The 52,727-nt window shown below is 46.2% G+C and carries 50 protein-coding genes, 1 tRNA gene and 1 pseudogene; 21 read left to right on the forward strand and 31 right to left on the reverse strand.

The window, feature by feature from the left end; genetic code table 11:
• Positions 1-368 precede the first annotated feature (368 nt).
• Positions 369-965, forward strand: a complete 597-nt coding sequence (locus E5S67_RS12395; protein WP_172187547.1) for a Uma2 family endonuclease — start codon at positions 369-371, stop codon at positions 963-965.
• A gap of 213 nt (positions 966-1,178) precedes the next feature.
• On the opposite strand, the gene E5S67_RS12400 is transcribed toward E5S67_RS12395, so the two are convergent.
• Complete coding sequence (locus tag E5S67_RS12400; RefSeq protein WP_172187549.1) at positions 1,179-1,598, reverse strand: hypothetical protein; 420 nt, start codon at positions 1,596-1,598, stop codon at positions 1,179-1,181.
• A 290-nt stretch (positions 1,599-1,888) separates the two neighbouring features.
• On the opposite strand from E5S67_RS12400, the gene gnd reads away from it, so the two are divergent.
• Positions 1,889-3,343 carry a decarboxylating NADP(+)-dependent phosphogluconate dehydrogenase gene (gnd, locus tag E5S67_RS12405; RefSeq protein ID WP_172187551.1) on the forward strand — a complete coding sequence of 485 codons (1,455 nt, stop codon included), beginning with the start codon at positions 1,889-1,891 and terminating at the stop codon, positions 3,341-3,343.
• A 66-nt stretch (positions 3,344-3,409) separates the two neighbouring features.
• Here gnd and E5S67_RS12410 read toward each other — a convergent pair whose 3' ends face one another.
• Positions 3,410-4,888 carry an alpha-amylase gene (locus E5S67_RS12410; protein ID WP_172187553.1) on the reverse strand — a complete coding sequence of 493 codons (1,479 nt, stop codon included), beginning with the start codon at positions 4,886-4,888 and terminating at the stop codon, positions 3,410-3,412.
• A 345-nt stretch (positions 4,889-5,233) separates the two neighbouring features.
• Between E5S67_RS12410 and E5S67_RS12415 the strand changes: the two genes are divergently transcribed.
• Both E5S67_RS12415 and arfB read left to right on the forward strand, forming a co-directional pair.
• The gene (locus E5S67_RS12415) at positions 5,234-5,704 is read left to right on the forward strand and encodes a restriction endonuclease (RefSeq protein ID WP_172187555.1); all 471 of its coding nucleotides are present in this window, start codon (positions 5,234-5,236) and stop codon (positions 5,702-5,704) included.
• 72 nt (positions 5,705-5,776) lie between these two features.
• On the forward strand, positions 5,777-6,190 hold the full coding sequence (gene arfB / locus E5S67_RS12420; RefSeq protein ID WP_172187556.1) for an alternative ribosome rescue aminoacyl-tRNA hydrolase ArfB: 414 nt from the start codon (positions 5,777-5,779) through the stop codon (positions 6,188-6,190).
• 39 nt (positions 6,191-6,229) lie between these two features.
• On the opposite strand, the gene E5S67_RS12425 is transcribed toward arfB, so the two are convergent.
• The 4 genes from E5S67_RS12425 to E5S67_RS12440 all read right to left on the reverse strand — a co-directional run bounded on the left by E5S67_RS12425 (position 6,230) and on the right by E5S67_RS12440 (position 8,188).
• Positions 6,230-6,499, reverse strand: coding sequence for a helix-turn-helix transcriptional regulator (locus E5S67_RS12425; RefSeq protein ID WP_172187558.1), 270 nt, complete (start codon positions 6,497-6,499; stop codon positions 6,230-6,232).
• A gap of 235 nt (positions 6,500-6,734) precedes the next feature.
• Positions 6,735-7,016 (reverse strand): helix-turn-helix domain-containing protein, encoded by a 282-nt coding sequence (locus tag E5S67_RS12430; RefSeq protein ID WP_172187560.1) that lies wholly within the window; start codon positions 7,014-7,016, stop codon positions 6,735-6,737.
• A gap of 307 nt (positions 7,017-7,323) precedes the next feature.
• Positions 7,324-7,623: a helix-turn-helix domain-containing protein gene (locus tag E5S67_RS12435; RefSeq protein ID WP_172187562.1), complete on the reverse strand. Its 300-nt coding sequence runs from the start codon at positions 7,621-7,623 to the stop codon at positions 7,324-7,326.
• Between the two features lie 292 nt (positions 7,624-7,915).
• Positions 7,916-8,188: a helix-turn-helix domain-containing protein gene (locus E5S67_RS12440; RefSeq protein ID WP_172187564.1), complete on the reverse strand. Its 273-nt coding sequence runs from the start codon at positions 8,186-8,188 to the stop codon at positions 7,916-7,918.
• A gap of 357 nt (positions 8,189-8,545) precedes the next feature.
• Between E5S67_RS12440 and E5S67_RS12445 the strand changes: the two genes are divergently transcribed.
• On the forward strand, positions 8,546-9,544 hold the full coding sequence (locus E5S67_RS12445; RefSeq protein ID WP_172187566.1) for a hypothetical protein: 999 nt from the start codon (positions 8,546-8,548) through the stop codon (positions 9,542-9,544).
• Between the two features lie 7 nt (positions 9,545-9,551).
• Complete coding sequence (locus E5S67_RS12450) at positions 9,552-9,713, forward strand: hypothetical protein (protein ID WP_246276752.1); 162 nt, start codon at positions 9,552-9,554, stop codon at positions 9,711-9,713.
• Positions 9,714-10,217: 504 nt separating this feature from the next.
• On the opposite strand, the gene E5S67_RS12455 is transcribed toward E5S67_RS12450, so the two are convergent.
• From E5S67_RS12455 to E5S67_RS12490, 8 genes are all read right to left on the reverse strand, one after another.
• Positions 10,218-13,793, reverse strand: coding sequence for a hybrid sensor histidine kinase/response regulator (locus E5S67_RS12455; protein WP_172187570.1), 3,576 nt, complete (start codon positions 13,791-13,793; stop codon positions 10,218-10,220).
• Positions 13,794-14,369: 576 nt separating this feature from the next.
• Positions 14,370-14,443, reverse strand: a tRNA-Val gene (locus E5S67_RS12460).
• An 86-nt stretch (positions 14,444-14,529) separates the two neighbouring features.
• On the reverse strand, positions 14,530-16,527 hold the full coding sequence (locus E5S67_RS12465; RefSeq protein ID WP_172187572.1) for a serine/threonine-protein kinase: 1,998 nt from the start codon (positions 16,525-16,527) through the stop codon (positions 14,530-14,532).
• 259 nt (positions 16,528-16,786) lie between these two features.
• Positions 16,787-17,233 carry an SRPBCC family protein gene (locus E5S67_RS12470; RefSeq protein WP_172187574.1) on the reverse strand — a complete coding sequence of 149 codons (447 nt, stop codon included), beginning with the start codon at positions 17,231-17,233 and terminating at the stop codon, positions 16,787-16,789.
• A gap of 102 nt (positions 17,234-17,335) precedes the next feature.
• Positions 17,336-18,772: a 9,9'-di-cis-zeta-carotene desaturase gene (gene zds / locus E5S67_RS12475; protein WP_172187576.1), complete on the reverse strand. Its 1,437-nt coding sequence runs from the start codon at positions 18,770-18,772 to the stop codon at positions 17,336-17,338.
• 60 nt (positions 18,773-18,832) lie between these two features.
• Positions 18,833-19,189 carry a type II toxin-antitoxin system PemK/MazF family toxin gene (locus E5S67_RS12480; RefSeq protein WP_172187578.1) on the reverse strand — a complete coding sequence of 119 codons (357 nt, stop codon included), beginning with the start codon at positions 19,187-19,189 and terminating at the stop codon, positions 18,833-18,835.
• A 4-nt stretch (positions 19,190-19,193) separates the two neighbouring features.
• Positions 19,194-19,448 carry a hypothetical protein gene (locus E5S67_RS12485; RefSeq protein ID WP_172187580.1) on the reverse strand — a complete coding sequence of 85 codons (255 nt, stop codon included), beginning with the start codon at positions 19,446-19,448 and terminating at the stop codon, positions 19,194-19,196.
• Between the two features lie 115 nt (positions 19,449-19,563).
• Entirely contained in the window at positions 19,564-21,207 is a 1,644-nt protein-coding gene (locus E5S67_RS12490) for a DUF6930 domain-containing protein (RefSeq protein ID WP_172187582.1), read from the reverse strand.
• A 245-nt stretch (positions 21,208-21,452) separates the two neighbouring features.
• Here E5S67_RS12490 and E5S67_RS12495 point away from each other — a divergent pair, with 245 nt between their 5' ends.
• From E5S67_RS12495 to E5S67_RS12505, 3 genes are all read left to right on the forward strand, one after another.
• The gene (locus tag E5S67_RS12495) at positions 21,453-21,806 is read left to right on the forward strand and encodes a HesB/IscA family protein (RefSeq protein WP_172187584.1); all 354 of its coding nucleotides are present in this window, start codon (positions 21,453-21,455) and stop codon (positions 21,804-21,806) included.
• 125 nt (positions 21,807-21,931) lie between these two features.
• A complete protein-coding gene (locus E5S67_RS12500; RefSeq protein WP_172187586.1) occupies positions 21,932-22,348 on the forward strand; it encodes a tetratricopeptide repeat protein in 417 nt (138 codons plus the stop codon).
• 196 nt (positions 22,349-22,544) lie between these two features.
• Entirely contained in the window at positions 22,545-22,742 is a 198-nt protein-coding gene (locus E5S67_RS12505; protein ID WP_172187588.1) for a hypothetical protein, read from the forward strand.
• Between the two features lie 163 nt (positions 22,743-22,905).
• On the opposite strand, the gene E5S67_RS12510 is transcribed toward E5S67_RS12505, so the two are convergent.
• A complete protein-coding gene (locus E5S67_RS12510) occupies positions 22,906-24,537 on the reverse strand; it encodes a DUF3352 domain-containing protein (protein ID WP_172187590.1) in 1,632 nt (543 codons plus the stop codon).
• 148 nt (positions 24,538-24,685) lie between these two features.
• Between E5S67_RS12510 and thyD the strand changes: the two genes are divergently transcribed.
• Complete coding sequence (thyD, locus tag E5S67_RS12515) at positions 24,686-25,612, forward strand: thylakoid membrane protein ThyD (protein ID WP_172187592.1); 927 nt, start codon at positions 24,686-24,688, stop codon at positions 25,610-25,612.
• Between the two features lie 145 nt (positions 25,613-25,757).
• Positions 25,758-26,798 (forward strand): nucleotidyl transferase AbiEii/AbiGii toxin family protein, encoded by a 1,041-nt coding sequence (locus E5S67_RS12520; protein ID WP_172187594.1) that lies wholly within the window; start codon positions 25,758-25,760, stop codon positions 26,796-26,798.
• Positions 26,799-27,165: 367 nt separating this feature from the next.
• On the opposite strand, the gene E5S67_RS12525 is transcribed toward E5S67_RS12520, so the two are convergent.
• The 5 genes from E5S67_RS12525 to E5S67_RS12545 form a co-directional block, all read right to left on the reverse strand.
• Positions 27,166-27,804 (reverse strand): PadR family transcriptional regulator, encoded by a 639-nt coding sequence (locus E5S67_RS12525; RefSeq protein ID WP_172187596.1) that lies wholly within the window; start codon positions 27,802-27,804, stop codon positions 27,166-27,168.
• A gap of 117 nt (positions 27,805-27,921) precedes the next feature.
• Positions 27,922-29,172 (reverse strand): MFS transporter, encoded by a 1,251-nt coding sequence (locus E5S67_RS12530; protein ID WP_172187598.1) that lies wholly within the window; start codon positions 29,170-29,172, stop codon positions 27,922-27,924.
• A 361-nt stretch (positions 29,173-29,533) separates the two neighbouring features.
• Positions 29,534-30,073, reverse strand: a complete 540-nt coding sequence (locus tag E5S67_RS12535; RefSeq protein WP_172187600.1) for an REP-associated tyrosine transposase — start codon at positions 30,071-30,073, stop codon at positions 29,534-29,536.
• 137 nt (positions 30,074-30,210) lie between these two features.
• The gene (locus tag E5S67_RS12540; protein ID WP_172187602.1) at positions 30,211-32,952 is read right to left on the reverse strand and encodes a COR domain-containing protein; all 2,742 of its coding nucleotides are present in this window, start codon (positions 32,950-32,952) and stop codon (positions 30,211-30,213) included.
• Positions 32,953-33,275: 323 nt separating this feature from the next.
• Positions 33,276-34,217, reverse strand: a complete 942-nt coding sequence (locus E5S67_RS12545) for a glutathione S-transferase family protein (RefSeq protein WP_216670397.1) — start codon at positions 34,215-34,217, stop codon at positions 33,276-33,278.
• 234 nt (positions 34,218-34,451) lie between these two features.
• Between E5S67_RS12545 and E5S67_RS12550 the strand changes: the two genes are divergently transcribed.
• A complete protein-coding gene (locus E5S67_RS12550; RefSeq protein ID WP_172187604.1) occupies positions 34,452-34,676 on the forward strand; it encodes an addiction module protein in 225 nt (74 codons plus the stop codon).
• A 3-nt stretch (positions 34,677-34,679) separates the two neighbouring features.
• Positions 34,680-34,976, forward strand: a complete 297-nt coding sequence (locus E5S67_RS12555) for a type II toxin-antitoxin system RelE/ParE family toxin (RefSeq protein ID WP_172187606.1) — start codon at positions 34,680-34,682, stop codon at positions 34,974-34,976.
• Between the two features lie 59 nt (positions 34,977-35,035).
• Here E5S67_RS12555 and E5S67_RS12560 read toward each other — a convergent pair whose 3' ends face one another.
• Positions 35,036-35,938, reverse strand: coding sequence for a hypothetical protein (locus tag E5S67_RS12560; RefSeq protein WP_172187608.1), 903 nt, complete (start codon positions 35,936-35,938; stop codon positions 35,036-35,038).
• Positions 35,939-36,275: 337 nt separating this feature from the next.
• Here E5S67_RS12560 and E5S67_RS12565 point away from each other — a divergent pair, with 337 nt between their 5' ends.
• Positions 36,276-37,211: a class I SAM-dependent methyltransferase gene (locus tag E5S67_RS12565; RefSeq protein ID WP_172187610.1), complete on the forward strand. Its 936-nt coding sequence runs from the start codon at positions 36,276-36,278 to the stop codon at positions 37,209-37,211.
• Between the two features lie 299 nt (positions 37,212-37,510).
• A complete protein-coding gene (locus E5S67_RS12570; protein WP_172187612.1) occupies positions 37,511-37,834 on the forward strand; it encodes a hypothetical protein in 324 nt (107 codons plus the stop codon).
• A 32-nt stretch (positions 37,835-37,866) separates the two neighbouring features.
• Here E5S67_RS12570 and E5S67_RS12575 read toward each other — a convergent pair whose 3' ends face one another.
• Positions 37,867-39,219: a cytochrome P450 gene (locus E5S67_RS12575; protein WP_172187614.1), complete on the reverse strand. Its 1,353-nt coding sequence runs from the start codon at positions 39,217-39,219 to the stop codon at positions 37,867-37,869.
• A gap of 20 nt (positions 39,220-39,239) precedes the next feature.
• On the opposite strand from E5S67_RS12575, the gene E5S67_RS12580 reads away from it, so the two are divergent.
• From E5S67_RS12580 to E5S67_RS34005, 6 genes are all read left to right on the forward strand, one after another.
• Positions 39,240-39,428, forward strand: a complete 189-nt coding sequence (locus E5S67_RS12580; protein WP_172187616.1) for a hypothetical protein — start codon at positions 39,240-39,242, stop codon at positions 39,426-39,428.
• A gap of 450 nt (positions 39,429-39,878) precedes the next feature.
• The gene (locus E5S67_RS12585; protein WP_172187618.1) at positions 39,879-40,220 is read left to right on the forward strand and encodes a XisI protein; all 342 of its coding nucleotides are present in this window, start codon (positions 39,879-39,881) and stop codon (positions 40,218-40,220) included.
• Between the two features lie 119 nt (positions 40,221-40,339).
• On the forward strand, positions 40,340-40,717 hold the full coding sequence (locus tag E5S67_RS12590) for a hypothetical protein (RefSeq protein WP_172187620.1): 378 nt from the start codon (positions 40,340-40,342) through the stop codon (positions 40,715-40,717).
• 10 nt (positions 40,718-40,727) lie between these two features.
• Positions 40,728-42,728: a caspase, EACC1-associated type gene (locus tag E5S67_RS12595; protein ID WP_172187622.1), complete on the forward strand. Its 2,001-nt coding sequence runs from the start codon at positions 40,728-40,730 to the stop codon at positions 42,726-42,728.
• A gap of 118 nt (positions 42,729-42,846) precedes the next feature.
• Positions 42,847-43,032, forward strand: a complete 186-nt coding sequence (locus E5S67_RS32400; protein WP_216670395.1) for an SUMF1/EgtB/PvdO family nonheme iron enzyme — start codon at positions 42,847-42,849, stop codon at positions 43,030-43,032.
• Positions 43,033-43,263: 231 nt separating this feature from the next.
• Positions 43,264-43,488 (forward strand): DUF433 domain-containing protein, encoded by a 225-nt coding sequence (locus E5S67_RS34005; RefSeq protein WP_172187624.1) that lies wholly within the window; start codon positions 43,264-43,266, stop codon positions 43,486-43,488.
• Between the two features lie 92 nt (positions 43,489-43,580).
• Here E5S67_RS34005 and E5S67_RS12605 read toward each other — a convergent pair.
• The 9 genes and pseudogenes from E5S67_RS12605 to E5S67_RS12650 all read right to left on the reverse strand — a co-directional run.
• Positions 43,581-44,644, reverse strand: a protein-coding gene (locus tag E5S67_RS12605) for an ISKra4 family transposase (protein ID WP_172187626.1) whose coding sequence is annotated in 2 segments (ribosomal slippage) — positions 43,581-44,491 and positions 44,491-44,644 — 1,065 coding nt in all. Because the reading frame shifts where the segments join, the coding sequence is not laid out codon by codon here.
• Between the two features lie 356 nt (positions 44,645-45,000).
• Positions 45,001-45,933, reverse strand: coding sequence for a methylated-DNA--[protein]-cysteine S-methyltransferase (locus E5S67_RS12610; RefSeq protein ID WP_246276754.1), 933 nt, complete (start codon positions 45,931-45,933; stop codon positions 45,001-45,003).
• Positions 45,934-46,200: 267 nt separating this feature from the next.
• Entirely contained in the window at positions 46,201-46,707 is a 507-nt protein-coding gene (locus E5S67_RS12615; protein ID WP_006632696.1) for a MogA/MoaB family molybdenum cofactor biosynthesis protein, read from the reverse strand.
• Between the two features lie 83 nt (positions 46,708-46,790).
• Entirely contained in the window at positions 46,791-47,126 is a 336-nt protein-coding gene (gene psb28, locus E5S67_RS12620) for a photosystem II reaction center protein Psb28 (RefSeq protein WP_172187630.1), read from the reverse strand.
• Between the two features lie 290 nt (positions 47,127-47,416).
• Positions 47,417-48,877, reverse strand: coding sequence for a DUF1565 domain-containing protein (locus E5S67_RS12625; RefSeq protein WP_172187632.1), 1,461 nt, complete (start codon positions 48,875-48,877; stop codon positions 47,417-47,419).
• Between the two features lie 307 nt (positions 48,878-49,184).
• Positions 49,185-49,781, reverse strand: coding sequence for a Uma2 family endonuclease (locus tag E5S67_RS12630; protein ID WP_172187634.1), 597 nt, complete (start codon positions 49,779-49,781; stop codon positions 49,185-49,187).
• Positions 49,782-49,988: 207 nt separating this feature from the next.
• Positions 49,989-50,837, reverse strand: a pseudogene (locus tag E5S67_RS12635) (PD-(D/E)XK motif protein).
• A gap of 87 nt (positions 50,838-50,924) precedes the next feature.
• Positions 50,925-51,749 (reverse strand): HNH endonuclease, encoded by an 825-nt coding sequence (locus E5S67_RS12645; protein WP_172187638.1) that lies wholly within the window; start codon positions 51,747-51,749, stop codon positions 50,925-50,927.
• 11 nt (positions 51,750-51,760) lie between these two features.
• Positions 51,761-52,727: DNA (cytosine-5-)-methyltransferase (locus E5S67_RS12650; RefSeq protein WP_172187640.1), on the reverse strand; the 967-nt coding region annotated here is incomplete at its 5' end.

A 52,727-nucleotide genomic window follows, 5' to 3' on the forward strand; every position in this document is an offset into this window, starting at 1 on the left:
GCTCAAGCATTCTATTAAGTTATTAATACATTACTTGAAATTTCACGATATTCCCATTCCTGGGGCATTCATACCTTGATTCAGCAACGCCAATTTTCAGTAGAGTACGAGAAATATCGGAAGAAACCCGGTTCCTGGGATTAGCTGCGTGGCGAGAAACCGAAGAAACCCGGTTTCTGAGCGTGCGATCTTTTTGAGAAAATTGTCAGAAAGTGCGAGCTATAGCGGTTCTAAAAAAAGTGAGGTATGCCCTATGCCCACGGAGGCCTATGCCCACGGAGGCCTATGCCCTATGCCCAGTCGTACCTCATGTTTCTGAGAAAGTGCGAGCTATAATAAAACCAACCTAGTTGGCGATAATATCAACGATGGAAACTATAACTCTCAACCTACCTGCCGCCGTCGCTTTAACCGACGAACAATTTTATCAATTGTCCATCGCTAATGAAGAGTGGCGATTAGAACAAACCCCCGAAGGAGAACTAATTATTATGCCTCCAACAGGCGGCGAAAGCGGCATCAGAAATTCCGATCTCAACCTGGGACTCGGTTTGTGGAATCGTCAGACTCAATTAGGAAAAGTCTTTGACTCTTCCACTGTCTTTCAATTACCCAACGGTGCGAAGCGTTCCCCTGATGCTGCTTGGGTACTCCTAGAACGTTGGGAAGCATTATCCGCAGAAGATAAGCGCAAATTTCCTCCCCTGTGCCCGGACTTTGTAATTGAATTGCGTTCCCAAACTGATTCCCTAGAAACCTTGCGGGCTAAAATGCGGTATTATCGAACTAACGGCTGTCGCTTAGGTTGGCTAATTGACCCGCAAACGCCCTTAGTAGAAATCTATCGGTTGTCTGAAGATGTAGCAGAAGTGATTAATTTCTCTTTTGACCAACCGCCTACACTTTCGGGTGAAGATGTACTCCCCGGATTTCTTCTAGATATTACACCTATTCTCAATCCTTGAATTTCGATCCATTTTCTTTAGTTGGCTGGCGAGAAACCGGGTTTCTGCGAATAATTTGGGTTGAGTACGAGAGATATAGGAAGAAACCCGGTTTCTGGGATTAGCTGCGTGGCGATAAACCGGATTTCTGCGACAATTTTTGGTTGAGTATGAGAGATATAGGAAGAAACCCGGTTTTTAAGATTCTTGCGCCTCCGAAAAGTCGATCGCAAATTATCTCCCCGTCAGCGTATCCGCGTAAGGATCGGGCAAAGCTTGCTGCACTTCAAGCGACAAAGAATCTCCAGTCAACGGTTGGCTAATCAAATTTTTTTTTACCCCATCCCCCCGGCGATCGCGCTCTTGCAACTTCAGCAATTCCTCTTGATAAAGAGCAACAATTCGCCCTAAACTCACCACCAGATCATCCCAATTATCATCTCCTACCAACTTCTCAGAAATTCCCTCAAATAACTCTCCCGCTTGCCTTTTTTGAACATAAGCTTTCAACAGCTTTCCCGACTTTTGCAAAACTGCCTGATAAATTTCCCCATCTGACCACCACAACCCCTGTTGACTCAGCAGCCAAGTCAAAATATACTCGCGAGCGTGTTGTTCCTTCACCCAGGCCGCGAGATACTGCAAATCTTCCATAGTTACAGTCTCCTAAATCTTGCTCAAAATGTCCGCTTGTTTGTATCTACCGTTACTGCGATCGACTGAATATCTGCTTTATTATCACCCGCCGAGCTCTTTAATATCCCTTAAATCTTAAAAAAACCCTACTGATTTACCAAACAGCAATTCTGGGAATATAAAAATAAACTTAAACCTCCTAGGTCTATTGTCCAATACTTTTAGTCCACCGGAAAGCGGTAAACCCCGCCTCGCTTTCCTCTCTCGCAAACCTATCCTCAAGCGGGAACAACCAGCGGGTTATTAGCATGACAAAGCAAAATTTTGGTTTAATCGGTCTAGCCGTGATGGGCGAGAACCTAGCACTCAACGTCGAAAGCAGAGGCTTCTCCGTGGCTGTGTACAACCGCACAGCAGCCAAAACCGACGACTTCATGGCCCTGCGCGCGCCCGGCAAGAACATTGTAGGCACCAAGACTCTGACAGAATTCGTCGATGCCCTAGAAACCCCGCGCCGAATCTTAGTCATGGTGCAAGCTGGGAAACCCGTAGATGCGGTCATCGACCAGCTCAAACCCATGCTGTCACCGGGCGACATGATTATTGACGGCGGCAACTCGCTATACGACGACACCGAACGCCGCACCAAAGATTTAGAATCGATCGGACTGGGATTTGTCGGCATGGGCATCAGCGGCGGCGAAGAAGGCGCGCTCAACGGTGCTAGTTTGATGCCCGGTGGCACCCGCACTGCTTACGGTCTACTAGAGCCAATTCTCACCAAAATTGCGGCTCAAGTAGATGATGGCCCCTGCGTCACATTCATCGGCCCGGGCGGCGCCGGTCACTACGTGAAGATGGTTCACAACGGCATTGAGTACGGGGATATGCAGCTCATTGCTGAAGCCTACGATTTGCTCAAAAACGTTGGTGGATTGGACGGCAAGCAGTTGCAGGAAGTTTTTGCCGAATGGAATACCACAGACGAACTCAACTCGTTTTTGATTGAAATTACGGCTAATATTTTCAAGTACATTGACCCGGAAACTAAGCATCCCTTAGTTGAGGTAATTATGGACGCAGCGGGTCAGAAAGGCACCGGCCGCTGGACTGTAATGAGTGCTTTGGAATTGGGCGTGAGCATTCCGACAATTATTGCTGCTGTGAATGCCAGAATCATGTCTTCTTATAAAACAGAGCGCGTCAAAGCTTCCCAAGAACTAACTGGGCCTAGCGCTAAGTATGAAGGCGATACTAAAGAGTTTGTCAACAAAGTTCGGGATGCGCTTTACTGCTCGAAGATTTGCTCCTACGCGCAAGGCATGGCGCTGTTGAGCGCGGCCTCGAAGTCGTACAACTATGACTTGAGTTTGAGCGAAATTTCCAGAATTTGGAAAGGTGGCTGTATCATTCGGGCTGGGTTTTTGGACAAGATTAAAAAAGCTTTCAAGGACGATCCCGCGCTGCCGAATTTGCTGTTAGCGCCGGAGTTCAAACAGAGCATTCTCGATCGCCAATCAGCTTGGCGGGAGGTGTTGGCTACTGCTAGCACGCTGGGGATTGCAGTGCCAGCCTTTAGCGCGTCGCTGGACTATTTCGACAGCTACCGGCGCGAAAGATTGCCGCAAAACCTCACGCAAGCTCAGCGTGATTATTTCGGGGCTCACACCTACGAACGCACCGACAAACCGCGCGGCGAATTCTTCCACTCTGAGTGGACGCAGACTGCTAAAGAGTCGCTGCAAACCGGTACTACGGACTAATTAATTTTGGTAGGGTGCGTTTCGGCGCACCTTACAGATAGACAATGAGATTACTGCCAACAGATATTATTCCTGAACCCACACGGATACTGAACCGCCTTGACAGCGAAACTCGCCCCAACCCCTCTCGTTAGTAGAAACAGGTTCCTTTATATGCCCTGTTAAGTCCACAAACTTAGCATGAGGTTTACCAACTTCCATCCACTTGAAACCCTCCGGGCCGTCACTCATAATTACTGCCATTGCCTGTGGATGTTTCCCATTGCCCAATCTCGTCCAGCCAATGGTATTCCAATGATCGAAATAGTCATACTGAGGGCCGTAAGCGAAGTGTTTGCGAGCATACAGCAACTTGTCAATTAGCCATCGATGAGAGGGCAAAACAATCTTATACCGATTGCCATCACGCCCCCAATCTTCATATTCTGCACCATAATAATCGCCGTAGAAAACGCAGGGATAACCTTCTCTTCGCAATAGAATAATCGCATAAGCAAGAGGTTTAAACCAGGGTTCTACAACAGATTCAAGTGCTTGCAGCGGTTGGGAGTCGTGGTTTTCCACAAACGTGACTGCATGAGTCGGTTGCTGCTGCATCATTGTACCGTCTAAGATGCGCCGCATATCGTAGTTACCGCCCTGTTGGCTGGCGTAATGAAAGTTGTAATGCAGTGGCACATCAAAAACTGACATTTTGCCCTTAACTGAACCGACATACCAGTGCAGGATATCGATATTTGGTGCCCAATACTCACCGACAACAAACAAATCTTTGCCGACATATCGCTCCATTTCATCCAACCATTCCGCAAAAAACCAAGACGATATGTGCTTGATTGCATCTATACGGAAACCGTCGGCACCTGTTGTGTCGAGATACCACTTACCCCAGCGTGTAATTTCATCTCTTACCCATCGATCCTGGAAATCTAGATCGCACCCCATTAAATATGCAAAATTGCCATTTTCTAGGGCAACATAGTCATCAAAAATTCTCCCTTCTATCAAATAGACTGTGCCGCGATCGTCTGGATTGTATTCGTTGTAGTCTACTGCGTCAAAATGCCACGAGTGCCATTCAAATTGGGAATATTTACCTTTGCGTTCGGGAAAGTTAAAATTGGTGTAGCTTTTGATTTCTTGCAGCGCACCTTTGGGATTTAGCCGATTGTGGTAAGGATAAGGAGTTGCCTTAAATATCTCTGCTGCATCTGCACCCATTTTGTGGTTGATAACTACATCGGCATAGATTTGGATCTGAGATTTGTGCAGGGCTGCGATCGCATCCAAATATTGCTGCTTAGTACCATATTTGGTGCGAATTGAACCTTTTTGGTTGAATTCTCCCAAATCAAATAAGTCGTAAACCCCATATCCAACGTCGCTTTTCCCGCCCATTCCTTTGTAAGCTGGGGGCAGCCACAGTGCGGTAAAACCCGCATCTGCCAATTCTTTCGCTTGATTTTTTACCTCATCCCACAGGGTTCCTCGATCGGGAAGGTACCAGTGGAAATATTGCATCATCGTGCCGTTGATATCTGCCATTTTTCACCCTTGCCTTGAGATGATATTGACAATGTAAGGCGATCTTAGGCTACAGCATTGCCCATTGTCACGGTATCCGCATTAATTTTTTCTAAAACTCCGGTTTGGGTGTGATTAAAGTTTTGTTACATTTCTCAACTATAAAATCTTTTGATTTTCGCCTGACTCTTTGAACCATACTGGAACTTGAGTGCAGACAAAAAGCCCAAGTCCAATATCTGGAATCTAAAAGAATCAGTAAGTAAGATCACAATGTGCTTGTGATATTACTTGCGGTCTTAGTAGATAACTATACTGAGCAAATCTGCTACCATCATAACTACTCCTTTTAAAAAATGTAATTTTATGAAATCTTTTATAGTAAGAGCCGCTGCCGTTTTGGGTGTGATTGCGACATCGGTATTGGATACATTGAAAGAAGAAGAGGAAAAAAAGCGTTTATTAGACAGTGGTATTCTGGAAGTGGATGAAATGACGGGAAAAGAGTTTGAGAAATTTCTAGAGGTTCATTTTATAAACTTTGGTTATACTGTTACTTTAACTCAAGATAGTCAAGATTATGGGGCTGATTTAATTTTATACAAAAATGGATTAAAAACCGTGGTTCAAGCGAAAAGAAGCAAAAATCCGGTTGGAATTAAAGCAGTTCAAGAAGTAGCAGGAGCAGTCAGACATTACAAAGGCAATAAAGGCCTAGTAATCACCAACAACAGATTTACCGAAAATGCTTGCAAACTTGCTAAATCTAACGAGGTAGAGTTATGGGATAGAAAAAAAATCATCGAATTCATCCTGACAGCTAAAAATTGTAAATAACTTATCTATCAAAGTAAGTTATATATAAAAGATACACTGCTTTCCCGGTATATTTAATCTCACTGATCAATCATGCTACAAATTTCTAACACTGTGTTCATAGACGATCGCGAAATCGAGATTAGTGCGATTCGCTCTCAAGGCGCGGGGGGACAAAATGTAAATAAGGTAGCGAGTGCTATTCACTTGCGCTTTGATATCCCAGCTTCCTCATTGCCCGATCGCTACAAGCAGCGTTTGTTGCAAATCAACGACCAGCGCATCACCTCCGAAGGTGTGATTGTCATCAAAGCTCAGGAACACCGCAGCCAGGAACAAAACCGGGAGGAGGCTTTGAGACGGCTGCAAGAACTGATTAAAAGTGCGATCGTCATACCGAAAAGGCGCAAACCCAGCAAAGCGACTCGTAGTTCCCAGCGCAAGCGTCTCGACAGCAAAACCAAGCGAGGGCAGATTAAAGCTCTGAGAGGGAAAGTCACGGATTGATCGATGAAAGGTCGATCGGGCTTTTTGAGTTTTTACTTGTCAGCCGGGATTTGGTGGGCCTAAATCGTTAGGTAAATCGTTAAGCGTTTTTCCCAAAGCTTTGCAAAGAGCTTTCATTTGAGCAATGGTCAGTTCTGGTTCGTCTAGTCCTCGTTCCCAGTTACTGATTGCTTGTTGACTTAGGGTTTTTGCGCCCGTTTTGTCGGGAATTTGTTTTGCTAAAGCTGCTTGCGATAAACCAACAGCCTCTCGCAAGATTTGCAGTGCTGGTATATCTTTGGACTCTTGAGTTTGTTTCTTTCGGGGCATATCATGGGAAATTTACAAGCAAACTTGTTGACAACCGCGAGGTTTACAAGTATCCTTGTTAAAGATAGAGACAACAGAAAGGCCGCTGCTTTAGCCGGACGGTGGAAACGCTTTGGTTTAGCAAGCTGCCCTATTTGTAGTTTCTACCCATTATGCCTGCATAGCCCAACCTATTTTCCGGGCTTGGGTGCATGACTCAAACCCGTTTCCCTAGACATTTCCGAACCCCTGCGGGTTAGTTGTCGTTCGGCGAGGGCGATCGACTTGGTAAGTCATCGGGAATTTTTGTTACGTCTAATCCTAAAACCTCAAACATAGTTTTTAGAGAAACCTGGTACAGGTTAGCCATAGCAAGTATGTTTTCAGCATTAGGTAGAGCCTTGCCTAATTCCCAGTCAGCTTGTCTTCGCTCGGAAATTCCAATTTTTTCTTTGACTTGAGGGCGTGTTAGTCCAGCTTGTTCTCTGAGTAGTCTCAAAGGAGACTTCTCCTTTTCTTGTAAATCTTCTTCTATCATAGGACGAAATATTCATGATGCAAACGTCTTGACCAAAACTTTGAGAAGACGTAAACTTCATGTTGGTAGGCACAACAAAGGCAGCTCAACGAGCCTCCTTTCGTCAAAATGCAGGTTTGAAGAACCGCCTTATTTGTAGTGTCTACCCATTATGCCTGCATAGCCTTAGTATTTTCGGGGCTTGGGCGCATACCTCAAGCCTCTTTTCCTCAACGCCGAGGAGGTGATTCCATGTAAAAAGTCGATCGACCTCACAGCCCAACTCAAAATTGTATCAAATGTCAACACCATGATTTAGCTGTACTTGTTAGTTGTCGTTCGGCGAGGGCGATCGACTTGGTAAGTCATCGGGAATTTTAGTTACATCTAATCCTAAAAGCTCAAACATAGTTTTTAGAGAAACCTGGTACAGGTTAGCCAGTGCAGCTACGTTTTCAACAGTTGGCATGGACTTTCCTGATTCCCAGTCAGCTTGCATCCGCTCAGAAACGCCGATATGTTGTTTGACTTGAGGGCGGGTTAGCCCAGCTTGTTCTCTGAGAAGCCTTAATGGAGACTTCTCCTTTTCTTGCAAATTTTCTTCCACAGTGCATGAAGTTTGTTTCATGAAGCTAACCTCTTGACTTGGTTGTTTTGATGAAGTACACTTCATGTAGAGCCACCCAAAAAAAGGCGGCCGGGCGAGCCTACTTTCGTCAAAATGCAGGTTTGAAGAACCGCCTTACTTGTAGTCTCTATCAATTGTGCTTGCATACCCAAGCGTATTTTCGGGGGTTGGGCGCATACCTCAAGCCTATTTCCTCAAGCCCGAGGAGGTGATGCCATTTAAAAGGTCGAGCGACCTCACAGGACAGTTTAAAATTGTATCAAATATCAAGACCATGATTTAGCTCTGTTTGTTAGCTGCCCCTCGGGGGTACGTAATCATCAACAAGCCCTGAAACATCTAGCCCGATCGAGTGACAGAACTGTTTCAAGCTAATATTTAGTGCTGTACAGATGGCTATTGCAGTATCAACTCTGGGTTTTTGTTTTCTTTTTTCTATTGAGTACAAAGTATCTTCAGAGACTTTCCCCGTCAGTTGCTGGCTAAGCTCTCGGCGACTAAAGCCCCTGTATTCTCTAATTTCTGCAAGGCTCATTTCGTATAAATCCCGTACTTCTTGATTCATGGTGCAGAATATTTCGTAGTTTACCCTTGACAAAAGCCGTAAGTCTGACTAAACTACGAATAAGGACATAGCAAAGCGGTTGGGCGAGCCTCCTTTCGTCAAAATACAGGTTTGAATAACCGCCTTATTTTTAGTGTCTATCAATTGTGCCTGCATACCCAAGCGTATTTTCGGGGGTTGGGCGCATACCTCAAGCCCCTTTTTTCTCAACGCCGAGGAGGTGATGCCATGTAAAAGGTCGATCGACCTCACAGGAGTGCCCAGCTCAAAATTGTATCAAAGATCCAGACCAAAACTTCTACTTTGCGATCGCACAACTTCCGTGCTATCGTGCCCTTTCTCGAACCATTCCAGATCATGTCCACATCAATTGACAACTTCTACCTAGGCGATGTCGCCTCCAACTTTCACTTTGCAGGCCCGCTGCTAGACTTTGAAGAAGAAATCCAGAATCAATCTCCCTTTCACGATTTAGACTACCTGACAGGCGAAATTAAAAGGGGATTCCTAGACTACGTGCGTCAAGGAATCATGCTGGACGCGATCCGAAAACTGCGATTGTACAAACACAAGTTCAAAACTTTTAAAAGTTACTGCGAACAAGCATTAGGCAGACAGTATTTTTACTGCACGCAAATTATCAAATCTGCTGGCATTTGCCTGCGCTTAATTAAAGCCGGATTTGAGATTTTGCCGAGCTGCGTTGCTCAAGTTGTCCCTTTGTTCAAACACGCAATCACCGACCAATACGGCGACAGTCCTTTACAGGAAAAGTGGCAAGAAGTTGTTGATGTCATACCAAAAGAAAGGATTACGGCAGTAACTATTGCCGAAACTGTTGACAACAATCCCAACCTCCGGCTCAAACAAATTCGGATTAAAACCGACACTTACGCCCTTTTAACCAAAAAAGCAGCCGCAGCCGGACTGTCAATTTCGGAATTTTTGGCAAGGTTGGTTGACGAATACAATCCCAGAAATGTAGAGCAGCCAGCGGAACATACTCCCGAACAAGAGGAGATTTTAGACCAATTAGACGCGGAGTTTAAGAAGCCGGCAACGGAACAGACTTCAACTTCGGCCCAAGGAAAAGTTAAGTCTAAAGGTTTTGGAGTCAAAATTGAGCCTAAAGGTGGTAAAAGGGAAGTAAAGGCGAAAAGTTCGGAAGGGGAAGTAAAGGCGAAAAGTTCGGAAGGTGAAGTTAAGTTGAAAAATCGGCAAACTGAAATCAAAGCCGAGAAACAGTCGAATTCATTTAAAGAGAAAAATCATGAAGTCATCTGCCCAAAATCCAATCATGCGTCAACTGAAATTAATGGAGGTTCAACTGAACGAAATTCAGTGCCACCTTATTAAAGCCACTGTGTTGAATTGGTGGCAAATAGTTTTGCCTGACGGTCAGAAGATTGCGATCGAGCACGCGGGCGGCGGACACTGGATTTTTCGGGCTAACGGGCTTGAGAAATCTCATCCAGAAGTGCGGCTAGCGGTGTTAAGGGCGATCGCCGAAGGCTGTCGCCGATAAGTTACGGCTAAGGACACGGCGCGGTGCCGTGTCCTGAGATGGACTGGCGATCGGATTTGATATGATTTGGAGATGCTGGGGGCGATCGATATTAGTTGCGTTTACTGTCGCAATTTCCCAACTGTGGGGCAAAGTTTAAAGTTCCCGCGTTGTGGGCCCTGGGCTGGTGTCAATGATGTTTTATGGGGTTTGGGGAGAGGACGGAGTATCATAAATATTGCTAAAACTGAGGTAGATTATCCCCACAGTGCTTACCCTTCACGCTGCGCTCAATGCCATTGCTCCTATTGCTCCGGGCTGGTTACGCTTGTGGGTTCCCCCTGAGTGGTTTGAGCGATATAGGGGTTCCGTCTGTCGCTAATAGCAATGCCTTAGCAGAGCCTGTTCCTCAATCTATGCCAAGCACCATTAGGCTAATCCTCAATTCGTGACATTTTCCCAGACTATACTCAAAAGACATCTCCAATAATCAACTTGAAATCCTTGTACCGAGGTCGCTGAAGCTTAATTTTGGGAGATGTTTAATGCTCTGCTTATCCCAATTGGATCGAGCAATTGCTCAATTGTCTGCACTAACATTTCCGGCTCAACCGGCTTGGAAAGATGCCTTTGAAAGCCAGCATCTAGCGCTTGCTGCTGATTGATGTCTCCGGCACAGGCAGTAAGTGCGATCGCGGGAATCAGTCCTCCCTGCTCTGTGGATAGTTGTCTGATTTGACCAATCAACTTATAGCCATCAATTTGTGGCATTCCAATATCAGCAATCAAAACATCTGGCTTAGATTCATTAAGTAGTTGTAGCGCATCTGTTGCTGAAGATACAGAGATCACGGTGGCTCCCGCTTGCTCCAAGATACATTGAACTAACTCTAAATTGTCTAGTTCGTCATCGACTGCCAGGATACATAATCTAGCCAAGGGTGAAGTGTGAGCATTGAGTGATAGATTTTCCTTCCGATCGCTGTTTGCATCATTGTTTCTGGCTAATAAGGGAAATGTGACAGTAAATGTTGCTCCCTGTCCTTCTACAAAACTTTCGGCTTTGACAGTTCCACCATGTAGCTCAACGACGTGACGCACGATCGCTAATCCCAGCCCTAACCCACCAAATGTTCTCGTAATACTGCTATCGGCTTGTCGAAATGTGTCAAAGACATAGGGAATAAATTCTGGCTGAATCCCTTTCCCTGTATCCCTGACTTGAATTTGAGCAGATGAATCAATCGTTTTTAGCTCAACTTCAACTCTACCTCCAGTTGGGGTGAACTTAATTGCATTGGTGAGCAAATTCCAGACAACCTGTTGCAATCGGGTAGCATCTCCTAACACATCGCCCACATTGAGTTCTAGCTGAGTTTTAATTTGAATGTTCTTCGCTTCGGCGGCTAAACTAACTGTTTCGATCGCGGCTTTAAGAGTTGTTTTCAAATTAATTGGAGTAGAATTAAAACTCAGCTTGCCTTGCAGAATGCGAGAAATATCAAGCAAATCCTCAATCAGTTGAACTTGCAACTGGGCGTTGCGTTCAATCGTTTCGAGAGCTACCGCCGTTTTGCCAGAATCCAGGTTTCCCCTTCGCAGGAGTCGAGTCCAACCCACAATCGGATTCAACGGAGTTCGCAATTCGTGTGACAAGACAGCTAAGAACTCATCTTTAATTCGGTTAGCTGCTTCTGCTTGTGCCCGTGCTTGCGATTCTGACTCGTAGAGCCGTGCTCGGTCGATCGACTGCGCCGACTGCTGTGCCAGTGCCAAAACGAAACTGCGATCGCTCTCACAAAGCTGGGGAACGGTCGAAAAACCGAGCGATAGCCCACCAACGGCTTGTCCTTCAATTAACAATGGCACTGAAATCCAGGCTTCTGAACCAACCTTGGCATAAGCTTCGGCTAAATCAGGATAACGGGCAATTCGGTTTTCCATAGTTTCTAGCCAAACAGGTTGCCCAGTTCGCACGGCTTCTGCGAGAGGATAGGGCGCATGAATCGAAAAACTGCGCAGAAATTCTCCTACGTGCTCATACCCGATCGCTTGAATAATCTCCAGTTCGCTTGCCTTCTGGTTTAATACCGCAACCAAACCACAACTCGCTCCCAGTGCAGACATTCCCTGTTCAATAATCACCTGAGCCACTTGAGCCGAGGTTAGCGATTCAGACAAAGCTGTCATCACCGCCAGCAGTCGAGCCGTCCGGTTAGCAGCGAGTTCGGCGGCTAATTTCGCTTGTTGTGTTTCATTATAGAGACGAGCGTTATCAATGGCGATCGCTGCTCGCTGAGCCAAATCTTCAGCCAGAGCAATGTCTTCCAGGCAATAGCGGCGATCGGATTCAGTAAACACCAACGTAATGCTGCCCAACACGCGCCCGCGTGCCTGTAGCGGTGCAATGATGCAGGACTTTAACCCAACTCCACGTAAGATTTCCAGGTATTCAGCATTCGGCACTGCGGCAACTAACTGTTCATCGGTAATCTCAATTGCAATTTCAGCCTGTCCTGTTTGCATGACTTTAGCAATGCCATACCCATCATCGAGATGTCTGGGAAAGCGTCGATCCAACTCCCAGGCAAACTTCACTTTTTCGGGATCTGAATGAGCCACCGCAACCCGATCGATCGTGCGATCGTCATTCAGCAGATCGACACTACACCAATCTGCAAAATAAGGAACTGCCAGCTTTGCAACGCTTTGGAGAGTTTGTTCATACTCTAGTGAAGAGGAAAGGACAGCACTCACTTGGGCTAAAAATGCTGATTGTTGTTGAGAATTCTCTGCTACAGCACGGGCTGCCTGTTCTTGAACAAGCTGTACTCGTTCGTCTTCGGTTTGCTTGCGTTCAGTAATGTCGCTGAAAGCAGCAATGATATTGATAATTTGTCCCTCTGCGTCAAACAAAGGGGAAGCATTGATCGAGAGAATCCTGCGAGTTCCATCGGCATGGCTAATGCCATGTTCAATACCATAAACAGGCTCACCTGTTTGCATCACCCTCGCAAACGGCAGTTCATCTTCTGGGAAAGGATGACCCTCCACGGTTGTAATGAACCAGGATGGATCGTTATAGCCTCGCTCCACAATGTCGCTGAGAGTCAATCTTAAAATCCTCTCTGCTGCCCTATTTGCCGCAATAATCTGTCCGGTAGAATCTAGAATGGTGATCCCATCAGGAATAGTTTGGAAGATGCTCGATAATTGCGCTTCACCCTCACGCAGAGCAGTTTCTGCCTGCTTGCGCTGTGTAATGTCGTGCATCACGACAACTGCACCCTGTTTTTCGCCGTTTGCGGCAATAATTGCCTGTCCAGTTGCTAACAGCATTCGTGCAGTTCCCTGCTGCGGAACAATCATCATTTCCACATTACGAACGTTCTGTCCTTGCAATGCCTGAAACAGGGGAATATCCTCTGTATTCATGCGTGTTTTGCCGTCTGACAAATACAAGTCATAATATTCAGCCCATTGATCCGCTGGAACTGGCTGCTGAGGTAATCCATGAAAATCTTTAGCTGCTTGGTTAAATACCGTCAATATGCCATCGGCATCGCAAGCCACAATGCCAGCTTGAACGTTGTTTAGGATTGCTTTCAAAAAGTCCTGTTTTTTCTGAAGAGTGGCTTCCACCTGCTGGCACTTAGCGATTTCGGCTTTCAATTGTCGATCGACTTCAGATGTTTCAGTAGTATCTTGGAAGTAAAGAAGTAAGCCATCTTCACTCTTGATGAGGCGAATTCTCAACCACTTGTTGAGTGAGGGGTAGTGTTCTTCAAACTCGATTGCAGTTGGCGTTGCGATCGCTCGATGGGAATACTTATATAGCTCAGAGGTAAGATCGACCGAAAATACAGTCCATATATTTTTGCCTATCAGGTGTTGCCGCTTCCTGTTTAAAAGCTGCTCTGCTTTATGGTTGACATAGGTGCAGTGCCACTCTGAATTAATAGAAATGAAGGCCTCAGCCATGCGATCGACTATCACCGCAAATCGTGCTTCGAGTGCTTGGCAGTCCGTACATAGCTCTTGAGGAAAATTTACAGTAAGCTCTTCTCGATGATTCAAGGAGTTTGTACGTTCTACATTCATTGCGGTTCGTCCTGCCTATTTACCTATTCTGCCAGTTATTGTTAGGGAATCAAGATGTACAGGACTTACGCAGAGATCCCCCTAGTTCCCCTTTTTAAGGACTTTGACTGTTCCCCGCTAAAAAAGGGGGGATCGAGGTTTTAGGCTTTTGGTGCGTAAGTCCTAATATATAGTATGCGCCAAACCTCAGCCATTCAATGTTTAAGCAAACGGGCATCGCAACTGATGGGACAGCACCGCTACAAATTCGTCTTTAATCCGGTTAGCGGCTTCTGCTTCGGACAGTGTAAGGTGCTCGCATTCTAACATTTGTTTTCGTTCTTGTTCTGCTTGCTTGCGCTTTGTTCGCGGATGCGGATGGTGCCTACGAGAATCGGGCTAGCGTTTCTTTAACACCGAACTCATGCAAACTGCGCAACTGCTCAGCAACAGCCTCGACGAAACGTGGCGACTGTACTAAATCTCTGACCTAGACATATTCTGTCATTCCTAATTGAGAATGCCAAATCTAGCAGTTTGGTTGTAGAAACAAGTTTTAGAAACAACAAAACCCGCTTTGTGGGCGGGTTTTAAGTATGGACACAACTGGACTCGAACCAGTGACCCCTACGATGTCAACGTAGTGCTCTAACCAACTGAGCTATGCGTCCTCACGAATTCCTAATGTAGCACAACCTTCGATCGCCTGTCAAGCATAAATATGAGATTTGTTAGGCGGGCACTTTTGACATCGCCCCTAATGCCCAATCCCCCGCCAAATCTTCACAGTTCGATCGCCCGCACCGCTAGCCAAACTCCCCCCATCAGCACTAAACGCCACCGACAAAACTTCCCCGCCGTGGCCCGTCAGAATTTCCAGCAAACCTCCCGTACCCGCATCCCACAAATAAATCGTGCCATCCCGACTCCCCGTCGCCAAAACCCCACCATCGGGACTGAACGCCACACACAAAACATCCCCAGAATTGTCCCTCATACTCCGCAACAGCGTCCCTCGCCCCTGTGCATCCACCCGCCACAGCTTCGCCGTACCATCCCGACTCCCCGTCGCCAAAATCGATGATCCTTCTGCATCTCCCCCCCTTACCAAGGGGGGGCTGGGGGCGGTCGGAGCAAAAACGATCGCCCGCACCCAATCCCCGTGCTCCGCCAGAGTACAAATCGATCGACCATTTTGCCAATCCCACAACTGCACAGTCTTGTCCCGACTGCCGCTAGCCAAAAACTCCCCGCCAGCACTAAAAGCCACCGCCTCCACCCCGCCAGCGTGACCAATCAAAGCCGACATCCGCCTTCCCTTATTCAAATTCCACAACTGCACAGTTTTGTCCCGACTGCCGCTAGCCAAAACCTGACCGTCCCGACTGAAGGCCACAGCATAAACCCTATCCTCGTGACCCCGCAAAGCGTACCACCACTTACCCTTATTCAAATCCCAAATTTGAATTGTTTTATCACGGCTGCCACTAGCCAAAGTCGCCCCATCAGGACTAAACGCCACACAAGTCACCCAGTCAGAATGACCCGTAAGAGTGTACCACCGCTTACCCGCATCCAACTTCCACATCTCGATCGTCTTGTCCTCGCTGCCGCTAGCTAAAGTCCCGCCGTCTGGACTGAAAGCTACCGAGGTGACAGCATTAGAATGCCCTACCAGAGTATGAACACACCTCCAAGTAGGCGCGCGTGCGGGCACAACCCGCTGCATCGGCGGCACAGGTAAAATTGTGCCTGCAAGCGTTGGCGGCACTGCATTCTGCACCACAGGCATCCTCTGCGGCATAGAAATAGCAGGGGCCGCCGGAGTCGGAACCTGCACCGCCGACTGCTGCGGCTGCAAATCTTTCAATACCTCAGCTACTGATTTGTAGCGGCGACTGAGACTTGGTTCGATCATTTTGTCGAGGATGCGACTTAATTTCGGATCAATTGGAACTTTCAAAAAGTCTCGCCAAACCCAAACATCTTGATTGATATCGAACAAATCAAAAGGAGATATTTGAGTCAGCAAATAAAGGCAAGTTACTCCCAAACTGTACAAATCGCTGGCATAAACCGCTTGACCTCTAATTTGTTCCGGCGCGACGAATTCGGGAGAACCGATGACTGTACCGGTTTCTCTCAAACCCTCCACAACTTTTGCAGCGCCAAAATCAACTAAAACTAATTCCCCGGTTAATGTGGGGTAAGTATAAATTATGGGAGTTTGAGAAATGCGGCGGCGGATAATATTGGGAGGTTTAATATCTCGGTGAATTACACTGCGATCGTGCACGAACTGCAATACTGGCAATAAATCCTTCAGCAGACTGAGAATCTGGCTTTCGCTGAAAGGCCCCGCCCGCGCCAACTCTTGCTGTAAATTCTGACCTTCTATAAATTCCTGTACCAAATACTGATAGCGTTCCTGCTGAAAGTGCGCCAGCAGTTCGGGAATTTGCGGGTGTTTCCCCAACTCGTCCAGCCGCACCGCTTCTCGGTTGAATAATTCTGCTGCTTTTTCGCTGCTGCTGGTACCTTGGGATAGGGGGAAAAACTGTTTAATTGCACAGCGCGGTTTTGAGGGTTTGTCTTCGTCTACTGCTAAAAAAGTGCGGCCGAAACCGCCGCGCCCGAGGGGTTTGATGGCGCGGTAACGCTCTCTCAGCAACAGTTTGGAGCCGCAATTCAGGCAGAATTGGGTACGATCGGCATTTTGCGGGTTTTGACAGGTGGGGTTTAGGCAGTAACTCATAACTGAAGCGAGAAGGAATCAGCAGCATCTTTCTATGATACTGAGGCAAAAGGGCGATCGACTCTCGCGTTACAATTATAGTCCTGGACGCACGGGCAACAATAAACCGGGTTTTTCACCAAAATATTTGCTTAAAACTTTCAATCTCGGTTCAAAAACCCGGTTTCTTTGTTCGGGTGCATAAGTCCTAAGTTAGAAATAAAAAAACTAAAGTCATGACTACTAACCAGTTTGTAGTCATGACTTCCTTCCTCATAATTTAAGATGTCGCCTTAACTTTCAGAGCATACTCTTTAAACCTTTCCAAGTCAGCCATAAGAGTCGATTCAACTACTCGCGCTAGAAATGAATTGTCCATCAATTTTGCCAGCCAGCCGGGAACTCCATAAGCTACTGTCAGTTTGACAATGCTGCTGTTTTTGCGATCGTAAAATCTTACCGCACCCCGATTTGGCAAACCGTCTACCGATTCCCACTGAATTATCTGATTCGGCACTAATTTTAGAATCCGAGAAAGCCAGCTAAATTCTAACCCGCCAGTTGCGAGTTTCCAGCGCGATAATTCCGGGTTGTCTTCGAGAACGCGAACTGATTCGATCCACTTCATCCAGCGCGGCATTTGCTCTAAATCTGACCAGAGTTGCCACGCTAATTCGATGGGAATTGCCACTTCTACTTGGACGCTGTGTTCTAACCAATCAGTCATGCGATTTTAGATTTTAGATTTTAGATTTTAGATTGAAGAATTGTTGCTTTTTTGTTCCCAGGCATTGCCTGGGAACCAGAGAAAACGAGAGACGACTAATGACTAATGACTGTAAGCTTCGAGAATTGCCTTAGCCGCTTGATGGCCTGAAAGTGTTGCTCCTTCCATGCTATCAATGTAGTCTTGCTGAGTGTAACTTCCTGCTAGAAAGAAATTGGCGATCGGAGTTTTTTGAGCAGGGCGGAAAACATCCATTCCCGGTGCTTCGCGATACAAAGATTGAGCGAGCTTAACTACACTGTACCAAGTCATGTTTAATTCCCGCGCTGACGGGAATAAATCCTGAACTTGCTTGAGTACGTGTTGGGCGATCGCCTCATTGCTTTGTTTAATAAACGGATCTCCCGGTGTCAGCACCAACTGCAGCAGCGAACCTTGTCCTTCTTGATAATAATCCTTGGGACTTGTCAGCGCCAAATCTGCAAAACAAGAAAAATCTGCATCTGCTGAATATAGCAAATTATCGATTCCTACAGCGTGGCTCAACTGTTTGCGCTTGGCTTCGTCTTCCAGTTCCGTTACCCAACCGTCGAATCGCAATTGTACTGTAGCAACCGGCACCGCATCTAACTTATAAATGTTGTCAAATTCCGACCATTTGCGCCAAGCTGGGGGCAATATTTTCTGAATTCCTGGCACGTCGCAGGCGAAAACGTAAGCGTCTGCGGTAATATTTTCTTCTGTTTCGCCGTTAGCTACTAGCAAGCCTGTCACGCTGGTTTTTTCGCCTTCTTCAAACTGAATTTCTCGGACTCGGCGCCGCGTATAAATTTTTGCTCCTTTCTTTTCCAAATATTCCACAATTGGTTTGTGCAAATATTCGTTGGGAGAACCGGCCAGCATCCGCATGACAGAGGCTTCGGTTTTCGATGCAAAGAATTGAAAGATTGTCAACATACAGCGGGCTGAAATATTTTCAGTGTCGATAAAACCCAGTGCGTAGGCGATGGGATTCCACATTCTTTTGAGCGAGTTTTGGTTGCCACCTTGGCTGCGGAACCAGTCAGCGAAGCTAACTTTATCCAAATCGCGGATAGTTTTCATTGCCCCGTCAAAGTCTATCAAACCTCGGACGATCGGGCTAGTTCCCAGGGCGATCGCATTTTGAATTTTGTCTTGTACAGATAGCTGGGATGTAGTAAAAAACGCCTTCAATCCGTGCAAAGGAGCACCCACGGGAAAGCGAAAATCCAAAGAACCAGTTTCGCCGCCTCGATTGATAAAAGTGTGGACGTGTTCTTTGAGGAGCAAATCGTCAAAAGCCCCCACTTTTTTCATCAGGGCAAATAAGTTATAATAGCAGCCGAAGAAGACGTGCAAACCCATTTCAACGTGATTGCCGTCGGGATCTACCCAACTGCCGACTTTGCCGCCGACAAAGGGGCGGGATTCAAAAATTTCTACTTCGTGGCCGGCATCCACTAAATCGACTGCTGTGGTCATTCCAGCCAGTCCCGCACCTGCGATCGCAACCCGCATTTTACCTATCCTTTACAGTATTTTTACAAATTGTAACAAAATTTAGAATTTCCGAAACATTCAAAGTTCATAAATGCCGATCGACACTTGTATAGCCATCTGAATTCTTGCTAGGACATCGGCACTAAGTTGACCGTATGGGCCTTGTTCCAGATAAGTCTTTTGGACGGTTATAATTTGCTCGCAGACAGCCAGCGAGTCAGATTCTAACCCTCCTTCACCAGCAGGAATCAAAACCCGAGTCGGAGTTTCGCCCCCTCTCAAATCGCTAGTAAAAGGGACAATCAGTACAGTACGGCTCAATTCATTCCGGCTATCTATGGAAACGACAGCAACAGGACGCTTTTTGGTATCTCCGATCGTTCGCAAAGCTCTAACAAGATAAACTTCGCCTTGTCGCGGATAAGCTTCTGTCATTGTCTCAAAGACCTTCCTCTATTAAAATTTCTTCCATTTGTTCCTGAGCCAATGTTGCCCATTCTTCCTCAAACTCAATATCTTCTTGGCTGCGGTTTTGATAAAACTTCCGCAACTTATCTTCTATTTGCTTAGCGTACCAGAGACGGAGAGCTTGTTCGATCGCCTCCGTCCAATTATCAGTAAGCTGGTCTATTTTATCAGCTAATTCACCATCAATTGAGACTAACACTTCTCGCTTTTGAGTAGAATTTGACATAATCATTCTCCTGAATAATTTAAAAACTACTGTGCGCTGCGGCGCACCTTACAAATTACTTTTACCTCTTCCTTCTCACAACAGTAAACAGTCAACAGTCAACACTCAACTAACTTCAAAACATCGGCATCAACTGAAGCGGCCCAATTCCCAACTCTTTAGCAGAAACCCAGCGCACCTCAAGCAAAGCAACCATATCCTTAAACTGAGGCTGACCGCGAGAAGCACCCATCAACCCTTTAGCAATAATCAAACCGCACCAACCGTTCGTTAATTTACAGCGGCGATCCCACTTTTGGCGAGCTTCCTGATGCACCGGATCGTTTTCATTAAACTCCCCAAACAAATACAGATCCCCATTTTTGGTTTGCAAAATACCCAAGTCGTATTGCTCATCCTGAAAAGGATTTTCGCCCGGATTAAAACCAATTGCCTTCACCCCTCCAGCTTCTTTCAAATCCTGGATCATCGTTTTCGCCTTCGGATGAGAAGTTTGGATCATCACCACCGGCAAACCATCTCCGGCGGTATTAATATCACTTTCTGCACCTTGGTGAAACTGGACACTTGCGCGCAGGAACTCTACGGTTTCCCAAGGTACGGCGCCGAGACTCAAAAATGAATTTTGCGGCACCAAATCATCCCGCAGCAGTGGCATTTCAAATTCTTCATCATCCTCATCATCATCGTCATCACCGAGCATCTGTAATAATTCATCGGACACGTCGGGCATTGTCGAAACTTTAACGGATACCTGTTGAATTTCTCCGTCAGACTGCGGAACCGGGATGCGGTAGCGACTGTTGAGATTGGGAAACGTCTCTGCTCCCAATTTCCGGCGGCCGTTGCGGAAAAAGCGGTGAAATGCTTCGAGAGCAACTAACATCGTGAGGGCTTCTTCTTCGTAAAGAATCGATCGCAATCCTTCTAAAGGATGCAGGTTGCCGAAATTTGGTTCAATTTCCGATGGAGGCAAATCGGCTAAATCAATTTCTTCTTCGTCGTCCTCATCAATATCTGTGGAACTTTCAAAGGTGAGAAACAAACAGTCTTGCCCTAAAAAAGCCTGTTCTAAATCTTCAAAGGATTCATCGTTGACGACTCGTTCTCGAAACCGCTTCAAGGATTCTAGAGAGCGGTACAGTAAAACTCCGTAATCCATTCTGCCTTGCCCCAATACGGACACGTAGAGGCTGGCGACATCCCACTGATTGATTTCAATAGATATAATTTGGTGTTCGCTCAAAGTCCGCCACGGAGCATCTTGCCAAATTTGAGCAGCTTTTTCCATTAAAACTTCAGCATACTGAGGGGGCAACTCAGGAGGTCTGTTGATCGCGACCTCTTCCATGCCGCGAAATATTTCGTCAATTAAGGGCAATTCCGGCACGTAGTCAATGGAAATGCTTAAATCTTGAAGTACGCCCCGCAGATAAAATTGAATTTCTCGGTTTTTGACTACTATTTTTTGGGGCCGACCTGCGGGGGCCGGACTTTGGGGATGTTCCATTGCCCGTAGCAGGGCCCGGACGATCGCCTCTGGGCCGGCATCTGGGCCTACCATGTCCATAGCCCTCACGACGCCTTCGGAGCCATCGACCCAGAGAATGCACTCGCCACCAGCTTCTAGAACGTCATCGTCATCTATCATCAGGTGTGAGTCAGCATTAGATAAGGGTCGGCGATCGCCCTCCCACACGCTGGGAATTTGAGGTAAGTTTTGTAGCCGACGAAGAGTAGTGCGATTCAGCGCTGCCATAGAGTAAGCCCGTTGGGTGAAGCATTGTTGCGGTGCCGGTAGCCGGTCAACCGCTGCTTATCAATCATAAACCCTATAGGGGGAGAGGACATCGAGCTTGGGAACGAGGCCCCACGGGAATTAAAAATTAGAAGCTAAAAATTCGGCCTTCAGCATCTAACCCAAGGCCTTCTGGCGAATGCCTGTACAATGGAGGCATAAGATTAAACTCTTAGCATTAGACAATCTCAGGAGTTCGGCAAATTATGACTCAAGCCACTTCACAAAAGCGTGGAATTCAAATGACGGACTCTGCTGTCCGTCAAGTTTTAGCTCTGAGAGAGAAGCAAGGTAAAGACCTCTGCTTGCGGGTAGGAGTGCGCCAGGGCGGCTGCTCTGGTATGTCTTACGTGATGGATTTCGCAGATCCCAGCACTGTGAAATCCGACGATGAAGTGTTCGACTACGACGGTTTTCAGGTAGTTTGCGATCGCAAGAGCATTCTTTATCTCTACGGTTTGGTTCTCGACTTCAGCGATGCTATGATCGGGGGCGGCTTTCAGTTTACTAACCCCAACGCAACTCAAACTTGCGGCTGTGGCAGTTCTTTTTCTACATAAATCGCAAAATAGAGCATTGGGGATTGGTAATTGCTAATTGCTGAGAATGCCTCGGACTGCCTTGTTGCGTCCCGCACCCCATGCTCTTTTCCATCTAAAATCTCAAATCCCAAATCTAAAATCGAATGACCCCTGAAGAATTGTTTAAAGACGGTTTCGATCGCTACCAAGCTGGCGAAGCCCCGGCTCATCTGATCCCCGTGTTTAAAGAAGTGTGCGAGAAAGCTCCCAAAAATGGCAATGCCTGGGCTAGCCTCGCGTGGCTCTACCTGTTAGAAAATAAACCCGCACCGGCTCAAAAGGCAGCGAAAACAGCCGTTAAATTGAACCCTCACGACCCCCAAGCTCGCATCAACCTAGCAGTAGCAATCCTCGATCTCAAAGAAAAAGGAGTGCGCCCCCATGTAGAAGTGGCTCAGCAACTCCTGATGGCTTCCGAAGAGTTGCTCGACGAAGTTAAAAAAAATTTTGAAGAAGGATTAAAGAGAAAACCCGACTGGAAGAGTCTCGCCCGCGTTAAACAGTGGCTTCTGGAGCCGTAACCGCGCAAACAAGTCGATTTTGAGGCGGGGATCGACGAAAGTGGCTTTGCGGTTTATTACGATGTCGTAATAAATCAATAAATAACTTTATGGAAAACTCAGAAAGTCAGTGCTAGTATTTGAAAACTTAGACGATTCACAAATCCGCTCAGCGGTTTTCAGATTTTACTACGATAATACTAGGAGTTGTAAAAACATGAGCAATGACAGCCACGTTAACATCAAACCAGCAACCCGCAACCACAAAGGTTTCTTTATTCAGCCCGCTTCTTACAAATTGATGAGCATCGATAAATCCGGCTGGGCGTTGATTTGTATGGACAAAGCAGTTTGTCACTATGTAGATCCTGATGATTTGCAATTGCCGAATAAATCGGGAATGTCTGAAGGTTAATTCTAAAGTTTTGAGAGACTTTAAGATGCTTTATTTTGAGTAGCTGCCCTCCCTGGAGGGCAGCATCTTTTTTTGGTCAGAAAAAAGTCCGGCCACGAAGCCGTGTACGGGATTTATTTAAGGGATAGAAGGATAGAAGGAAAAATTACCGATTACAACTTCCCTAATTGTTAGATTTGAACGCAAAAAGCATCTCCAACTGCGCTGTTGAGGGTGCTGTCGAAGCTGTGGCTACGCTAACTCCTCGGAGAGAATTCAACAATTCAGCAGCGGGCGGCGAAACTAAATTTGGCTGTACTGCGAGCAAATATTGGTTAGCCCAAGACATGGTTTTTTCCATATCTATGTAAAAGTAACCTTGGTTGGCTTGCGGTAAAGAAGTGGCGATCGCCTGAAAACTCGGACTGCTGCTTAGCGGTTGCGGTGGCATCGAAGTAATCACATCGACTAAAGGCCCGCCGAAAGCTACAAACACAGAATTTTCATTCAGCCAACCGTGTCCGAATAAAGTGCCTTGCTGGGGTATTTGCCACTCCGTAACTTCTTTGCCTTGAACTTGTCTGGGGGCGACACTGACTGTAGGATTGCTTTTGGCGATCGCATCGAGTTTTTTCAGGGTTGCTTCTGCAGCAGGGCGATCGCTCGTTTCAAAAATCATCGCCGCCCCCATCCCCAACTGAGACAAAATGCCTTGATTGGAACCGATCGCCCCGATCGCAAATTCCCCATTCATCCAACCAAAAACATCCCGATCCGCATCCAAATCCAACCGCTTAAAACTATCCCTCACCTGCTGAACTCCCCTGTCAACTTCCGGGCTATCTTTTGCCTCAGCGGTTGCTTGCGACCAAATTTTATCGATTCCTTTGCCACCGACTAAAGCAATAGTTTCATCCGGAAATCTGGGCAACAATTTCGATGCAAATTGTGGATTTTGCTGCACGAATTTAGGGTCTAACTGAGCAATAGTTTTTACCCTCAATCCCTCACTATCCGCCCCAATTCCCGCAACCAAAGACTTGACTTGTTTGAACTGCGAAAACACAGTCCAAGGCAACTGGATATCTGCGGGCAAATTAGCTTTCAATTGCTCAATTGCCGCAGGATAGTCAGAAATATAAACAGTTGCGATCGGATTCTTGACACCAGCACTCTCTGCAAAAAACTTAGTTGTGCTCTGCTGGGTGGCGAGGGAGGGTTCTCCTTTAAAAGTATCGATCGCCAATTCCACAGGCTTCTTCAAAGGAGCCATCACTAATTGGTCGTTCAGCAAAGCCACACTGTAGCGCTTGCCAGTTGGCTCTGCAATCTCATAAATTTTAACTCCCTTATACTCGGTTTCTTGAGTAGTTGCACCGGGCTGAGATTTTAATTTATTAGCAAAATTCCAAGCGCTAATTTTATTTTTCACACTGACTATTACCAGCAGTTTTGGAGGCTCTGTATTCGCCGCAGCATCAGGGGGCAGCAAAGCGACCATCACCCCCCCCAGCCAAGGCTTTAAGTCCCTGTCAAAGTCGATTTGAGTACCTGCCAAGCTTTGTTCTTGAAAGGCCTTCAAACCCTGACCGACCAACTTTTGAGCCCCAGGGGTGCCAAATCGCTGCAACTTTGACAGCGCTTGGGGATTGGGGGAGATAAACGCGGCCATCATTGCTTCGTCGGGCACAACTTTGGCGCTGTCTTGAGGGTTGGATACTTGTTGGCCCAAACCCTGGAAGTAAAAGTAGACCGCGGCGCTACCTGCTGCGGCGATGGAGGCAGCAATTAGAAGCTTTGATTTTTTTGCAGGCATGGTTTGTGTTCCTCGTGTCCCATATCAGTTTAATCAAAATACAGAAAGCTTGTCGGGAGGCGATCGAGGCTGCTCTTTATTTTTGTATAATTCAAAACAAGTTTGGACGATCGTCTAAACTACTGTTGATGTGCATTGCGGGTAAAAAATGAAAGTAGCGATCGCGGGAGCAACGGGATTTGTAGGTAGCCGACTGGTGGAAAAGCTGCAAGCTGCGGGACATCAAGTGGTGGTTTTGAGCAGGGATGCGGCGAAGGCTGGGCGAGTTTTTCCGGCTTCAGCTTATCCGAATTTGCAAGTTGTCGCATACACTCCTGCCGAGTCTGGTGATTGGCAAAAGTCAATCGCGGGCTGCGACGCTGTTGTCAATTTAGCTGGGGTTCCAATTGCGGAGGAAAGGTGGACAGAGGCGCGCCAGCAAGCAATTCTGGACAGTCGCAAACTGACGACGGCAAAATTGGTCGAGGCGATCGTCAATGCTAATCCTAGACCATCTGTGTTGGTTAGCGCATCGGCGATCGGCTATTACGGAACCAGCGAAACCGCTGAGTTTGACGAAACTAGCCCTGCGGGAAACGATTTTTTAGCAGCAGTGTGTAAAGACTGGGAAGCAGCCGCCCAACCTGCAAAAAATGCGGGAACGCGGCTAGCAATTTTGCGGTTGGGGATAGTTTTGGGAATGGGAGGCGCGCTAGCAAAAATGCTGCCACCTTTTAAACTATTTGCAGGCGGCCCGATTGGGACAGGAAAACAGTGGTTTTCTTGGATTCACCGCGAGGATGTAGTTGATTTAATTTTGTATGCTTTGCAAAATTCGCAAGTTCAAGGTGTTTTGAATGCGACAGCACCTAATCCGGTGCGGATGAATGAATTGTGCCAAACTTTAGGAGAAGTTTTGCAGCGGCCTTCTTGGTTGCCGGTGCCAAGTTTTGCTTTAGAAATGTTGTTAGGAGACGGGGCAAAAGTTGTTCTGGAAGGGCAGAAAGTGTTGCCGAAACAAACTTTAGCTAGCGGTTTTCAATATCAATATCCGACGCTGAAATTAGCACTGGAAGAGATTTTATCTGGAAGTTAGGAACCTACAGAATAGAACCCGCCGAATAGAATTAGGGGATAAACAAACAAAGTTCGCCTGCGCGGACTTAAATAAAATTCCTCGTTGCCAGGCTCTGCCTGGTAACGCAGATCCAGAGGCTCTGCCTCGCTTTTGTTGAAAGCAGATGAACAATCAAGAAATAGCAACCGCATTTAAAGTTCCTGCAGAACTTCCATTTCTTCAAGCTATCTGCTGGCAAATTGCTGATGTCAAAAAATTGACTCTCAAGGAAATGCTATCCCGCTACGAATCTGGCTGGAATTATTGGGGAGTATTGGGAAAACCTAGCCCCGAAGAACTGGCTTTTATTCAACAAATCAGCCAATACTATCACTCTTGGTTGGTAGCGGAACTGGGAAGCAGTTTTTCGCCAAAAAATCCCGAAAGTTGGGTAAGTTTTCAAGCAATGTTTAAACGCGAAATTCATCAAAAGATATTAACTGTACTCAGCCACTTGAAGGTCGAATTTCTACAGGAATGTCGGGCTTATTTTGGTGGCGGAACTCTGGTAAGTATGGAACACGGAGAATCTCGGTTGAGCCAGGATATTGACTTTATGTGTCCGATGGATGATGGCTACCGTCTCTTGCGCCGAAAAGTTGCCGAAGGAGGCTATGATGCGATTTTTGCTAGTCGCGATTTCCTCGGGGATAGCTTCGCTTCACGCATTGTTCTCCCGAACGATATTCAAGCAAACCAGTATGGGATAAGATTTCCAGTTATTGTGGGCGGCACTACTATTAAATTTGAGATGGTTTGTGAAGGGCGAATTGAGTTGGGCGAACCAAATTATCCAAATTGGTCGCCTGTTCCTTGTTTAAATCAAATTGATAGTATAGCAGAAAAGTTGTTGGCAACTTCCGATCGACAGTTGAGCGATCGGGTAAATTCGAGAGATTTAATCGACTTGGCAATGCTCAGGTTAGCGAGTGCTATTCCCCAAGAGGCGATCGACAAAGCTGAAGCAGCTTATCAAGTTATGGAACCGCTCGATCGAGCGATTCAGTATTTCCAAGATCGTCCCGATTATCGGGAAAAATGCTATGATGTTTTGAGTATCGCAGAGCCAAATCAAGTTATTGACGGTATCGATTTACTAGCTAAAGATTTAGGCAGGGAAATAACAGTCAGGACATTTAGCGAGACTATAAATGATGTTGATTAATAAGTGGTCAGTTTCCAGGCGAAACTGACCACTTATTACCCACAGTTAGGACACGGCAGTGCCGTTTCCCTACAATTAATCGGGCGATGGTTACATCTCTGATGGAGTGTTCATGATTATTTTGGGGTAGGGAAACGGCATTGCCGTGTCCGACCTTGCCGTGTTGTCGATGATTATATCCGATCGCACTCAGAGGGCAATTGCATCATCGAATCCGGTTGATTTTACCAGTTATATCAATTCCGCGCTTCATCGTCCTGGTAGAATCGAGAAGGGCAGTGAACTGTCAACCATCATTCTGTTTTTCGACTGACAGTCAACAGTGAACAGTCAACAGTTATTCCGGTGCAACCGGAATTGATATCACTTATTTCTCAGCAAGAATCCCGTAAATTTCCCGTTTAACTTGTTCTAAAAGCTCGCGCACCCGATTGATTCGCTCAACATTGCCACTGCGAGCCACTTGCATCACAGCAGCAGCTAATTCTGTTGTCACATTCCGCAACTCAATAAACTCTTGGGGCTTACCCATCATTACGGTTTTGAAGGCATCCCAAGGAGAGCCTGAAGTTTCCTGTTGGGCACGCTCAGCCAAGAGTTGTCTGCCCTCATCAGTAATCGTGTAAATCTTCTTACCGCCTTCCTGTGTGCTGCTTAGATAACCACCGTCCTCCAGCATCTGGAGTGTTGGATATACTGAGCCGGGACTGAGACGACGGAAACCGCTATTGTGGGTTTCCATTTTTTTGATCAAGTCGTAACCGTGAGCAGGGTGTTCGGATAACAATTCCAGCAGGATGAACTTGATGTCACCCCGACGAGTCCGGTGTTCGTCTCCCCACCTGCGACCAAATACTTCATCGCCAAAGTGCTTGCCGTGATGCCCGCGATGAGGCGTGCCACGATCCTTGCCATGCTCGAACCAATGACTGATAAACGATAGATCCTCTTCACTGACTCCTGCCGATACAAGCGCCGGAAAGTGGAAACGAAAGCGTCTAAACATATGTGAATCCAAAATCAACTTTCTCTACTATACGATATATCGCGATATATCGGTATAATTCTAAATTAAGATTTGTAAAGATATGCTGTGCTTCTGTTTTAATGTGCTCCTCCTGCACTAGATGGCACTGCTACGAGTCAGGCGACGGATTTGGGCCTTAAATACGGCAAATCCGATCGCGGCGATCGCCAAAAACCCTCCGACGATCGCATAGACTGCACCCAAGCCTACTGCCTTTGTCAACGGCCCAGTCACGATCGGAGATAAAAATTGTCCCAGAAACATCGCCGTAGACAAACCTCCCAGCGCACGTCCTCTCACCGCTTCCGGCACAGCGGCACTCAGCCAAACCGTCATGTTAGGGATCAAAATTCCCAGTCCCATCCCGGAAATAGCCAACCCAGTCAATACCTGCGTCCAGTTGGCGGATTGACCGATTAACAGATAGCCGATGCCCATCAACCCAAAAATTAAGGGCAGAAACGTGACAAACTCCATGCGCTGTTTGAATTTGGCATAGGTGAGGGATGCGATCGCACTAAATAGCGTACAAATTGCGATCGCCATCCCACTTTGTGAGGGGGAAGCCTGCACCAAAGTTTCCAAGAAAAAGGGCAATTGAACGGGAATCATATAAAAGGCAACTTGACTCAGCGTCGTCAACCCGTAAACAATCCCCAGAACCCCTACAGGCATGGACTTCGGCGGTGCCTCTGCGTTAGGCGCTTCTACTCCTGGGATACTAGCATCAGTCCGATTTGGTTCTAAAATAAACACCAAAATAAGCGGTACAATCAACCAGGCAAATAGGTAAATCACAAAAGGATAGCGCCAGTTTTGCTGTGCAAGTATTCCCCCAAATGTCAGAAACAGCACGCCGCCCAAGCCCATAAATCCCGCTTGCAATCCCATAAATGCCGCACGGGCGGGGCCCCTATAGTAGTCGGCAATTAAGGTGGTGGCTGTCACCATCACGCCTGCTACTGCCAAACCCAGAACCGCACGGCCCGCCAGAATTGCCGTCAAGCTATCCAAAAAGAGTCCCGAACTGCCTGCTAACCCGTATAACAGGGTGGCGATCAGTAACAAAGGTTTGCGGCCAAAGCGATCGACAATTAACCCCGCAATGGGCGAACCAATCACAATAAATAGGGCGGGCAGGGTGATGATTAGTTTAACTAAACTGGTGCGAGTATCGACATCGGCGATCGCACTTTCAAAATATTGTTTCATAGCGGGCAGTGCGGGAGAAACCGTCGCACCTGCCATCACAGTGAGACTGCTGGCCAACAACAGCGTCATTTTGGTTGCCCAAGATTGTGGATTTTGCTGTGGATGCGATCGGGGATTTGACGGTGAATGTGACATCAGCTTTACTCGCTATTTCTCATCTCAATCTATCTCAAAATCTCAGTGCAGTTAACTTCATCCCCCATTTGTACTATATCCCGCCGAATTTATGCTCAATTTGCATAAAAATCCAAATTTTTCATGATACCTTGTATTAAGACTTATAAACGTCAGTATCAATAGACTTCTCCGGAATCATTGTTGACTGTTGACTGATGACTAATGACTGTAGAAGGAGGGGTCAAAAAAATTAAATTTGCGCGAATTATTTGTTAGCAGCTTGATTCGACTTTTCCCCTCGTGTCCGCTCGTTCCCAGGCAGAGCCTGGGAACGCATATCCAGAGGCTCTGCCTCGCTCCTTCAAACAAATCATCCGACTCAAAAATCAATCAAATCAACTGGCAACAATCCATCCTGACCCATATAATTTCGATAACTAGAATATCTCCAACAAGCCGGATCGTCAACATAGCCGCGCCTAACAGGATTATTGTGGATATACTCCAATTTTTGCAACAGCATTGCCTCATCCAAAATAGCTTGCGGGTGGAACCCTTCTTGCCATAGCTGATATTTTTGATCTTTTTTGTGTAGCTTATTATAGAATGCGAGTTGATCGAGGATGTTGGTAACTTGATTTTTTTCAAGCAAGTCAATTATGGAGCGAGCTGTAAATGATTTAAATTTTCTCATTTGCGTTGACAATTCAGAAGAAGTTAAGATTAAGTGCAAGTGATTTTCCATCAGCACGTAACCGTGTAAAGCTAAACGCTTCTCCCGTTGCATAAAACTTAAGGAATCTAAGACTATTTGTGCTATTTTTGCTTGACAGAATACCGGAATCCAGTTGATAATTGTAGAGGTGACAAAGTGCGGTTGGTAGTCGGAATATATTACTTTGTATCTACTTCTTCCCATTGGGGCGATCGAGGGTTTGTTGGTAGGTTGGGGCGAGGTGGAGCCTCTGGATATGCGTTACCAGGCAGAGCCTGGGAACGAGAGATGTGCTGTTTAAATTATCACAAGATCGTAATAAGGGTGTCAATATAAAAATATTAATACTCATCTACAAACTGCTCGTGAACCCACAGAAATTCGCGGCGTCTGTTCTGCACCCGCACCAAGCCACCAAAGCCAGGATCTTTTGCTTTTAGCAGCGCGTGTAATTCTCGCAAAATCGAGCCTTTGGCGCGGATGGATGCTTCGCCCTGTTGCCAATCAGGGGCATCACTTTCGGTAGACAAATTAGTCGCTAAATCGCTTCCTTTCAAGGTAGACTCGATGCTTTTTTGTCCGAAATCGAGTTCCTCTTCAATGCCTTTGTAGGTTGCCTCATCTAGCATTAGTTTAGTTGCCGAGGCTGCGACAGGTAAGACTAGACTAAGGGTTCCGCTCAAAATTTTGAGATAGGGGGCTGCTTTGATAAACCATTCGCGCGACACTTCCAATTCATAAACTCCCTTCTTTTTGTCGTTAGGATTTAAGGCTGGAAGCGGTTGGCGAGAGTGTTCGCACCAGAGGGTAATTTGCAATTTTGTACTTATCCATTTTGGGCGATCGAAAAACTTCGGATCGACGGGCTTGAAACTGAACAGGCGCGGGCCATCTTTCGCTTCATCGGTGAGCATTTGCATCAGTGACGCAAATTCCTCATCGACTTTGCTGAGAATAATCCGCTGTTCCTGAGACAATGACTGATATCGTTCTTGATTTCGACTATCGAAAATAACTAAATCTTCGCGGATGATTTTTAGCTCGTCTTTGAACATATTTCGGAACTGCTGAATGCCGATTTCTTGGGATGGGGGTTGAGTCGTCGGTGCATTATTCAGCAGACAATCGATGTTTTGCCATTCACCGCAGCCTGAAATCGGACATGGATATTCATCACGACTATTCTTTTTGCTCTCAATTAGTTTCTCTACTTCAAATAGCGCATTTCCAGGCAGATTTTTACCGCAAGGTGTAATGCAGGGAACCATCACATTACATCGCAATCCTTCCCAGAAATTTTCGACTAGCCATTTAATTTCTTCCGTGAGATAAGACAAAAACCGTTCTGGATAAGCTGCCCGCACCGTAATTTTTACATCAGTGTCAACATATTCCAGCAATGCCCGACCGTTGTAGTCGTTGTCAAGCATCAAACCCCGTTGCCAATGGATACTTTTTTCGTAATTGCAGCGCCCCAGTGAGTATTTGTGCAAGCGCACAATCAACTGGTAAAACAATCCTTCTGCTACTGCAAGTTGTCCTCGATCGTCCACAATCCGGCAGATTTGCACTTGTTGTCTGTCTCCCGCTTCCGGTTGCTCTCCCCAATTGGGCAATTCCGGGCGTGTATCGCGTACAAGTTGAGCAATCAAGCTGGTATCGCTGGGTTTAGCTGGGTCGAGCACGACCTGGTAGGACAAGTCGAAGCGTTCCATCAGCTTGAGAAAGATGGGATGTAGTTCTTTGTTGTAGCCGTCCTCGCCTGGAAACGGGGGATTACTCCATAATTCGCCCAGATACTCCAAATCTACTAAACCGTTGCGGCGACGGGTTGTTTCATCATCGAGTACGAAGCTGATTGCCTTTGCTAGCCAGTCGGGTTTGAGGATGACGATATCCCGCAGTGTTGGATCGTAATGGTAATGGATCAAATACCCCAACCTATGGGAAATGCGAAGGAACAGTTCTGCTTGTTCTTTATCGATTCCGTGTTGAGCGCAGATGGCAAGGACATCATTGTAGGGCAGATAGGCTTTGTCGTTTGTCTGCAAGATTTCCCGCACTCGCTGCCACTTGGCGGGAACGGAACGTCCCATTTCGGGAAGAGATGCGGCGACACTAGCAATCTTTGCTTTTAATTCTGCCAGCCCGGTGCAGGAGTTCTGAGGATCGGGTTGGCTGTCTACATGGAAGAAGTCAAGCACTGTATCGCTACCGAATCGATCCTGAATTTCCTGTCTGTCAATGTCGGGTTGTCGCTGTCCGGGGCCGCCGTGGGTGGCGACTACTAGCACCTTGGCATCTGGTTCCCGATGCTTGATCAGGGTAATCCACTCTTTGACAAAGCCCTGCTGGGGGCCTTCCCGCGGCTTCCACACCACCAGATACACCGCTGGAGCACTGAAAAACAACTGGTGCGTCGATCTATAAACCGGTTGACCGCCAAAATCCCAACCATTGAGTGATATTTGTGTGCCACTGTCGGCATGAGTGAGGATAACTGGTTTAATTTCAATGCCGTGAGTGGTGGGACGACTTTCAAGCCATTCATCCTCGCGCAATGCTCCCAACAGACAACTCTTGCCCACCTCGCCTTCACCGATCAAAATCAGTTTGGCTTCATTCAGGGTGATTTGTGCTTGTGCTTTTGCCCGCAGGTATTGCAAGACGGCTCCAGTGCCTTGCTCATAGGCAGCAGCGAGGTCAGGATTCAGAGGGTTGTTGGAGAGGTTAAGCCCTTGCAACTCGGTGAGGGATGCGAGTGCCTCTGGCAGTTCCCTCAGTTGGTTTTTGGAGAGGTTAAGCCCTTGCAACTCGGTTAGCGAGGCGATCACCTCTGGCAGTTCCCTCAGTTGGTTTTGGCTGAGGTCAAGCAGTTGCAACTGGGCCAGGGAGGCGAGTTTCCCTGGCAGTTCCGTCAGTTGGTTGCCGGAGAGGTCAAGCTCTTGCAACTGGGTGAGGGATGCGAGCGCATCTGGCAGTTCCGTCAGTTCCAGACTGCTAAGATCAAGTTCTATTGCTCCCTCTGGCCGTGCCCGTTCAATGCGTTGCTGTGCTTCCCGATCGCCCTCATTTCCTAACATTGCCAATTCCTTGTTTGGATTTTTGTATATAAGTATGATCGCCTTTTGAGATGACTCGGGCGATCGCCAGACATGATTTGATTTTGAATATTGCTTAATCTCACTTCAAAATAACATCAATATTTTGTCGATCGTGAGGTTGGAGTAAAGGAGAGAATGGAGGGTTTTTTAGAGGGTTAAGGCGAGGCAGAGCCTCTGGATATGCGTTACCAGGCAGAGGCTGGGAACGAGCTAAACCCGGTTTCTGATTCCCTGCGCGATCGCCCAAACATCCTAGAAACCGGGTTTCTGCGATTATTCTGGCATCTTCACGCCCGATTTTGTTAAGAAACCCGGTTTCTGATCCCTGCGCGATCGTGAGCTTTGAGCAAACTCGCCGGATCGGGCCCAGCGGGGATAATGCAGCCTGGATTCAGCGGGAACAAATTGCCGTAATAATCGCGCTTCACAGCCTCCAAATCGCAAGTGCCCGCAACTCCCGGTAACTGGTACAAATCGCGCAGATAAGCTCCCAAATGCTCGTAATCTTGAATGCGGCGCACATTGCATTTGAACAGGCTGTAGTAAACAACATCAAAACGGAATAGGGTAGTAAAAAGCCGCACGTCTGCTAAAGTCACCCGATCGCCACACAGATAACGACTCCTCAAGAGCGATCGATCTATCTCGTCTAAAACAGCAAACAATTCACTGCAAGCCGAGTCATAAGCAGCTTGAGATTGCGCGAAACCGCAGCGATAAACCCCGTTATTCACCGATTGGTAAATCTTCTCATTCCACTGGTCAATTTGCGATCGCAAATCCAGAGGATAAAGATCCATTTGAGGATTGCTAGCAAACTCGTTAAACTCCGAGTTTAGCATCACAATAATTTCCGAACTCTCGTTATTGACGATCGTCCTTTTCGACTCATCCCACAGCACCGGCACCGTACACCGCCCCTGATAGCCCGGTAAAGCCAACTGGTAAAGTTCCGGCATCGTGTTGCAGCCAAAAGTCTCCGACTCCATCACCCACATTCCCCCTTCAGAGGGATAGACAATAGACACGGATATCGCATCTTCCAGCCCTTTGAGCGCTCTCGTCACCAGAGTGCGGTGCGCCCAAGGGCATCCCGTACCCACGAAGAGGCGATACCGTCCCGCAGCGGGCCCGTGAGGGTTGTCTGGTGCAGTGCTGACAAAGTTGCGGAAACTGCTGCTGGGGCGAATGTATGCTCCGGTGCGATCGGGCGGCGCTAGTTTTGACATCATTAATTGCCACATTGATGTCCAGACAAATTTGCCGAGCTTGACTGTTACTGATGAAGGGAGCGATTTGTTTTTCACAATGCGATTAATAGAGGTTTGCTAAACATAATCTGCTTATTTTAACTCACATTGCGAGGTTTATTCCCTCGTCCCCAGGCTCTGGCTGGGAACGCATATCCCGAGGCTCTGCCTCGATCTTGGTTTTGAGTTATAATAATCTACTAAGTCCTTGGCGCTTAACTTAAATTTATGGATTTCACAGGCACATTAAATCAGATCGTCGCCCTCAGCGTTCAAGATCGGATTCGTCTTGTACAAGCAATCTTAGACAGTATAGCGGCAGAACAGATTCACCCAGACCTGACAGACTTTCAAAAGCAGGAACTCGATCGCCGAATTGATGATTCTGAAGCAAATCCTGATAATGTGCTGACTTGGGAAGAAGTTAAAGCTTCAGTCAAAGCACAAAAATAAACTATGAATTATGCGTTAGTATTCCGTCCAGAAGTTCGTGAAGAAGTTGATGAAGCATACACTTGGTATGAAAGTCAGCAACTAGGACTTGGTGACGAGTTTTTAGACTGTATTGACGAAATGCTCGATCGAATTTGCCAGATGCCGGAGTCCTATCCAGTTGTCTATCGCGATGTTCGGCGATCGGTGGTGCGTCGCTTTCCCTATGCTGTGTATTATCGCATTGTATCAAGCCGAGTGATAGTGACCGCCATTTTTCACGGTCGCAGAGACTCAACAGCATGGCAAACGCGAACCTAACAAGTTCTCTCGTTACCATGCTCTGCCTTCCTCTGTTCCCTCACCTGAGAACGACTTTTCTAGGATCTGCCAGAGGCTATTTCGGCATAAGCTCGATCGATCAATCGGCGAGCAACCGTCTGAATTCCCGTATGTTCGTAATAATTGGTAGTCATGTCTAAAAACGCCGCCACATAATCCAATTTGTCATCGGCAACATCAATGTATTGCTTGAGATGGCCTAAAACTATGGCGGGAGTTAAGCCGCGAGACTGTACTAAATTGTTCATCCAACCTTGCGCTGAGGCGAAAGTTGCTGTCAGAAATCCGAACTTTTGTGAATTATTTGCGCCGGGAATTAGGTTGCTGATATTTTGAAATGTTGAGTTTTGCTGCAAGGTTGAAGGATTCAATCCGCCTAGGGTATTTTGTGCTACTCTAATGAAGTCCGGGCCCAGGGGAATTAAACCGTCAGCACACACTAAAGCAGCCATCCGCATCAGAGATTCGCCTTTGTAATGAGATAAATAATTACCAAAGCTTCCCACATTGTCAAGGGAAATATTGTTAAGTTTGCAGAAGGCAATTAGCTCGATCGCCACTTTGACGCACAAGTCGATCGTTTGAGTTGTGTCAGCTTTGGGAGTGAGGCGGTTGAGAAAGGAAAGAAAGCCGATATTTTCGCCGATTTTATTCGCCATAGCCGTTGCACCTAACGCACTGTCGGCGCTGTCTGCTAACTGGTAAAGCCTGACTACGCCTTGATATGGCTCGTTGGGGTTAGCGTAAAGGTCGATCGCGCGATCGCGAATTTTTTCAACTAATTTGCGCTTGGTTTCCCCAGTCACCGCTTGAATAGTATTATCAAAACCAGTTAGATTATTCCACTCCCCCGGAACCACAAAATCGAGGGATTTGAGCATCATCACAGTAATCCCAGAAGGCGGCAAATTGTCAACCAATTCAACAATTGATTTGCTCACGACAAACTCCTAAATAGCCATACTTGATAGTGTTCTTCCAAATACTCCATCTTCGGCAAATCCGATTCCTGATTCTGCGTAAATTCCCCAGAACGAAGTAGGTAGGCGCAAATAAATATTATTACACGACGAGAGCCAGTTTAGCCCTACTCTTGTTTTTTCCCTCTTCTCGCTCCTCTGCGTTCTCTGGCGCTGGAGCGGTTCATTAAAAAAAAGTCTTTTTCACAAAACATTTACATTTCACTCGGCATCACAAAGTTAAGTTTCATTATATAGACCAACTCAAAAGCGCCGCAACGTGGTAAAATAAATGGCGCAAAATAGAAAAAACTAAAATATGACTGTTGCAGTTAACAAAACTCCGGGATTAGCCTCGCGCTTAGTAAATGGCGTACTCTCCATCAAACCTTTGGCTAATCTAGCCAAGTACCAAGCGCGGGAAATGATGATAAAAAGAGCCGAAAAAATCGGAGTGCATTGGCGACAAGAATCCCAAGCACTTTTAGCTCGAAATTGGGATGCAGAATTGCTCAGCGTCCAAAATCCCGATCTTGTTTACCCGAAATATTATCTAACTTCATTCCACGCTTATGAAAAAGGTAATATGAGTTGGGAATCTGCTACAGAAGTAGAAGTTGCCGCCCGTACAGTTCACGCGGGAATTTGGCCGGAAGCAGGTGCAGAAGGCGATGCAAAACTCCGCGCCAGCTATCACGAAGTCATCAAATCTCAGATTGCTTCTTCACCGCAGGATATTGTTGATTTGGGATGCAGTGTGGGAATGAGTACGTTTGCTCTTGGGGATGTTTACCCGGAAGCGAAGATGACTGGAGTGGAGTTGTCGCCTTATTTTTTAGCAGTTGCTAAATACCGTTCTCAACAGCGAGAATCTGAATGTTTAAATCAAAAATCTCCGACTTGGGTTCACGCTGCTGCTGAATATACTGGTTTGCCGGCGGCTGCTTTTGATTTAGTTTCTATTTGTCTAGTTTGTCACGAATTGCCGCAGAAAGCTACTAAAGAAATATTTCGGGAAGCGAGGCGTTTGCTGCGTGTTGGCGGACATTTGACAATTATGGATATGAATCCTCGGTCGGAAGTTTATGCCAAAATGCCTCCTTATATTTTGACTTTGCTCAAGAGTACGGAGCCTTATTTGGATCAGTATTTTGCGTTGGATATCGAGCAAGCTTTAGTTGATTCTGGTTTTGCACAGCCGACCATAACTTGCAATACAGTCCGACACCGGACTATTGTTGCTGAGGCAATATAGCGCTTTTCAGTATAGTGAACTACAGATATCGGATAGGACACGGCACTGCCGTGTCTAAAGCTGTATTTCATTCGATTAAAACTGCTATAAATGGTAAAGTTGCATAGATATTATTCAATCCTTGGGACAGTGCGTGAGTGTAAATAGTCTAATCTGTGGATTTAAAGATTTCTGCAACCGCGCACCCTACCGATATAATAATTCCCATGCTACCGGATTTGATATTAGACAGCCGTAGGAGCTATTTACAGCCCCATTTGTTACAGATTGTGATAAAACCCTAAAAGAAGGACATCTTCATGAACCCGACAGCCCCCTCTCAAAACATCCTCGATTGTTTGCAGGTTATCTTGGATGCCACCGCATCGAAAAACTACGAGCTTTTTACCACAGTGGGCGATGCAGGCTACAAAACGAGCATTACACAAAAAATGTTTGACGATGTTAGCGAGCAGCTCGCTTCACGCCTGCAAAAGGGATATTCAATTACTTATTTTGGTGAGCTAAAACAAGGTAATTGTCAGGTTTATTTGTGGAAGCTGAGTTTTGAAGATGATGGAGATGAATTTGTGGTACACATGACGATGAATGAAGACAAAGTTGCTGGGATTTTCATCGAATAACATATCTTGGTTGACACGGCGTTTCACTGAATCTAAAGCCGATCGCCCACAACCGTTAATCGAAACCGATCGGGCGGCACAAAGGTGATTCCCCGGCGCGCCGGACGAATTGACCGATCGAGATTCGATGCAAATTCACGGGAAGACAGCACCGTTGCTAAAACGAGCTTCATTTCAAACATCGATAACGCCATCCCGATGCAGCTTCGACTCCCGCCTCCAAACGGTAAAAATTCAGAGGCGGAAAACTTGCGATCTAAAAAGCGATCGGGATTGAACTGAGCGGGATCTTCGTAGGTTTCTGGCCGACGGTGCGCCAAATAGACACATGGGATTAAAATCGTTCCCGGTTGATATGTATAGCCTTCGAGTTCGATCGTCCGTTTCACCTTGCGCGGCTGCGAAATTAAGGCAATTGGATAAACCCGCAGCGCTTCCTTGCAGACTGCTGTTAAGTAGGGCGACTGCGAAAGCGCTATCGGATCGGGATTCTCGCCTAATTCATCCAATTCCTGCCGCAATCTAGCGAGACATTCGGGAAACTGATGCAGCCAGTAAAACGCCCAAGTCAAAGCCGATCCAGTCGTTTCATGTCCCAACAACAACAGCGTCATCAACTGATCGCGCAATTCTCGATCGCTGATGGATTCGCCGGTGTCGTCGCGGGCCATCATCAAGACAGACAGAATATCCGTGCGAGACGAATCGAGAGAATGCGATCGCCTCTCGGCAATTTCCGCATAAATCAGCGAGTCAATCTCCGCCATCTGCTGCAAAAACTGCCCCCACGGGCTCCAAGATCCCAAATTTTGCTGCAACGGTTCAAAGAAAAATTGTATCGAGTACAGCTCAGAGGTAATCGCCTCTAAAAGCTTGCTGAGCAAGTGTTTTAGGCGTTCGTAGCGCTCTCCCGGTACTAATCCAAACACGACTTGCAAGATTACTTGCAGCGAAATTTCTGACATTTCTTCGCGGACTGCGATCGCATCTGGGGCTTTCCAGTCGATCGTCTGCTTTTTCGTCAAATCAACAATCAAGTGTCCTTGACTGTGCAACTGTTCCCGATGCAGCGCGGGCATTAATAGCTGTCGCTGTCGCAGATGTCGCGGCCCTTCATTCATAATTAGGGATTCATTTCCCACCAGCGGGCGAAATACGTTGGTCACTTTGCCAAACTCAAAGGCATCGGCTAAGGTCGTAAACACCGCCTGAATCGCTTCTGGAGAGCCCAGAAACACCACGGGGGGCGAAGCGGGCCCCAACACGCGGGCGGTAAATGTATCGCCGTATTTGGCCGAGTAGCGATCGAAAAATGCGATCGGGTCAGCTACCAGCGAAAGCGTTTGGAACAGAGCAGGAGAACGAGATCCGGTAGGCAGCGTCATTGCAAAACTGGCGATACACAATGTTTCTAGTGTATATCGATCGACCTTGCACCCTGAAATTTATCTGCGATCGATCGACATTGGGTAGAAACCGGGTTTCTGAGCGCAAGCTACACCCGAACTATGAATGGACAAAACACCTGTTGGTAAAAATGTTGGCACCCATTTCAGAGGAAGTGGCGAGAGCAATGCTTAACTCAAGGACTTGATGTTTGTAAACGAGCCTTGATTGACTCAACAGAGATAATTTCAGTTAAGCTAAAGTTACTGGCAGCCGCTCGATTTAGCCGTTGGGCGCTCCTATCTACATTGGCTAAATCTCTTTTGTCCATCTTTTTCTGATATAAAAAACTAGATCGTGAGCAATTCTCAGAAAAGCCTGATTAGTCATATCTCTTGAGGACGTATTAAGGTAACCACTGACGGCTAAACTTCTCAATTCAAAGATTGTAAAGTATGGTCTGGAGGTGCTAAGGAATGGGATTGGAGACTCACAGGTACTCGTCACCCACCAGGTATTCAACCTGCTGATATCGAAGAAATTTTAGAGCAAGGTATAGAATTTATGGTTTTGACACGCGGTATGGAACTCATGCTACATACCTGTCCCGAAACTGAAGAACTGCTGCATCAAACCCTGACAAGGAGGAAATTCAATCATGGATAGACTAGAACACTATCGGCAAAGCATTAAAAAACTGTTGAAACAGTATGCAGACTCAATCAATAAACAACCAGAACCTGGAGTCGAAGTTGAGCTAGTGTTTGATACTGAAAAAGATCGTTATCTTCTTCTAGATATTGGTTGGCAAGAAGCAAAGCGAATTCATCATTGTATTTTCCATTTTGATATTAAAGACGGCAAAATATGGCTTCAAGAAAACAATACCGATATTGAAGTTGATGAAGAATTAGAAGAAATGGGTATCTCAAAAAAAGAACTCGTTGTAGGTTTTCACCATCCTTCTATGCGCGAATACTCTGACTATGCCGTCTCCTAAACGATCTTTATCTGCTTCTAGACGTTGGCTGGCAAGAAACAATTTGCTGGGACATGAACTTTTTGCCGGAGATAACCGGCATAATTGAGTAAATCAAATGCAAAACTAACCGAAGCAGTATGCCTGACACCTCTACTATTAAATTTACGATCGCCTTCAATGACCCTGACTTGGACTCAGAAGCACGAGACGAGCAGGCGCAACGGCTGATGGCTGAATTGAAGCAAATGGACGAAGTAGATGCAGTCGAGCGCGTCCTTGACCCCAATCCACCGGCAGGCAACAAAGCGATCGGGGGAATGCTGGTGGGTTTATTAATGGCTGAGGTTAATCTTGCCAATGCTCAAAAGTTGATGGGGTTTCTGGGCGATCGCCTCGGTGGTAAGCCGATCGAACTCTCAGTAGAAGCTAACAGCAAAAAGCTGACAGTCAAAGCCCACAGTCGAGAAGAACTCGAAGCCGCGATTAAGTTAGCCCAAGATTTTATAGCGGAATAGGCAGAAAAACATGGCAAAGGTGGGGTTGTTGATTGGGGTTAGTGAATATGAGCCGGGGTTAAATCCGTTACCTGCGGCGGTGAAAGACATTGAAGTCCTGCGACGAGTGTTGGAAGACCCAGAGATGGGCGGGTTTGATGAGGTGAAAACCCTTGCCAATCCTGAACCTCACGCAATGCAGCTTGCAATTGAGACGTTGTTTGACAGTCGCGCCAAAGACGATCTGGTTTTACTGTTCTTCTCTGGACATGGGATTAAGGATGATGCTGGCAGGCTGTATTTCGCCAGCCGGATCACTCGGAAAAACGCCAAGGAAAACTTAATTCGATCGACTGCTGTACCTGCAAGCTTTGTTCACGACATTATGAATAATAGTCGTGCCAAACGGCAGGCAATTATCTTGGATTGTTGTTTTAGCGGCGCGTTTGACCTAGGATTGCAAGCAAAGGATGATGGGTCGGTTGACTTGCGGACTCAACTGGGGGCTGAAGGGCGGGTAGTGCTGACATCCTCCAGTTCAACGCAATATTCCTTTGAACAGCAGGGATCGGATTTGTCGATTTACACGCGTTATTTGGTGGAGGGCATCGAAACCGGGGCAGGTGATACCAATAGTGATGGGTTTGTTTCGATACTGGAGTTGCATGAGTATGCTGCCAGCAAAGTGCAGCAAGAAGCGCCTGCAATGACCCCAAAAATCATCGTGCTCAAAGACAAGGGATTTGAAATTGTGCTTGCTAAAGCACGGGTGGCTGACCCCAAGCTGAAATATCGAAAAGCTGCTTCACGGCACGCGAATGCAGGCACGATTCGACCTGCAGGACGGGCGGTTTTGAATACGTTGAGACAGCAGTTAGGATTGACGGCTGACGAAGCTGCTGCAATTGAAGCTGAGGTATTGCGTCCTTACCAAGAACGACTCGCGAATTTGCAACAATACCGAGAAACACTGATCGCAGAGGCAGAACATGAATATCCGTTGAGTGAGTTCGCCCGTGAAGACTTGAATATGCTTCAACAGATGCTTGGATTGAGGAACGAGGATATCTTGCCAATCCAGCAGGAGGTTGAGGCACTGTTTACTCAGCAGGCAGAAGCAAAACGTAAAGCTCAAGCACAAGCAGAAACAAGTCAAGTCTCTAGTCCTCAAAACAACGTAGGTATCAAATTGCAGCGTTTTGAGTTTGATGTCATTACTGTTGACAAAACAGGCAAGGAAAACAGCCGCACCAAGAAGACAGCAGAGGTTTTTGCTGAAGACTTGGGTAATGGGGTGTTGCTAGAGATGGTCAAGATTCGATCGGGAACCTTCCAGATGGGATCACCAGAAGGTCAGGGAAATGATAATGAGAAGCCTCAACATACGGTTACTGTGCCAGCTTTTTTGATGGGGAAATATCCTGTTACTCAGGCACAATGGCGGGTGGTGGCGGCTCAGCCTCAAATAGAGATCGCGCTCGATCCCGACCCTGCACATTTCAAGGGTGACAACCGCCCCGTGGAACGAGTCTCCTGGCATGAGGCTGTGGAATTTTGTCAGCGCTTATCTGTCGCGACAGGACATCAATATCGCCTGCCCAGCGAAGCCGAATGGGAATATGCTTGTCGAGCCGGAACAACGACTGAATTCCATTTTGGCGAAACGATTACGACGGATCTGGCAAACTACAACGGAAATTACACGTATGGTGCTGGACCAAAAGGAATTTATCGAGAACAGACGACGGAAGTGGGCAGTTTTCCCCCGAATGCCTATGGGTTATACGACATACATGGCAATGTGTGGGAGTGGTGTTTGGATCGTTGGCATGACAATTTTAGAGAAGCGCCGACAGATGGTAGTGCTTGGGTGGTCGGCGGAAATTCCGATTTTCGCCTACTTCGCGGCGGTTCGTGGTACGACGATCCCGCGAAGTGTCGGGTTGCCCTCCGCGACAACTTCATTCCCGTCGACCGCATCAGCGATTTCGGTTTTCGGGTAGTCTCTGCGGTGTTTCCAGGACTCTTCTAGCCCTTTACCCTCTTGCCCTTTTGCCCTCTACCCTTTTTTCTTTACCCTTGTTTCGCGCGAAGCGCGATCGAATTTTTTTTCAAATTTCTGCCTTTCATCATTAATTAATAAATAAATATTGCATACTCGCTTCCAGTGGGAACTTACAAAGTTTCTTGGGACTGGCTTCGGTAAACGCGGCGGTTCGTGGAACAACAATCCCGCGAATTGTCGGGCTGCCCTCCGCAACAACAACAATCCCGCCGACCGCAACAACAATATCGGTTTTCGGGTTGTGTCTGCGGTGTTTCCAGGACTCTTCTAGCTCTTTACCCTCTTGTCCTTTTGCCCTCTACTCTCTTTAACGTCGCTGTCTCCTTCGGTGATTTCATGGAGCGCGTCTACAAGTGATTTCTGGAATTGTGACAGAAGGTGCATTGGTGACGATTTATGAGTTGTAAACGCGAGCGTTTGGTTTAGCATTATGCTCAATAAAATCAAATGACTTTAAGATACAATTGCTGTAAAAATTGGTAGCCTGTTGGCTGAATTTGTAATGACATTAACGTCCCGTGTTATTCATAGCGACCCCGACATTCTGGGGGGAACCCCTGTTTTTGTTGGGACTCGTGTGCCAATGAGAACCCTACTTGATTATCTTGAGGCTGGTGATTCATTAGAGGTATTTCTAGACCATTTCCCTAGTGTCAGTCGGGAACAGGCAATTGCAGCTCTTGAATTAGCAAAGGAAATGCTGACAGCCTATGCGAATCCTGCTTGATGAATGTGCCCCACGACCTTTAAAGCGTGAACTGGCTGATTACGAGATACGCACAGTTGTTGAGATGGGAGCATCCCGGTTTTGCAAAAGCCTCAAATGGCCAAGAGATCGTTGAGGTAAGCACAACGAAGTTTTAGCATTTGATTGACATTTTTTTTCAACCATTGAGCTCCCGAAATTTTCAACCTTCTATCTATTTGTTTGACCGTCGATTCCACGGCTCCCGAGCCTATGGAACAAATCTTGTCTGATGATAATTGCTCATAGTTAACAATTCGAGAGCGATGCTTTTCTAGATACTTGCAAAAGTTTTTGGCGGTTTTTTTGCGACAATAATTAAATAGACTTAGGGTAGGTTCGACCCGACCTTGCCACAAAAATTCCTTGGCTTTGGCTAAAGATTTTAATGACCCTCCCACTTTATATAAATTTTCCATTAAATGATACCAATCTAAAACTTCACGTCGGGTTTTACCAGGATTTAACTGGCTCATAATATTCCATATTCCATCATGTCCATCACCCAAACAAGTTAATATATCGGCTAATGGCTGATGGTTTATATAATTAATTAACTCTTCATTCTCTTGATAAAAAGCCCCATGATAACTTTCATGTAACCGCACTGCCTTATAATCTTGCCAATGAGAGCCTTCGCCCAACTTCCCTCTCAGACGGACTTTCCCTCCATCTATGCTTGTTTCTTTCACCTCTATTTTGGCATGAGGTTCTGACCATTCTTGTTTTTCTACCAATCTGTGTAAACAAGTGTGGCCAATCTTTATTCCTGTCTGAACTTCCATTTCTTGGGCAGCCTTGGAGTAGGAAAGATTAGCTATTTGACGCAGACAGCATTTTTCAAATAATGGAGATAATCGAGTAGATTTCTTGAACTCTAATTTTTCGGCCTGTTTTTCAGTAATTATTAGTTCACCAATACAGCTTTTTACTGTGCGCGGTCGTCCTTGTTCTGTTCCTGTTGCTTGTTTGATTAAAAAAAACCGATTTGTGGGCCCACTTTTTCTAGCCATTGTTGCCTGAGATGTTTTTCAATATTTTCCAGACTGGTCAGTTCACTTGGCGGTGTATTGTTATACAAAATTTTAGCAATTTCTGCCGAAAAGAATTGCAACTGCTCTAGTTCTTCAGGGGTCATGGCTCTTTTTCTCGACTTTTTTTGACGCTTTTATTGATTTTAACTATTTTACACTTATTCGGATATTTACAAAACCGGGATGCTCCCTGTTGAGATGTTGAGATGGGATGGTCAATCGATTTTAGATTTTAGATTTTAGATTTTAGATTAAAGAATTGAAGCATTGACCCCACGGATAAATTCGGGGGGCAAGTTTCATCGGATACAGGTTTTTTATTTCTGGACGGATGAATCCGGGGGCTTGTATCCTGGATGCTTTCCGTCGGGAAAAAAGAACGGTGATTGAAGTCAGAGGTTCTTAAAAGTTCTCTAGGCGACGCAGCACAACAACGCCCATGCACCCGATCGCACAGAGGTTATGTGTTGGGAGCAGAGGTAGTCTCCTGCGGGTGATTGACACCGTTAGATCGCTCTATTCCTGCGAGGGTGGTTCCGCAGATTGTACGGCTAGCTTCCCAACCTAACATGACTGTTTTACGCTCTACTCCCCAGCAATAGCCACCGAGTTCTCCAGATTCTCGAATGACTCGGTGACATGGAATTAGATAGCCGATCGGATTTTTACCGATCGCATTTCCTACAGCTCTAGCAGCAGTTGGGCGAGCTACCATTTGAGCTATACTCTGATAAGTTGCGATCGCACCAAATGGCAATTTCAAAAGTGCTCGCCAAACTTGAATCTGAAAGTTAGTGCCTTTTACCAAGAGCGTTAGTGGTTTTTGCTCCCTGAGAGTTTCTGAATTGAAAATCAAGTCGCGCAATGATTGAGTGGCTTGCTCATCACGAATGATTTCAGCGTTTTTCCAAGCCAATCGCAGTCTTTGTGTGGCGGTTTGTTCGTCTGTTGTCTCCAAGAAATAAAGATTACAAATACCGCGGGCAGTTGTAGCAATTAGAGATGTGCCAAACGGGGTCTCATGAATGCCATAGCGAATTTGCAAACCTGCTCCGCCTGCTTTGAACTCCCCAGGTGACATTGCTTCTAAGTTCACAAATAAATCGTGCAATCGTCCTGGACTCGATAGTCTCACGTCCAATGTTAGGTCGAGAAGGCTTTTAGTCTGAGTGATTTTTGACTTGGCATATTCAACTGTCAGATATTGCAAAAACCGCTTGGGGCTAATGCCGGCCCATTGAGTAAATAGCCGTTGAAAATGATATTCACTCAGTCCTATGTGCTGGGCCACAGTTGCCAGATTGGGCTGGTTTAGGTGGTGTTGTCGCATAAAGGCGATCGCCCGAGCCATCCGGTGGTAATCTTCGCTAGCATAGACACTGGCATTCTGCATCGAAATCATCTAGTCTAAGTTAAGGGAATTTTGATGTTTCCTCACTTTAGCCATAGACTAGGCTCAATGCCACCCGTTTCTTGCGGTGAATGCAGCCAGTCGATTTTAGATTTTAGATTTTAGATTGAAGAGATTGAAGAAAGCGACCTCATTGCTAAACCCGGGGGCTTGCGATGAGGATTCAAAGCTTTTTTCTCAGTCCACGGATTCCTCGGACGATTTGTAACCAAATTTCTTTCGGTCAGTCGATTAACCGAACTTTCGCTCTCACCCTCCGCGCAACTGCGTCACCAAGTGAACTAATTCGGGTAATATTAGTTTTTCCACAGCTAGTTTCACACCATTGCTAGAGCCCGGAAGAGAAAAGACTAACTTGCCTTGATAAACGCCTGCAACTGCGCGAGAGGCGATCGCCCTCGAACCAATTTCTTGATAGCTCAAAAACCGAAATATCTCCCCAAATCCCGGTAAAATCCTGTCTAGCAAACTCTCCATCACATCGTAAGTCGTATCTCGGGGAGCGATGCCCGTGCCGCCGTTAAAAATGATTGCATCCACATCTTCACGCTGGGAAAAAGCCTGCATCTGCAATACAATTTTTGCCGCATCATCTTTAACAACAGTGTAAGCTACCACAGAGTGACCCGCATCTTTTAGCAGCTTCTTAGTTAACAAGCCGCTATTGTCTGTTTCAGCCGAGCGCGTGTCGCTAACAGTAATGATAGCGCAATTTACGGTTATTTTAGATAAATCGGGGTGAGGAATTTGCGTCATAGTTTCTTGTTCTAAGTAATCGGCAACTGGCAACGGGCGATCGGCTAACTACCAATGACCAATTACCAATTACCAACTACCCATTATGCCTTGCTAAATCCTAAGCCGTTTGCTTCCGAGTAGCGTTCCATGAACCGCATAAACCGATCCCATTCTGCGGGACTTCTCATTAGATAAAGAGCTTCCAAGCCCGCAGGCTGACCGTTGATGAACTTAGCCTTAACCTCGCGAGTGAGGATTTCGCCTTCTTCGTCGATCATGTACATTCCAGTAATTTCTTCGGTACTGGTGCTGCTGAGAGCTTTGGGATTTTCAAAGATAAACGTGGCAGTGCCTTGATCTCCGCTTTTAGAACGGGTTAGGCGCACTTCGGGCACAGCTTCTTCGTCTATACCGCGAGAGAATTGAATTTTAGCCATAATCTGATAGTGGAACCTTAAGGATTGCTTAATTTCTTAATGTTTAATCATAAAACGATTCGGGTACTCGCAAATCAAGACTTGGGAGAGTGGGAGCGGGCCAGAGTGGGGAAATCGGAGACAAGGGAGAGGGAAGATGGGTTGGTTCTGTGTACCTGATATCGTTTCCGGCTGCATCGGAATGATACCGAGGACACCGCGAGAGTCCAAGTCCCTACAATTAATCGGGGTAGGGAAACGGCACTGCCGTGTCCTGACTGTGAGTAATATTAATTCCGATGCTACGGGACTTAGACGATGTAGGGAGAGTTAATTGGCTCGGCTCGGTTTGTGGCTACGAGAGTTTGGTAGATGAGGGCGGATATCTCGCCGCGGGTGATGTCGTGGGCGGGGGAAAGCTTTTCGCGCGCGGGATAGTTGACCACGATTTTGCGCTCTGTGGCGGTTGCTATCTCGTCGGTGGCAAAACTGGGAATCAGAGCTCGATCGACATAAACGCTCAAAGAATTAGGGTTGCCGCCCGCCAACTGCAAGCCGTTTACCAAAGATACGATCGCCTGAACTCTAGTCAAATTCTGCTCCGGGCGAAACGTGCTGTCGGGATATCCCACCAAAAACCCAGCTCGATTAGCTTGGACGATCGCTCCCTGCGCCCAAAAATCCGCCGCCACATCCTTAAAAACCGTCGCCTCACGGCGCGGCACCAATTCAAACGCCTTCGCCAACACAGCCGCATACTGAGCTCTAGTTACAATCTCGTAAGGTTGAAAAGTGCCGTTGGGAAACCCGCTAACAATATTCATCTTTGCCAAGCGATCGATAAAATCCTTAGCCCAATGCGTGCTGATGTCGCTGAACTTTAGCCCGCCAGGAGTCGCAGTTGGCGTCACATTTCCCAAATCAAATAAACCTTTCACCCGCGAAGAATTGAGCTGATTTCCCACCGCAGAAATCTTAAACCCAGTCGCGTTTTGCAAGTCTAATTCACCGTTATTCAGAAAAATATTGCCGCCCAAATCTTGAGCCGTACCAATATCTGGCCGCGACTTCCCCACCGCAGTCAAACCGTCTTCGGTATTTTTTTCGATGCGATTATTGCGTAAAATCGGCTGAGATTCCCCCGCTACAACTATACCGGAGCGATTTTCCAAAATTTGGTTGTCAGCAATCAAAGGAGCCGACTGAGCTTCCAGAGAAATGCCGATACCCGTCTTTTGAAAAATATTGCGCCGTATTACTCCCTTAGCAGTTCCCGCCGTAATTACGCCAGCCGCTGAGTTTTCCATAAATATGTTGTCGAGAATCGCAGGATTAGCGGTTCCCGTGGCAAAAACTCCTTCGCGCTTGCAAAGCGTGAAAGTGCAGTTAGCCACAGTCGGAGAAGTTGACTCAATCCAGACTCCCGTGCCGCGACTATCAAGATTAGTGACAGTTACTCCGCGCAATTCCGAATTAGTTGCTAGCAGTATTGTGATATTTTGACCCGCAGCGGGGGGACTGACAAATTTGCCGCTGCCTTGAATCAGAATGCCTCTACCTTTGTTAGTTTCATTGCCAATAACTTTTACTCCCGATGGAATTTCCAAGGGGAATTTTTCGCCGCTAGCTGCGCTGTAAGTTGCCGGTGATAACTGAATCGTAGTTCCCGATGCAGCGCGGGCGATCGCGCGGGCTATAGTTTTGAATGGAGACGATTGGCTGCCGACTGCGGCATCGCTGCCTGTTGCTGGGTTGACGTAAAGTGTTGTCATGTTTTTGCCCAAGAGATAATTGGCGATCGAGCTTTTGTGCAATTTTCATTGTCTGCGAACTTGACCTTGGATATATATTCACCTTTGATTGCGGAGATTATTTAATTGCACGATATCCGCAACATTACCTATCAGGATCGGCAACCGCATGGGGATTGCCCCTACAAAAGACTGTATTTCTAGTTCCCAGCAACAGCAGAACCAGCCTTATTTAAGAAGTCCCGGATCTGGGAATTATATTTTTTCCAGATGTTGCCAAAACCACTAAAATTTCGATTGCCAATTATGAAAATCGAACGTCTTGCTCTCATGTACGAGCGATCGAGATTCCCTGGCCAAAAACCTTAACCGCTTCAGCCAAATCAGTTTCACCCATTAAAATGCAGCGTCTTAGCAAATCGATATCCAGCGTTTCCAATCCTGACAGTTGACTCTGAATTACTTGCTCGTAGCCATCTTCCCCGAGATGATACAGCCGCAGCGTGCCATCTTCCCAAAACCAGATTTCAGGCACGCCCAAAGCTCGATATTTTGGCAACTTGCTCAGTCCACCGCTAGTATAAACCACCTCGATCGACAAATCGGGAATCAACTTAGGTTCTCCCAAACAAAACGATTTGTCTGCTTGAGTAGAAGCTTCTGGCGTCTTCTCCTGCGTCATTGAACCAGAAGGGTAAAACTTAATACCTTGTTGCAGCAGAAAAGTGGTCACTAAGTAACCAATGATTTCAGAAAAATTTTCGTGTTGGAATCCCGGCATCAGAATCTCGATCGCACCTGCAAAAAAAGACAACTTTATGCCAGGGGAATCTTCCGAAACCTTCTGGATTAACTTGAATTGCTCCCAAGTGCCATTGAGCACCACTCGCCCATCGAGAATTTCGCGATCGAGAACTTGTGTCATTGACTCGCACCATTATCTCCTATCGGGATTATAACGCATTGTGCGATCGCTCCTACAGAATATCCATGCAGCAAATATAGCTGAGGAATCCGAACAGTTTTTCTCGTTTTTGAATAGAACAGGATCGACGCGAGTCTTAATTTTGAAAGATAGCCCAGAAGGGCAGCAAATAGGATTAGCAGCAGATTCGGTATTAATTTGGCTTGTTCACTCATGGCTGCCGCAGATTAGAGAAATTACATCTAGTTCTGGTATTGAAAAGCGTCGGCACTCGGCAACGCTGATGGTGTAGCGAACATCGCCAACGCCATTTCGGAGATCCGCTTCAATAATTATGGGAAAATCTCCCTCGACTTTGAAATAGTTAACTTCTCGTGGGGTATAGCCAATTTGTTCATAGTAGGGAATATGTATATCCAGATAGCCAACTTCAAAAAGGAGTATTTCTAATTCTTCTTTGGCTATAGGGTCGTTTTCGAGAAGTGATCTAAGACTGGCGACCATATCCGGTAGAGATTCACCTCGTTCTTGTCTAGCATCAAGGGATAGGTGCAGTAAAATCAGTGTGCCAGTGCCAGTATCATCTAGTTGCCGTTCGCTGGAGATCGCTAGTTTCTGATGCTGTTTAGCTGTAGTAGTTTTGACTTCAACAGCACAGTGTTGAAACTGGAAATCTTGTTGAGTTCCTTTTGCACCCGTCCAGCATTTGACTCCTTGGCGAGAGCCAATTTGAGGAATAACAACCTGCCGCAAAAACCAGAGTTCACCATATAATCCTTACTGTTCCGCTTGGCTAAGTCCTTCGGGGTTATGTTTTTCTAAGAATGCTTGCCATCGCCGCAGACGGGTAAAGAAAGCCGCTACAGCGTTTTGCTCATCCGTAATCGGGGCAATTGCATCAACAATGTCCTGTACTAATGTTGTAAAGATATCGCTGTAACGCGAGTTAATAAGTACCAGTTGCAGGGTGACATGGAAATCCTCATCACCTTGCAGGGCTACACGCCTAACCTCAAAGCAGTTGGAATTAGGAAAAACAGCAGCTTTTTGATTAATTTTTGCTTCACCCGCATCATCAGCAAACGTGCATTAGAATGTCTTTCAATAGCGAGATAAATATCGAGTAACTCTCTTGACTCGAAGCTAGTTAGTAATTTCCTTACCTATAAAAACTTCTTGTCTATGACGACGGATAAAATCAGGATCGGGGTGAAATTTGTTAGGAAAATGTATTTGTTGTCCGCAATAACCGACAAAGTTACGATATAATGTTTCATCTGGCAAGAAACTTTCCAGATATGCGCTAATAATAAGTCTATAATCCTCGTCAAATGTAATCAGTCCCTTGTCAAACGCTGTATCTTGAGTACGAGCAAGACACAAACCATTATGAGGATTAAGCCGATGATCTATGTAACTACCCCAGGGTAGTATATGACTTGCAACCAAAAGTTCGGGAATTGGATTACCAGTAATGCAGCAACGGCTGTTGTAGTTAGCTAGAACAGTTTGACGAAAAAAATTCTGTCCTATTCTAGCTTTTACACTGACTGTTGCTTCGGTTGAACCAGTTGGCTGACTTCTCGGTGTTTTAATTGGTATAGAGTTATTGAATTTTCGCTGGTTAGGTAGTTCATACTCTTCTGATATTAGGTTTTTAAATAGTTCTTGAAACCGTTCTTCACTTTCAACCCCAAGTTCTTCCCAATTGTTATAAAACTCTTGCCAAATTTCTCTGTCGGCTTTACTCGCATTGCGAAGCCCTTGAACACCTCTGGCTTGTAAGATAGGATCGAGTGAAGCTAAATTACATAGCTTCATAGTTAGGCTGCTTGGTGTTCTTCCTAACTTGTTAGCAACTTCAATAATAATGGGTGTTTTTTCATCTAGCTTTCCAAACGGAAGCTTGCAGTATAAATTCATTGCAATAATTAGTTCATCTCGTAACCAACGCTTACCTACAGCCATTTTTTCCTACCTTAACTATGTAAAACTATCATCTCAGCTAAAAGAGGTGGTACAGAATTCCCAACTAGCTCAAACATTTTCGTCATAGGTGCATCAAATACAAAATGATCTGGGAAACTTTGAAGTCTAGCAGCCTCTCTTACAGAGATACTTCTGGTTTGTCTTGGATGGATATAGGCTAAACAATCTTTCTGCATATGTGCCGTTAGTGTCCATGAGGGTTTATCCCAGTGTAAGCGTTTATACTTGTCCTCAAAACTCAGAGCGCTGTAGCGTTTTAATTCATCAGGGATATTTTTATATATACCCCCTTGAGGCATGATGCTAAAGATATGCAAATCTTTATCATTATGCGATCGACACATATGATTCATTACCGTATCACAAGGTTGAGTTCTCATTAGCTTTTGATACTCGGATTCAGGCGAAAAATGGTAAGCTTTAGGAACGTCTATTTGCTTGGGTGCAGTGCTTTTACTTTTCAAAGGTAGACTTATAGGCTTTAATTCTGGTAAATCTCCAATTGCTTCCCCGACAGAGACAGGAGAACCTGTCTTAGCATCTGGAAACTCGAAAGTTAGATTCCTATCTTTACGCCTACCAACAATGAATAAGCGTTTACGAATTTGAGGAACACCGTAATCAGAAGCGGTTAGAATTTGATCCCTGAGTTCGTAGCCTGGATAATCATCGCTTTTTGTAATCAATCCCTTTTCTAAATCCTTTTTTAAAGTAGAAAATATCCAGTGATTGCGGAGATAATTGACGTTTTCAATTACAAAAAACAGAGGCTTATAAAATTGAACTACTCTAATAAATTCTTGATATAAAAAATTTCTATCGTCACTTTCGATATGTTTTCCTAAAGACTTCATTTTACCTTTGCCGTATCCGCTCAATAAGTAGCGGTAGCACAGAAAAAAAAATAAGCAGAGTACACAAAGTGTCATAAAATAGGACACATGACGCCAAAGATTA

Source organism: Microcoleus asticus IPMA8 (genome assembly GCF_013179805.1).
In the GTDB taxonomy this organism is placed as follows: Bacteria; Cyanobacteriota; Cyanobacteriia; order Cyanobacteriales; family Microcoleaceae; genus Microcoleus; species Microcoleus asticus.

Coding starts and splice junctions, on each gene's coding strand:
- E5S67_RS12395 (WP_172187547.1), top strand. CDS start 369: ATGGAAACTATAACTCTCAACCTACCTGCCGCCGTCGCTTTAACCGAC.
- E5S67_RS12400 (WP_172187549.1), bottom strand. CDS start 1,598: ATGGAAGATTTGCAGTATCTCGCGGCCTGGGTGAAGGAACAACACGCT.
- gnd (WP_172187551.1), top strand. CDS start 1,889: ATGACAAAGCAAAATTTTGGTTTAATCGGTCTAGCCGTGATGGGCGAG.
- E5S67_RS12410 (WP_172187553.1), bottom strand. CDS start 4,888: ATGGCAGATATCAACGGCACGATGATGCAATATTTCCACTGGTACCTT.
- E5S67_RS12415 (WP_172187555.1), top strand. CDS start 5,234: ATGAAATCTTTTATAGTAAGAGCCGCTGCCGTTTTGGGTGTGATTGCG.
- arfB (WP_172187556.1), top strand. CDS start 5,777: ATGCTACAAATTTCTAACACTGTGTTCATAGACGATCGCGAAATCGAG.
- E5S67_RS12425 (WP_172187558.1), bottom strand. CDS start 6,499: ATGCCCCGAAAGAAACAAACTCAAGAGTCCAAAGATATACCAGCACTG.
- E5S67_RS12430 (WP_172187560.1), bottom strand. CDS start 7,016: ATGATAGAAGAAGATTTACAAGAAAAGGAGAAGTCTCCTTTGAGACTA.
- E5S67_RS12435 (WP_172187562.1), bottom strand. CDS start 7,623: ATGAAACAAACTTCATGCACTGTGGAAGAAAATTTGCAAGAAAAGGAG.
- E5S67_RS12440 (WP_172187564.1), bottom strand. CDS start 8,188: ATGAATCAAGAAGTACGGGATTTATACGAAATGAGCCTTGCAGAAATT.
- E5S67_RS12445 (WP_172187566.1), top strand. CDS start 8,546: ATGTCCACATCAATTGACAACTTCTACCTAGGCGATGTCGCCTCCAAC.
- E5S67_RS12455 (WP_172187570.1), bottom strand. CDS start 13,793: ATGAATGTAGAACGTACAAACTCCTTGAATCATCGAGAAGAGCTTACT.
- E5S67_RS12465 (WP_172187572.1), bottom strand. CDS start 16,527: ATGAGTTACTGCCTAAACCCCACCTGTCAAAACCCGCAAAATGCCGAT.
- E5S67_RS12470 (WP_172187574.1), bottom strand. CDS start 17,233: ATGACTGATTGGTTAGAACACAGCGTCCAAGTAGAAGTGGCAATTCCC.
- zds (WP_172187576.1), bottom strand. CDS start 18,772: ATGCGGGTTGCGATCGCAGGTGCGGGACTGGCTGGAATGACCACAGCA.
- E5S67_RS12480 (WP_172187578.1), bottom strand. CDS start 19,189: ATGACAGAAGCTTATCCGCGACAAGGCGAAGTTTATCTTGTTAGAGCT.
- E5S67_RS12485 (WP_172187580.1), bottom strand. CDS start 19,448: ATGTCAAATTCTACTCAAAAGCGAGAAGTGTTAGTCTCAATTGATGGT.
- E5S67_RS12490 (WP_172187582.1), bottom strand. CDS start 21,207: ATGGCAGCGCTGAATCGCACTACTCTTCGTCGGCTACAAAACTTACCT.
- E5S67_RS12495 (WP_172187584.1), top strand. CDS start 21,453: ATGACTCAAGCCACTTCACAAAAGCGTGGAATTCAAATGACGGACTCT.
- E5S67_RS12500 (WP_172187586.1), top strand. CDS start 21,932: ATGACCCCTGAAGAATTGTTTAAAGACGGTTTCGATCGCTACCAAGCT.
- E5S67_RS12505 (WP_172187588.1), top strand. CDS start 22,545: ATGAGCAATGACAGCCACGTTAACATCAAACCAGCAACCCGCAACCAC.
- E5S67_RS12510 (WP_172187590.1), bottom strand. CDS start 24,537: ATGCCTGCAAAAAAATCAAAGCTTCTAATTGCTGCCTCCATCGCCGCA.
- thyD (WP_172187592.1), top strand. CDS start 24,686: ATGAAAGTAGCGATCGCGGGAGCAACGGGATTTGTAGGTAGCCGACTG.
- E5S67_RS12520 (WP_172187594.1), top strand. CDS start 25,758: ATGAACAATCAAGAAATAGCAACCGCATTTAAAGTTCCTGCAGAACTT.
- E5S67_RS12525 (WP_172187596.1), bottom strand. CDS start 27,804: ATGTTTAGACGCTTTCGTTTCCACTTTCCGGCGCTTGTATCGGCAGGA.
- E5S67_RS12530 (WP_172187598.1), bottom strand. CDS start 29,172: ATGTCACATTCACCGTCAAATCCCCGATCGCATCCACAGCAAAATCCA.
- E5S67_RS12535 (WP_172187600.1), bottom strand. CDS start 30,073: ATGGGAAGAAGTAGATACAAAGTAATATATTCCGACTACCAACCGCAC.
- E5S67_RS12540 (WP_172187602.1), bottom strand. CDS start 32,952: ATGTTAGGAAATGAGGGCGATCGGGAAGCACAGCAACGCATTGAACGG.
- E5S67_RS12545 (WP_216670397.1), bottom strand. CDS start 34,217: ATGTGGCAATTAATGATGTCAAAACTAGCGCCGCCCGATCGCACCGGA.
- E5S67_RS12550 (WP_172187604.1), top strand. CDS start 34,452: ATGGATTTCACAGGCACATTAAATCAGATCGTCGCCCTCAGCGTTCAA.
- E5S67_RS12555 (WP_172187606.1), top strand. CDS start 34,680: ATGAATTATGCGTTAGTATTCCGTCCAGAAGTTCGTGAAGAAGTTGAT.
- E5S67_RS12565 (WP_172187610.1), top strand. CDS start 36,276: ATGACTGTTGCAGTTAACAAAACTCCGGGATTAGCCTCGCGCTTAGTA.
- E5S67_RS12570 (WP_172187612.1), top strand. CDS start 37,511: ATGAACCCGACAGCCCCCTCTCAAAACATCCTCGATTGTTTGCAGGTT.
- E5S67_RS12575 (WP_172187614.1), bottom strand. CDS start 39,219: ATGACGCTGCCTACCGGATCTCGTTCTCCTGCTCTGTTCCAAACGCTT.
- E5S67_RS12580 (WP_172187616.1), top strand. CDS start 39,240: ATGTTTCTAGTGTATATCGATCGACCTTGCACCCTGAAATTTATCTGC.
- E5S67_RS12585 (WP_172187618.1), top strand. CDS start 39,879: ATGGATAGACTAGAACACTATCGGCAAAGCATTAAAAAACTGTTGAAA.
- E5S67_RS12590 (WP_172187620.1), top strand. CDS start 40,340: ATGCCTGACACCTCTACTATTAAATTTACGATCGCCTTCAATGACCCT.
- E5S67_RS12595 (WP_172187622.1), top strand. CDS start 40,728: ATGGCAAAGGTGGGGTTGTTGATTGGGGTTAGTGAATATGAGCCGGGG.
- E5S67_RS34005 (WP_172187624.1), top strand. CDS start 43,264: ATGACATTAACGTCCCGTGTTATTCATAGCGACCCCGACATTCTGGGG.
- E5S67_RS12610 (WP_246276754.1), bottom strand. CDS start 45,933: ATGCAGAATGCCAGTGTCTATGCTAGCGAAGATTACCACCGGATGGCT.
- E5S67_RS12615 (WP_006632696.1), bottom strand. CDS start 46,707: ATGACGCAAATTCCTCACCCCGATTTATCTAAAATAACCGTAAATTGC.
- psb28 (WP_172187630.1), bottom strand. CDS start 47,126: ATGGCTAAAATTCAATTCTCTCGCGGTATAGACGAAGAAGCTGTGCCC.
- E5S67_RS12625 (WP_172187632.1), bottom strand. CDS start 48,877: ATGACAACACTTTACGTCAACCCAGCAACAGGCAGCGATGCCGCAGTC.
- E5S67_RS12630 (WP_172187634.1), bottom strand. CDS start 49,781: ATGACACAAGTTCTCGATCGCGAAATTCTCGATGGGCGAGTGGTGCTC.
- E5S67_RS12645 (WP_172187638.1), bottom strand. CDS start 51,749: ATGGCTGTAGGTAAGCGTTGGTTACGAGATGAACTAATTATTGCAATG.